This window comes from Alsobacter sp. R-9, from assembly GCF_054612375.1.
In genome coordinates this window covers 56,384-111,213 of sequence record NZ_JBTSWJ010000006.1, presented here as the reverse complement: position 1 = coordinate 111,213, position 54,830 = coordinate 56,384, and the positions used below count along the sequence as shown (strand labels likewise).

52 protein-coding genes, 1 tRNA gene and 1 other RNA gene (2 of these 54 running past the window's edge) are annotated in these 54,830 nt (G+C 69.1%); 38 read left to right on the top strand and 16 right to left on the bottom strand.

All coding sequences use genetic code 11. The annotated features are described in order from the left end of the window. A protein-coding gene (locus ACX9GQ_RS11620; protein WP_459629700.1) for a mandelate racemase/muconate lactonizing enzyme family protein crosses the window boundary here: on the bottom strand, positions 1–646 show its 5' portion. It extends 560 nt beyond the left edge of the window; 646 of the gene's 1,206 nt are visible here — the first part of the coding sequence; its start codon is at positions 644–646; its stop codon lies off the left edge, out of view. A 344-nt stretch (positions 647–990) separates the two neighbouring features. Between ACX9GQ_RS11620 and ACX9GQ_RS11615 the strand changes: the two genes are divergently transcribed. From ACX9GQ_RS11615 to ACX9GQ_RS11595, 5 genes are all read left to right on the top strand, one after another. Next, the gene (locus ACX9GQ_RS11615) at positions 991–1,701 is read left to right on the top strand and encodes a L,D-transpeptidase (RefSeq protein WP_459629699.1); all 711 of its coding nucleotides are present in this window, start codon (positions 991–993) and stop codon (positions 1,699–1,701) included. 277 nt (positions 1,702–1,978) lie between these two features. Beyond that, positions 1,979–2,728 (top strand): SDR family NAD(P)-dependent oxidoreductase, encoded by a 750-nt coding sequence (locus ACX9GQ_RS11610; protein WP_459629698.1) that lies wholly within the window; start codon positions 1,979–1,981, stop codon positions 2,726–2,728. A 39-nt stretch (positions 2,729–2,767) separates the two neighbouring features. Further along, positions 2,768–3,610 carry a transketolase gene (locus ACX9GQ_RS11605; RefSeq protein WP_459629697.1) on the top strand — a complete coding sequence of 281 codons (843 nt, stop codon included), beginning with the start codon at positions 2,768–2,770 and terminating at the stop codon, positions 3,608–3,610. Further along, positions 3,607–4,620: a transketolase family protein gene (locus tag ACX9GQ_RS11600; protein WP_459629696.1), complete on the top strand. Its 1,014-nt coding sequence runs from the start codon at positions 3,607–3,609 to the stop codon at positions 4,618–4,620. The genes ACX9GQ_RS11605 and ACX9GQ_RS11600 overlap by 4 nt, the downstream gene beginning before the upstream one ends. 43 nt (positions 4,621–4,663) lie before the next feature. Beyond that, positions 4,664–5,149, top strand: coding sequence for a DUF3237 domain-containing protein (locus tag ACX9GQ_RS11595; protein WP_459629695.1), 486 nt, complete (start codon positions 4,664–4,666; stop codon positions 5,147–5,149). Positions 5,150–5,237: 88 nt separating this feature from the next. Here ACX9GQ_RS11595 and ACX9GQ_RS11590 read toward each other — a convergent pair whose 3' ends face one another. Continuing rightward, a complete protein-coding gene (locus ACX9GQ_RS11590) occupies positions 5,238–5,690 on the bottom strand; it encodes a MarR family winged helix-turn-helix transcriptional regulator (protein WP_459629694.1) in 453 nt (150 codons plus the stop codon). A gap of 86 nt (positions 5,691–5,776) precedes the next feature. Between ACX9GQ_RS11590 and ACX9GQ_RS11585 the strand changes: the two genes are divergently transcribed. From ACX9GQ_RS11585 to ACX9GQ_RS11570, 4 genes are all read left to right on the top strand, one after another. Beyond that, on the top strand, positions 5,777–6,205 hold the full coding sequence (locus ACX9GQ_RS11585) for a VOC family protein (protein ID WP_459629693.1): 429 nt from the start codon (positions 5,777–5,779) through the stop codon (positions 6,203–6,205). Between the two features lie 91 nt (positions 6,206–6,296). After that, complete coding sequence (locus ACX9GQ_RS11580) at positions 6,297–7,499, top strand: MFS transporter (RefSeq protein ID WP_459629692.1); 1,203 nt, start codon at positions 6,297–6,299, stop codon at positions 7,497–7,499. Between the two features lie 176 nt (positions 7,500–7,675). Continuing rightward, positions 7,676–8,656 (top strand): ABC transporter substrate-binding protein, encoded by a 981-nt coding sequence (locus ACX9GQ_RS11575; protein ID WP_459629691.1) that lies wholly within the window; start codon positions 7,676–7,678, stop codon positions 8,654–8,656. A gap of 183 nt (positions 8,657–8,839) precedes the next feature. Further along, positions 8,840–9,820, top strand: coding sequence for an ABC transporter substrate-binding protein (locus ACX9GQ_RS11570; RefSeq protein ID WP_459629690.1), 981 nt, complete (start codon positions 8,840–8,842; stop codon positions 9,818–9,820). A gap of 20 nt (positions 9,821–9,840) precedes the next feature. On the opposite strand, the gene ACX9GQ_RS11565 is transcribed toward ACX9GQ_RS11570, so the two are convergent. Next, positions 9,841–10,815 carry an ABC transporter substrate-binding protein gene (locus ACX9GQ_RS11565; RefSeq protein WP_459629689.1) on the bottom strand — a complete coding sequence of 325 codons (975 nt, stop codon included), beginning with the start codon at positions 10,813–10,815 and terminating at the stop codon, positions 9,841–9,843. Beyond that, on the bottom strand, positions 10,812–11,702 hold the full coding sequence (locus ACX9GQ_RS11560) for an ABC transporter substrate-binding protein (protein ID WP_459629688.1): 891 nt from the start codon (positions 11,700–11,702) through the stop codon (positions 10,812–10,814). Before ACX9GQ_RS11560 ends, ACX9GQ_RS11565 begins: the two co-directional genes overlap by 4 nt. A 293-nt stretch (positions 11,703–11,995) precedes the next feature. Between ACX9GQ_RS11560 and ACX9GQ_RS11555 the strand changes: the two genes are divergently transcribed. The 3 genes from ACX9GQ_RS11555 to ACX9GQ_RS11545 are packed head-to-tail and all read left to right on the top strand — an operon-like array spanning position 11,996 to position 15,668. After that, a complete protein-coding gene (locus ACX9GQ_RS11555; RefSeq protein ID WP_459629687.1) occupies positions 11,996–14,035 on the top strand; it encodes a sensor histidine kinase in 2,040 nt (679 codons plus the stop codon). Then, positions 14,032–14,427 (top strand): response regulator, encoded by a 396-nt coding sequence (locus ACX9GQ_RS11550; RefSeq protein ID WP_459629686.1) that lies wholly within the window; start codon positions 14,032–14,034, stop codon positions 14,425–14,427. Before ACX9GQ_RS11555 ends, ACX9GQ_RS11550 begins: the two co-directional genes overlap by 4 nt. Next, on the top strand, positions 14,424–15,668 hold the full coding sequence (locus ACX9GQ_RS11545) for an adenylate/guanylate cyclase domain-containing protein (protein ID WP_459629685.1): 1,245 nt from the start codon (positions 14,424–14,426) through the stop codon (positions 15,666–15,668). Before ACX9GQ_RS11550 ends, ACX9GQ_RS11545 begins: the two co-directional genes overlap by 4 nt. Positions 15,669–15,737: 69 nt before the next feature. Here the strand turns inward: ACX9GQ_RS11545 and ACX9GQ_RS11540 are convergent, their stop codons facing one another. Continuing rightward, positions 15,738–16,754 carry a glycosyltransferase family 4 protein gene (locus ACX9GQ_RS11540; RefSeq protein ID WP_459629879.1) on the bottom strand — a complete coding sequence of 339 codons (1,017 nt, stop codon included), beginning with the start codon at positions 16,752–16,754 and terminating at the stop codon, positions 15,738–15,740. A gap of 494 nt (positions 16,755–17,248) precedes the next feature. Here ACX9GQ_RS11540 and ACX9GQ_RS11535 point away from each other — a divergent pair, with 494 nt between their 5' ends. The 3 genes from ACX9GQ_RS11535 (at position 17,249) to ACX9GQ_RS11525 (ending at position 20,643) form a co-directional block, all read left to right on the top strand. Beyond that, on the top strand, positions 17,249–18,286 hold the full coding sequence (locus ACX9GQ_RS11535) for an amino acid ABC transporter substrate-binding protein (protein ID WP_459629684.1): 1,038 nt from the start codon (positions 17,249–17,251) through the stop codon (positions 18,284–18,286). A gap of 116 nt (positions 18,287–18,402) precedes the next feature. Next, positions 18,403–19,554 carry an amino acid ABC transporter permease gene (locus ACX9GQ_RS11530; protein ID WP_459629683.1) on the top strand — a complete coding sequence of 384 codons (1,152 nt, stop codon included), beginning with the start codon at positions 18,403–18,405 and terminating at the stop codon, positions 19,552–19,554. A gap of 3 nt (positions 19,555–19,557) precedes the next feature. Then, positions 19,558–20,643, top strand: coding sequence for an amino acid ABC transporter permease (locus ACX9GQ_RS11525; protein WP_459629682.1), 1,086 nt, complete (start codon positions 19,558–19,560; stop codon positions 20,641–20,643). A gap of 39 nt (positions 20,644–20,682) precedes the next feature. Here the strand turns inward: ACX9GQ_RS11525 and ACX9GQ_RS11520 are convergent, their stop codons facing one another. Continuing rightward, positions 20,683–21,978: an NAD(P)/FAD-dependent oxidoreductase gene (locus ACX9GQ_RS11520; protein WP_459629681.1), complete on the bottom strand. Its 1,296-nt coding sequence runs from the start codon at positions 21,976–21,978 to the stop codon at positions 20,683–20,685. A gap of 167 nt (positions 21,979–22,145) precedes the next feature. On the opposite strand from ACX9GQ_RS11520, the gene ACX9GQ_RS11515 reads away from it, so the two are divergent. Further along, positions 22,146–23,594, top strand: a complete 1,449-nt coding sequence (locus tag ACX9GQ_RS11515; RefSeq protein WP_459629680.1) for an amidohydrolase family protein — start codon at positions 22,146–22,148, stop codon at positions 23,592–23,594. Here ACX9GQ_RS11515 and ACX9GQ_RS11510 read toward each other — a convergent pair. The 4 genes from ACX9GQ_RS11510 to ACX9GQ_RS11495 all read right to left on the bottom strand — a co-directional run bounded on the left by ACX9GQ_RS11510 (position 23,584) and on the right by ACX9GQ_RS11495 (position 26,697). Continuing rightward, positions 23,584–25,026, bottom strand: a complete 1,443-nt coding sequence (locus ACX9GQ_RS11510) for an amidohydrolase family protein (RefSeq protein ID WP_459629679.1) — start codon at positions 25,024–25,026, stop codon at positions 23,584–23,586. The two genes, ACX9GQ_RS11515 and ACX9GQ_RS11510, sit on opposite strands and share 11 nt — an antisense overlap. A gap of 145 nt (positions 25,027–25,171) precedes the next feature. After that, positions 25,172–26,293, bottom strand: coding sequence for a zinc-binding dehydrogenase (locus ACX9GQ_RS11505; protein ID WP_459629678.1), 1,122 nt, complete (start codon positions 26,291–26,293; stop codon positions 25,172–25,174). 93 nt (positions 26,294–26,386) lie between these two features. Next, positions 26,387–26,462: transfer RNA gene (locus ACX9GQ_RS11500), tRNA-Ile, on the bottom strand. 109 nt (positions 26,463–26,571) lie between these two features. After that, positions 26,572–26,697: a hypothetical protein gene (locus tag ACX9GQ_RS11495; RefSeq protein WP_459629677.1), complete on the bottom strand. Its 126-nt coding sequence runs from the start codon at positions 26,695–26,697 to the stop codon at positions 26,572–26,574. A gap of 206 nt (positions 26,698–26,903) precedes the next feature. Between ACX9GQ_RS11495 and ettA the strand changes: the two genes are divergently transcribed. Continuing rightward, complete coding sequence (ettA, locus tag ACX9GQ_RS11490) at positions 26,904–28,559, top strand: energy-dependent translational throttle protein EttA (protein WP_459629676.1); 1,656 nt, start codon at positions 26,904–26,906, stop codon at positions 28,557–28,559. Positions 28,560–28,733: 174 nt separating this feature from the next. On the opposite strand, the gene ACX9GQ_RS11485 is transcribed toward ettA, so the two are convergent. Together ACX9GQ_RS11485 and ACX9GQ_RS11480 are read right to left on the bottom strand one after the other, a co-directional pair. After that, positions 28,734–29,237, bottom strand: coding sequence for a hypothetical protein (locus ACX9GQ_RS11485; RefSeq protein ID WP_459629675.1), 504 nt, complete (start codon positions 29,235–29,237; stop codon positions 28,734–28,736). Position 29,238: 1 nt separating this feature from the next. Further along, positions 29,239–30,795 carry a YadA family autotransporter adhesin gene (locus tag ACX9GQ_RS11480; RefSeq protein WP_459629674.1) on the bottom strand — a complete coding sequence of 519 codons (1,557 nt, stop codon included), beginning with the start codon at positions 30,793–30,795 and terminating at the stop codon, positions 29,239–29,241. Between the two features lie 495 nt (positions 30,796–31,290). On the opposite strand from ACX9GQ_RS11480, the gene ACX9GQ_RS11475 reads away from it, so the two are divergent. The 6 genes from ACX9GQ_RS11475 to metF all read left to right on the top strand — a co-directional run bounded on the left by ACX9GQ_RS11475 (position 31,291) and on the right by metF (position 36,977). Further along, positions 31,291–31,494: a cold-shock protein gene (locus ACX9GQ_RS11475; protein ID WP_459629673.1), complete on the top strand. Its 204-nt coding sequence runs from the start codon at positions 31,291–31,293 to the stop codon at positions 31,492–31,494. A gap of 244 nt (positions 31,495–31,738) precedes the next feature. Continuing rightward, positions 31,739–33,229 carry an AMP nucleosidase gene (locus ACX9GQ_RS11470; protein ID WP_459629672.1) on the top strand — a complete coding sequence of 497 codons (1,491 nt, stop codon included), beginning with the start codon at positions 31,739–31,741 and terminating at the stop codon, positions 33,227–33,229. A gap of 117 nt (positions 33,230–33,346) precedes the next feature. After that, positions 33,347–34,057 (top strand): B3/B4 domain-containing protein, encoded by a 711-nt coding sequence (locus ACX9GQ_RS11465; protein ID WP_459629671.1) that lies wholly within the window; start codon positions 33,347–33,349, stop codon positions 34,055–34,057. Between the two features lie 50 nt (positions 34,058–34,107). Next, positions 34,108–34,983, top strand: coding sequence for a DMT family transporter (locus ACX9GQ_RS11460; RefSeq protein WP_459629670.1), 876 nt, complete (start codon positions 34,108–34,110; stop codon positions 34,981–34,983). A 75-nt stretch (positions 34,984–35,058) separates the two neighbouring features. Further along, positions 35,059–36,069, top strand: a complete 1,011-nt coding sequence (locus ACX9GQ_RS11455) for an ArsR/SmtB family transcription factor (RefSeq protein ID WP_459629669.1) — start codon at positions 35,059–35,061, stop codon at positions 36,067–36,069. Beyond that, positions 36,069–36,977 (top strand): methylenetetrahydrofolate reductase [NAD(P)H], encoded by a 909-nt coding sequence (gene metF / locus ACX9GQ_RS11450; protein ID WP_459629668.1) that lies wholly within the window; start codon positions 36,069–36,071, stop codon positions 36,975–36,977. Before ACX9GQ_RS11455 ends, metF begins: the two co-directional genes overlap by 1 nt. 15 nt (positions 36,978–36,992) lie before the next feature. Here metF and ACX9GQ_RS11445 read toward each other — a convergent pair whose 3' ends face one another. The 4 genes from ACX9GQ_RS11445 to ACX9GQ_RS11430 all read right to left on the bottom strand — a co-directional run bounded on the left by ACX9GQ_RS11445 (position 36,993) and on the right by ACX9GQ_RS11430 (position 39,371). Then, on the bottom strand, positions 36,993–37,454 hold the full coding sequence (locus ACX9GQ_RS11445; protein ID WP_459629667.1) for a DUF2852 domain-containing protein: 462 nt from the start codon (positions 37,452–37,454) through the stop codon (positions 36,993–36,995). 98 nt (positions 37,455–37,552) lie between these two features. Then, positions 37,553–38,311, bottom strand: a complete 759-nt coding sequence (locus ACX9GQ_RS11440) for an N-acetylmuramoyl-L-alanine amidase (protein ID WP_459629666.1) — start codon at positions 38,309–38,311, stop codon at positions 37,553–37,555. Next, positions 38,308–39,018 carry a TerB family tellurite resistance protein gene (locus ACX9GQ_RS11435; protein WP_459629878.1) on the bottom strand — a complete coding sequence of 237 codons (711 nt, stop codon included), beginning with the start codon at positions 39,016–39,018 and terminating at the stop codon, positions 38,308–38,310. The genes ACX9GQ_RS11440 and ACX9GQ_RS11435 overlap by 4 nt, the downstream gene beginning before the upstream one ends. A gap of 83 nt (positions 39,019–39,101) precedes the next feature. Beyond that, positions 39,102–39,371 (bottom strand): bacteriocin, encoded by a 270-nt coding sequence (locus ACX9GQ_RS11430; RefSeq protein WP_459629665.1) that lies wholly within the window; start codon positions 39,369–39,371, stop codon positions 39,102–39,104. Positions 39,372–39,703: 332 nt separating this feature from the next. Here ACX9GQ_RS11430 and ACX9GQ_RS11425 point away from each other — a divergent pair, with 332 nt between their 5' ends. The 15 genes from ACX9GQ_RS11425 to murB form a co-directional block, all read left to right on the top strand. Further along, positions 39,704–40,168 carry a lytic transglycosylase domain-containing protein gene (locus ACX9GQ_RS11425; protein WP_459629664.1) on the top strand — a complete coding sequence of 155 codons (465 nt, stop codon included), beginning with the start codon at positions 39,704–39,706 and terminating at the stop codon, positions 40,166–40,168. A 97-nt stretch (positions 40,169–40,265) separates the two neighbouring features. Continuing rightward, positions 40,266–40,853, top strand: a complete 588-nt coding sequence (locus ACX9GQ_RS11420) for a lytic transglycosylase domain-containing protein (RefSeq protein ID WP_459629663.1) — start codon at positions 40,266–40,268, stop codon at positions 40,851–40,853. Positions 40,854–40,917: 64 nt separating this feature from the next. Then, an RNA gene (rnpB, locus tag ACX9GQ_RS11415) (RNase P RNA component class A) lies at positions 40,918–41,302 on the top strand. 377 nt (positions 41,303–41,679) lie between these two features. Beyond that, entirely contained in the window at positions 41,680–42,159 is a 480-nt protein-coding gene (gene mraZ / locus ACX9GQ_RS11410; RefSeq protein ID WP_459629662.1) for a division/cell wall cluster transcriptional repressor MraZ, read from the top strand. Continuing rightward, positions 42,156–43,151, top strand: coding sequence for a 16S rRNA (cytosine(1402)-N(4))-methyltransferase RsmH (gene rsmH, locus ACX9GQ_RS11405; protein WP_459629661.1), 996 nt, complete (start codon positions 42,156–42,158; stop codon positions 43,149–43,151). Before mraZ ends, rsmH begins: the two co-directional genes overlap by 4 nt. Next, positions 43,151–43,564, top strand: a complete 414-nt coding sequence (gene ftsL / locus ACX9GQ_RS11400; protein WP_459629660.1) for a cell division protein FtsL — start codon at positions 43,151–43,153, stop codon at positions 43,562–43,564. Before rsmH ends, ftsL begins: the two co-directional genes overlap by 1 nt. A 7-nt stretch (positions 43,565–43,571) precedes the next feature. Beyond that, positions 43,572–45,350, top strand: coding sequence for a peptidoglycan D,D-transpeptidase FtsI family protein (locus ACX9GQ_RS11395; protein ID WP_459629659.1), 1,779 nt, complete (start codon positions 43,572–43,574; stop codon positions 45,348–45,350). Further along, positions 45,347–46,807 carry a UDP-N-acetylmuramoyl-L-alanyl-D-glutamate--2,6-diaminopimelate ligase gene (locus tag ACX9GQ_RS11390; protein ID WP_459629658.1) on the top strand — a complete coding sequence of 487 codons (1,461 nt, stop codon included), beginning with the start codon at positions 45,347–45,349 and terminating at the stop codon, positions 46,805–46,807. The genes ACX9GQ_RS11395 and ACX9GQ_RS11390 overlap by 4 nt, the downstream gene beginning before the upstream one ends. Further along, entirely contained in the window at positions 46,804–48,231 is a 1,428-nt protein-coding gene (locus ACX9GQ_RS11385; RefSeq protein ID WP_459629657.1) for a UDP-N-acetylmuramoylalanyl-D-glutamyl-2,6-diaminopimelate--D-alanyl-D-alanine ligase, read from the top strand. The genes ACX9GQ_RS11390 and ACX9GQ_RS11385 overlap by 4 nt, the downstream gene beginning before the upstream one ends. Positions 48,232–48,247: 16 nt before the next feature. Continuing rightward, entirely contained in the window at positions 48,248–49,351 is a 1,104-nt protein-coding gene (gene mraY / locus ACX9GQ_RS11380) for a phospho-N-acetylmuramoyl-pentapeptide-transferase (protein ID WP_459629656.1), read from the top strand. A gap of 7 nt (positions 49,352–49,358) precedes the next feature. Next, on the top strand, positions 49,359–50,759 hold the full coding sequence (murD, locus tag ACX9GQ_RS11375; RefSeq protein ID WP_459629655.1) for a UDP-N-acetylmuramoyl-L-alanine--D-glutamate ligase: 1,401 nt from the start codon (positions 49,359–49,361) through the stop codon (positions 50,757–50,759). Between the two features lie 3 nt (positions 50,760–50,762). After that, complete coding sequence (gene ftsW / locus ACX9GQ_RS11370) at positions 50,763–51,917, top strand: putative lipid II flippase FtsW (protein WP_459629654.1); 1,155 nt, start codon at positions 50,763–50,765, stop codon at positions 51,915–51,917. Then, entirely contained in the window at positions 51,914–53,035 is a 1,122-nt protein-coding gene (gene murG, locus ACX9GQ_RS11365) for an undecaprenyldiphospho-muramoylpentapeptide beta-N-acetylglucosaminyltransferase (RefSeq protein ID WP_459629653.1), read from the top strand. Before ftsW ends, murG begins: the two co-directional genes overlap by 4 nt. Further along, the gene (gene murC, locus ACX9GQ_RS11360; protein WP_459629652.1) at positions 53,032–54,447 is read left to right on the top strand and encodes a UDP-N-acetylmuramate--L-alanine ligase; all 1,416 of its coding nucleotides are present in this window, start codon (positions 53,032–53,034) and stop codon (positions 54,445–54,447) included. Before murG ends, murC begins: the two co-directional genes overlap by 4 nt. A 160-nt stretch (positions 54,448–54,607) precedes the next feature. After that, positions 54,608–54,830: the 5' portion of a UDP-N-acetylmuramate dehydrogenase gene (gene murB / locus ACX9GQ_RS11355; RefSeq protein ID WP_459629651.1), read on the top strand. Its footprint extends 710 nt past the window's final position; only the first 223 of its 933 coding nucleotides appear in the window; the start codon lies at positions 54,608–54,610; the stop codon falls past the right edge of the window.

Below are 54,830 nucleotides of genomic sequence, written 5' to 3'. Positions count from 1 at the left end.
GGTCCATGGCCGGCCCGCACGCCTCGCGGATCAGCCGGAACGGCCGGACACCCTCCTCGATCTGGGCGGCTGTGATTCCGCGCCCGCCATTGGCGAAGGCCGCGAAGTCGAAGGGCCAGATCTTCATCCCCGTGATGCCTTCGGCCAGCAGCGAGCGCGCGAGGCCGACGGGATCCGTCATGAAGCCCTTGAGGTCATCGAGATCCTCGACCGCGTCGTGGTCGATCCCGAACCAGCGCCTGACCTCGCCGCGGGCCTTCGTGGCGTAATGCGGGCCGGCGCAGGTGTTGTAGACACGGATCCCGTCGCGGACGAGACCGCCGGTCAGCCGCCACAGCGGCAGGCCCGTCGCGCGTCCCATCAGGTCCCAGAGTGCGACGTCGATCGCGGACGCCGCGCGGACCTCGACGCCCGACGACGCGTAGCCGACCGGATAGCGCATCAGGGTGCGGTGCCAGGACTCGATCCGGCTTGCGTCACCGCCCAGCATCTGGGGCGCCACTGTCTCGTGGATGAAGGCCTCGACGGCCACTGGCGCAAAGAACGTCTCGCCGAGCCCCTTGAGGCCGTCGTCAGTCTCGACATGAACCCAGAGCAGGTTGTCGTGCGCGGCGGTGCGGATGGTTTCGATGGCCCGCACGCGCATCGGCTCTACCTCGCCGCCGCGACGTGGCGTTGGGCGGGCCGCCCGGCCGATCCTGCATGGACGGCCAGACACGCCGGTGTCCGCAGTTCCAGTCCTGCGGAGCGCAGTCGTGACCGAGAGGGAACCTGCGGCATGGCGCGCCCCTGTGACGGCCGTCATCCTGCGCTTTAACGTTATAGGCGTCAATCCGGTTTCGACATCCGCGGTTCGTGTCGACCGGATGGGTCCGGGATGATTGTCGGGACCCGCGCTTGCCAACGGCGCGGTGCCGGCAGTAAGGAAATCCAGACAATTGCTCCCGGAGACTGCTCCGGTTGTCAGTACAGACGGGGGACTTCAGGGTCATGACGATGAACCGTGGAACGGCCGCAGCCGGCGAGACGAACACGATCGCCGCACGCGGCGCCGGGGGCGGGTCCCTCGATCGCCGGTCCTTCCTGATGGGAGCCGCCACGAGCATCGGTGCGCTGGGACTGGCGGGCTGCGTCACGCAGGACGGCGTCAGCCGCGCCGAGGCCGAAAGGATGTATGCGGCCCTCCCCAACGAGAGGTTTCCGGTCCCGGCCGTCGACGTGACGAAGGTGGACCCGAAGTACTACCGTCGCACCGTCCGCTACGATACGGCCGAGGCGCCCGGGACGATCATCGTCGACCCGAGCAACTACTACGTCTACCGCATCGAGGGCGAGGGCAATGCCACACGCTACGGTGCCAATGTCGGCCGCCAGGGGTTCCTGTGGAGCGGCACCGCCTATGTCGGGCGCAAGGCGGAATGGCCGATCTGGACGCCGCCGAAGGAGATGATCAAGCGCCAGCCCGAGGCGGCGAAGTATGCCGGCGGCATGCCGCCCGGCCTGGACAACCCGCTCGGTGCCCGCACGCTGTATCTCTACCAGAACAACGTCTACACGCTCTACACGATCTACAGCACGATCGATCCCGAGACGATCGGAACCAACCTGACGAGCGGCTGCACAGGCCTGCTGACGCAGGACATGATGGACCTGTATGAGCGGACGCCCGTGAAGACGAAGGTCATCGTCCTTCCGGCCTAAACTTTTCCGCTGCCACATGGACGTGCCCGGTCGGGGCACGTTCATGTCGTCATGACCGCGCGTGATCTTTCCCCGACTTCCGAGCGGGTGAGCGCGGCATCCCTGTCTTCTTTCGTCGCTCCCGTGGCCGTCCGGCGCCGATCGCGGCAGCAGGCGTGCTTTGCGCGGCGCGCCGCGGTGCGTCCTGTCCACCGCCCCGCCTGAGCCGAGACACGCTCTTGTCTGCGGACACGGCATGGGTCATGGGTGGGAAAATCGAGAAGATTGGGAGGACAGGATGCTGCTCAGAGGCAAGACCGCAGTGATCTCGGGCGCAGCGAGCGCGCGGGGAATCGGCCTCGCGACCGCCCGCCTGTTCGCGGAGCACGGGGCTCGCGTTGCGATCCTGGATCTCGATGCTGGCGCGGCCCAGGCTGCGGCGGACTCCATCGGCGCGGGGCATATCGGAATTGCCTGCAACGTGACCGACGCGACCGCATGCCGTCGCGCGGCGGACGTCGCGATCGGCACCTTCGGCAAGGTCGACATCCTGATCAACAACGCCGGGATCACGCAGCCGGTGAAGACGATGGACATCACCACCGCGGACTGGCAGCGGATCGTCGACGTGAACATGACCGGCGTGCTGTATCTCAGCCAGGCCCTCATCCCGCACATGCGGGAGCGGCGGCAGGGCTCGATCGCCTGCATGTCGTCGGTCTCGGCGCAACGCGGAGGCGGCATCTTCGGCGGCCCGCACTACTCGGCGGCCAAGGCCGGGGTCCTGGGCCTCGCCAAGGCCATGGCGCGCGAGCTCGGCCCGGACGGCATCCGCGTGAACTGCGTCACGCCGGGCCTGATCCAGACCGACATCACGGGCGACAAGCTGACCCCCGAGATGAAGGCCGAGATCATCAAGGGCATCCCGCTCGGTCGGCTCGGCGATGCCAGGGACGTGGCCAACATCTACCTGTTCCTCGCCTCCGATCTTTCGTCGTACGTCACCGGTGCGGTGATCGACGTGAACGGCGGCATGCTCATCCACTGAGCCCGAGGCCACTCCTCCAGCCGATCAAGGGAGCATCCCGTGACGCCGTCCCAGGGCCACAACAAGGAACTCGCCGATCGCGCCTGGCGCATCCGGCGCAATGCGGTCCGGATGGGCGAGGTGCAGGGCCAGGGCTACATCGCCCAGGCGCTCGACATCGCCGACGTCCTGGCCGTCGCCTACTTCCACGCGATGCGGTACCGGCCCGACGACCCGTCATGGGAGGGCCGCGACCGCTTCCTCCTGTCGAACGGCCACTACGCCATCGCGCTCTATGCCGCGCTGATCGAGGCCGGCGTCATCCCCGCCGAGGAACTCGAGACCTACGGCAGCGACGAGAGCCGCCTCCCCATGTCGGGCATGGCCTCCTACACGCCGGGCATGGAGATGTCAGGCGGCTCGCTGGGCCTCGGGCTCAGCATCGCCGTCGGCATGGCGCTCGGCCTCAAGCGCAAGAAGTCGGACAGCCGCGTCTACACGCTCTTTTCGGACGGCGAGCTCGACGAGGGGTCGGTGTGGGAGGCCATCATGGCCGCCGCGCACTACGGGCTCGACAACCTGATCGCCATCGTCGACATCAACAACCAGCAGGCGGACGGTCCGTCGACGAAGGTGATGGGCTTCGAGCCTCTCGTCGCCAAGCTCGAGGCCTTCGGCTGGTTCGTCCAGCGGATCGACGGCAACGACCTCGACGCCGTGGTGGCGGCCTTCGACGCGGCCAGGGAGCATCCCGAGCCGCGGCCGCGGATGATCATCGCCGACACCCTGATGGGCAAGGGCGTGCCTTTCCTCGAGGCCCGAGAGAAGAACCACTTCATCCGCGTGGAGGCCCATGAATGGGCGCTGGCGCTCGCCGCCCTCGACGAAGGGAGGCTCGCATGACGTCCCCCGCCACGCCTCCCTCGGGCAAGCCGCGTCTCACGACCTCCGCCATGATCGCCTCGATCGCGGCGGAGGGGCAGAAGACGAGGCCGGCGCCGTTCGGCCACGCGCTCGTCGAGGTGGCCAGGTCCCGGCCCGACATCGTCGGCATGACGGCCGACCTCGGCAAGTACACCGACCTCCACGTTTTCGCGGCCGCCTATCCGGACCGCTTCTACCAGATGGGCATGGCGGAGCAGGTCATGTTCGGCGCCGCCTCCGGCCTCGCGGCGGAAGGCTTCACGCCCTTCGCCACGACCTATGCGGTGTTCGCCTCGCGGCGGGCCTACGACTTCATCCACCAGACGATCGCGGAGGAAGACCGCAACGTGAAGATCGTCTGCGCGCTTCCCGGCCTGACCTCCGGCTACGGCCCCAGCCACCAGGCGACCGAGGATCTCGCGCTGATGCGCGCCATGCCGAACATGACCGTGATCGACCCCTGCGATGCGGTCGAAATCGAGCAGGCGGTGCCCGCCATCGCCGCGCATCGCGGTCCGGTCTACATGCGGCTGCTGCGCGGGCAGGTTCCCGTGGTTCTCGACGAGTACGGCTACCGCTTCGAGCTCGGAAAGGCGAAGACGATCCGCGACGGCAGCGACGTTCTCGTCATCTCGTCGGGCCTCCTGACGATGCGCGCGCTCGAAGCCGCCAAGGTGCTCGAGGCGGATCGGGTCGGAGTCTCGGTGCTTCACGTGCCCACGATCAAGCCGCTGGACACGGAGACCATCCTGCGGGAGGCGGCGAAGCCGGGCCGTCTCGTGGTGGTCGCGGAGAACCACACGGTGGTGGGCGGTCTCGGCGAAGCTGTCGCCGGGCTGCTCCTGCGCTCCGGTGTTCATCCTGCCTTCCGGCACATCGGGCTCCCGGACGAGTTTCTCGCGGCCGGCGCGCTGCCGACCCTCCACGATCGCTACGGCATCTCGACGGCCGCCATCGCGGGGCGGATCAAGGAGTGGCTCGACCGTTGAACCCGCTGCCCGAAATGGGGGCGATGACCGGGCGGGCCTTTCCATGACCGACACCGTCGAGCTTTTCGCGAGCATCCCCCCTCCGGACCTGAAGTTCCGGCTGCTGTGGCACGCGGTCGCGGAGATCGAGCCCCGGCAGGACCTCGGGGAGGGGCCCTTCGGCCACCGGTTCATCGTGCCGATCAGGGGAGGCGAGGTCGTGGGCGCGCCCGGGCTCGAGATGCTGTCGGGGGAGATCGTGCCGGGCGGCGCCGACCGGCAGTTGCTGCGAGCCGATGGCGTGAAGCAGCTCGAGGCGATCTACGAGATCCGGACGCGCGACGGCATCGTGCTGAACATCTGCAATCGCGTGCTGATCGAAGAGGGACGAGACCCGCGCTATGCCATGTCCCGGATCGAGGTCACGGCGCCCGCCGGGCCGCTCGACTGGCTTAATCGAAGGTTGATCCTCGGGACCCTGCAATCGGCGCGCCCCCGGCGGGAGGGTGTGATCATCCGCGCGTTCGAGGCAGACGCGCTCTATCGGTAGCGAATGGTCGTCTCGCGCGGACAGCGGGCTGGGTTCGCGCAGCTCTCGCCGCCGAGAAGCGCGCTTGCAACCGCCCCTTTTCGCTGGCTCACCGCGAGGTTGACGACAGCCTCATCAGGTCAGCCCTCAGCCGATCCGGATCCGACAGGTCCTTCTCGATGTCGCCGTGAACGGCCGTCCAGATCGGCATCGCCTGCGCCAGGACAGCGCGGCCTTCACCCGTCAGGGACAGCAGCCGCGCCCGACGGTCCCGCGGGTCGCGTTCGACCGCCACGAGGCCCCGTCTCTGGAGGGGCTTGAGGTTGGCCGTGATCGTCGTCCGGTCCATGGCCAGGAGCCCGACGAGACTTCCGAGCGGTGCCGGCTGGGGCCGATTGAGCGACATCATCAGGGAGAACTGCCCGCTGGTGATGCCCGCCGGTTTCATCGCGAGGTCGAACCGGCGCGCGAGGGCGCGCGCCGCTCGCTGCGCGTGAAGGCACAGGCAGCTGTCGCGCACAAGGAGCGTGGTCTGGAACGTCGGACCCTGGGGTTGGTTCATCGAGCGGGTTGACAGCGGTGTCGTGATTACGTTGATATCAACATAAGATCGAAGACGTCAACCGAGCCCCCGTCGAGGAGACGACCATGAAGATCGTGACCAGTCTCAGTTTCCAGGGACAGTGCCGCGAGGCTTTCGAGTTCTATGCGAGGGTCCTGGGCGGCACCATCACGGCCGCGATCCCGTATTCCGAGGGCCCTCCGGACATGCCGATCACCGACGAGAAGTACAAGTCGTGGCTCATGCACTGCTGGCTGCAGGTGGGTGATCAGGCGCTGATGGGCGCCGACATGGACGTCGGCTGGGCCAAGTCGATCGACAAGCCGAAGAACGGGTTCGACGTCACCGTCCATGGCGATGACAGGGCGGAATGTCAGCGGTGGTTTGAGCAACTGTCTGAAGGCGGGCGCGTCGTCATGCCCTTCGGCGAGACGTTCTGGTCGCCCGGCTACGGCTCATGCGTCGACCGGTTCGGCATCCCCTGGATGATCAACACGGCTGCGCGGCCGAGCTGACGGCTGCGGACGAGAGAACGCGCGAGGGCAACGGCGATGGCCGCTGCCCACACCAGCTGCGGCGGTGCCGCCCGCCTTTCTGGAGAATGACATGGGCCCGTCCTATCGCTGGGTCATCGTGGCCGCAGGAGGGCTGCTGGGCTGCGTGGCCATGGGGGCCATGTTCTCCCTGCCGGTCTTCCTGCGGCCCATGTCGGAGGCTACCGGCTGGTCGGTGACGGGCATTTCCAGTGCCATGACCATCGGCTTTCTCGCCATGGCGGCGGGCAGCGTGGCATGGGGTGGTCTCTCGGACCGGTTCGGGCCGGGCCCGGTCGTCCTCGCCGGCTCCGTCCTCCTTGCGGGCAGCCTTGCCCTTGCCAGCCGGGCAGGGTCGCTCGTCGAGTTCCAGCTCCTGTTCGGGCTGCTGGTGGGCGCGGCGACGGCGGCGATCTTCCCGCCGATGATGGCCTGTGTCACCGGCTGGTTCGAGACCCAGCGCGGCCTTGCCGTCTCTCTGGTCTCGGCGGGCATGGGAGTCGCTCCCCTGACGATGGCCCCGCTCGCGGCCTGGCTCGTGACAGAGACCGACTGGCGCACCGCGATGCTCGTCCTGGCCGGGCTCTCCGCCGGCCTGATGATCCCCGCCGCGCTTCTGGTGCGTCGTCCGCCGGCGCTCGAGACGGCCACCACGGAGGCCCTCGCCCCGGCTGCCGGCATGAGCGTGCGCGAAGCGATCCGGTCACCGCAGTTCGCCCTCCTCATGATGGCGAACTTCTTCTGCTGCGCCACCCATTCGGGGCCGATCTTCCACACCGTCAGCTACGCCGTCACGTGCGGCATCCCGATGATCGCAGCCGTCTCCATCTACAGCGTCGAGGGGCTGGCGGGCATGTTCGGGAGGATCGGCTTCGGACTCGCCGGGGACCGCTTCGGCGCGCAGCGCGTCCTCGCGGCCGGACTTCTGGCTCAGGCCTTTGGCGTCCTGTCCTATGCCTTCGTCGGCCAGCTCGGCGGCTTCTACGCCGTCGCCGCGGTGGTGGGGTTCATCTACGCCGGCACGATGCCGCTCTACGCGGTCATCATCCGCGAGAATTTCCCGCTCCGGATGATGGGGACGATCATCGGCGCAACAGCGATGGCGGGCAGCCTCGGCATGTCGACCGGCCCGCTTCTGGGAGGCATGATCTACGACCAGTTCGCCAGCTATGCCCTCATGTACGTCGCGTCGTGGGTGCTGGGGCTGGTGTCGATGCTGGTTCTGCTGGCGTTCCGCCCGTTTCCGCCCGGGAGGGCAGGGCTGGAACCTGCCTGAGGCCGACGCCGCCCGCGTTTTCCCGGGAAGGGTGGCAGCAGGACTGTCCCGGCCGAGTCTGGCTCCCGTGCGATTTCGCACGTTTCGCCCCGGCAACCGCGCTAAGCTGGAGTTCATGGCGCATCTTGCACGCGTCCGCTTCGGTCGCCTGGACGCCGACGAAGGAGGGCAGGAGCATGAGACGCAGGGATCTTCTGCTGGGCCTCGGTGCGCTTGCCGTCCCCCGACCGGTTCTTGCGCAGCCCGCAGCAGCAGGCCGCCCCGCCCGGATCGGCTGGATCACGGCCCAGCGCCGGTCGAGCCTCGAACCCTACCTCGCCGAGGTTCGTAGCGGTCTCGCGGAGTTCGGCCACGTCGAGGGCAAGTCCCTCACCATCGTCTACGGCTTCGGCGACGACGATCTCTCGCGCGTCCCGACCCTCGTGCAGCAAATGATCGCCCAGCAGGTGGAACTGATCGTCGCCCAGGGCGCCGCCGTCGGCATCCTCGCGAAGATGGCGCTGCCGGTTCCGCTGGTCTACGTGACCAGTGGCGACCCGGTCGCCTCCGGCTTTGCGGAGAGCCTCTCCCGTCCGAAGGCGAACATGACCGGGATCACCTTCATGGCCGCGGAAATGAACGGGAAGCGGCTGGAAATCCTGCGGGACATTCGGCCCGACCTGCGGAGGATCGCCCTGATCGGCAACCCGGAGCATCCCGGCGCGGCCATCGAGTTCGACTTTGCGCAGGACAAGGCCGCGGCTCTGGGGCTGGACGTGTCGATGTTCAGGACCCGGTCGCTGGACGAACTCGACAAGGCATTCGCGTCGATGTCGTCTAGCCCCGTCGATGCCGTGTCGGTCTTCGCCGACGGCTTCGCCGTGCAGTATCGCGACCGCATCATCGGGCTTGCGATGGAGCGGAAGGTGCCCGTTGTCTCCGGTTGGGCCGTGTTCGCCCAGAGCGGGGCCCTGTGCACCTATGGTCCCCGCCTGTCCTCGTCCTATCGGCGTCTCAGCTACCACATTGCCCGGATCATCGCAGGCGCGAAGCCGGCGGACCTGCCCGTCGAGCGTCCCACGACGTTCGAACTCGTCCTGAACCTGCAGACCGCGAGACGCCTCGAGATTCCGGTCCCCAATGCCGTGATCGCGCGAGCTGATGACGTCCTCGATTGACGGTTGGGGCCCCTGGCAAAATAATCCTTTGAGTGGTGAGGCAGCAAAAGGGAACCGCGAGGCTGCCATCGTTCTCGCGGCGACCCATGCTCCGTGCAATCGCCGTCGCTCTTGCGACGCTGGCCGTGGTGGTCCGGGCCGAGAGGTGAGGGAATGACCGGCGGCGATAGAGGAATTCTTCGGATGCGACGCCGCGACGTTCTTGCAGGTGCACTGGCTGCCTGGGCGTCGGCGGGCGCGACGGCGCAGGCGCAGGGCGTTCCCGTCATCGGCTTTCTGGGCAGCGAGACGCCCGAGCAGTGGAAGGCGCGGATCGACGCGTTCACGGCGGGGCTCAGGGAGATGGGCTTCGCTGAAGGCCGCAACGTGCGGATCGAGTACCGCTGGGCGGGTGGTCGGAACGAGCGGCTGGCCGGCCTGGCAGCCGAGCTCGTCCGTTCGGGCGTCACCATCATCGTCGTGCTCGGCAACACCACGTCGGCGATCGAGGCGCGGAAAGCCACGTCCACCATCCCGATCGTCGTGCGCACCGCGGTCGATCCGGCCAGCATCGGACTTGTCGAGACCCTGGGCCGGCCGGGAGGCAACCTGACGGGCTGGACCACCCTCGGTGCCCAGATGGGACCCAAGCAGCTCGAACTCCTTCGTGACGTGCTTCCCGCCGGGGCGGTCGTGGGGGTGCTCGTCAATCCCACCAACCCCCTGCTGGCAGACCTCGTGTCCCGGGAGGTTCCGGTGGCGGCCGCCGCGCTTGGACTCGAGGCGCTGGTTCTCAGGGCCAACTCCGATGCCGGGCTGGATTCAGCCTTCGCCGAACTGTCCGCACGCGGCGGAAAGGCGCTGATCATCGGAGCGGACACCTTCTTCAACAGCCGAAACGACCGGATCGCCACGCTGGCCCTGCAGAACAAGGTGATCGCGGTGTCGGCCTATCGCGAGTTCACCCATGCCGGGGGGCTGATGAGCTACGGCGGCAGCGTTGCCGAAGCCTCGCGCCGGGTCGGCGAGTATGTCGGGCGGATCCTGAAGGGCGAGAAACCCGGCGAACTCCCGGTTCAGCAGGTTGCCAAGCTCGAGCTGATCCTCAACCTGAAGACGGCGGCCCTTCTCGGCCTCTCGCTCCCTGTCTCCCTGGTGGGGCGGGCCGACGAGGTGATCGAGTAGGCGGCACAAGTCCCGGCGCTTCACTCGATCAGTTCGTCCGCCTGCGTGGACAGGGCCGCTGGCACGCTCAGCCCCATCGAACGCGCTGTCCTCCCGTTGAGCGTCAGCACGAAGCGCGACGGCTGCTCGATCGGCAGGTCGCCCGGCGACGCCCCCTTGAGAATGCGCTGGATGTAGTAGGCCGCCCGCCGCGTCGCCTCGCGCTCGTCAGGACCGTACGTGAGCAACGCGCCGGCCTGGGCAAAGGACCGGTAGTTCGAGATCACCGGCAGTCCCGCGTCGGTTGCGAGGCCGACGATGCGTTCCTCGTGGCCGGAGAAGATCGGCTGCACGATCAAGACGTCGGCGCCCTTGTCGGCAATGTCGCGCATGAGACCGGGACCGATGCCGCGCGGACCCTCGACAAGGCGGACATCGACGGCGATGCCCATGCCGTGCCCAGCCGCCTGTGTCTGCTGCGCGAAGGTGACGGCGTTCGGATCGGCGGAGGAGCCGAGGAACGCCGCCGCACGCATGCCGGGCTTCAGGAGCTGGAAGAACGCCAGCCGCTTGGCCGAGTGGTCGGGCCCCAGCAGCGACAGGCCCGTCATGTGTCCACCGGGCCGGGAGAGGCTCGGCACCAGTCCCGTCGCCAGGGGGGCCGCGACGAGCATCACGACCGGAAGCGAAGGCGCCAGGTCCTTCGCGAGGTGAGCCGTCGCCGTTGCACGGACCACCAGCACATCGATCCGCCGGGCGACCGCATCGAGGATGGCCTGCCGGGTCCGGTCGCGGTCGCCGTTGGTGAAGACGGCATCGAGCGTGATCGTGGAGCCGACGACGTGGCCGTACTCCTTCAGCCCGGCCTTCAGGTCCTCGATGTCGCCTCCGTCGCCCGCGAACCAGCTCACGAACGCGACGACAGGACCGTTCGCCTGCGCCCGTGCGGGCCTGCCGGCCAGGAGGAGGACTGTCGAGGCGGCGAAGGCCCTTCGGGTCAGGGGCGGACCGATCATTCCACCAGCTCGTCGGCCTGGACGAGGATGCTCGACGGGATCTCCATCCTCATGGCCTGGGCCGTGCGGGCGTTCACGGACAGGAGATAAGCCGTCGGCTGCTGGACGGGGAGCAGTCCCGCGTCCTCGCCTTCGAGAATGCGCGCGACGTATCCGGCCGCCTTCGCGAACATGTCCTTCCGGTCGGGCGAGTAGGACAGCAGGCCGCCTTCGGCGACGAAGCTCTCGTCGGAATAACCCGTGGGCAGCCGCAGCGCGAGCGCCTCGTCGATGATCTGGCGCCGATGTCCGAGCAGCGTCAGGTCGGAGGGCAGGATCAGCCTGGCCGCAGGTTCCGCAGCCAGCGACCGCATTGCGCTCCGGATCTCGTCCGTCGAGCGCACCGGGAGCAGAATGGGCGTCGATCCCACCGCCACGACGGCCGTGCTGAACGATGCGCGATGGAAAGCGGCCGCGGGATTGGCGGGATCGAACATCAGGCCTGTCGTTCGCCCACCGGGAGCGATGCGGCTGAGCAGCTCGACGAGCTTCGCCATGATCGGCGAGCGGTCCTGGTCGAACTCGAACTGGGAGAATCCTGTCGTGTTCCGTCCCGGACGCGCGAGGCTGTCGACGAAGCCCTGGCCGACCGGATCCGACGTTCCCACGAACACCAGTGGCAGTGACGGGTCGGCACGCTGGACCAGGGGAACAACGCGGCTGCCCGTCGTCAGCACGACCTCCACCCGCTCCGCGATCATCTCGCGCAGGCCGGCCTCGATGGCGGCGAGCTCGGCTCCCGTCCAGCGTTCGACGAAGGCCGGGGCCTCGGCCGCCTCCGCGAGCAGTCGGGCCCTGAACGCAGCCACGCGGGCCTGAACGACCCGGTCGTCTGCCCTGTACGGCATCAGGATCCCGATGCGGCGTGCATTCCGGGCTTGTCCCGAGACGTGGCCGGGAGAAAAGACCGCCGCAAGAAGTCCCGCGACGACGGTTCGCCTCGCGACCCGTCCCGTCACGAGACCATCAGCGAAGCCCGGTCGCCCATCCGGGACCGTCGGGTCCCTGCCGCCATTCATCGCAGCCCCCTCCGATGCCGACCTCGAAGGAGAGGATACCAGCAGGCCCCTGATTGTGCGACTATAGGTTGTTGCCGCGGGAATTCAGTCCGCGGCCCTCGGCTCCATCGCCGTCGGGGGGCATGGCAGACACGCTCGAATCGTCCATTGCGGACCAGGCGGTGCCCGGTGCCTCGGGGAAGGCAAGGCCGGGTCGGTGGCGTACTGCTCTCACCTCGCTTTTTCCTGCCGGGCTGTCGCGGCGCATCACCGTCACCATGGTGGTGCTGGTGACCCTCGCGCTGGTGCTCAACGGGGCGATCAACATGGCGCTGTCCTACCGGGAGGCGCTGTCCGCCGCCTCCGAGGTGCAGCGTGAAAAGGCCGTGGCCACGGCAGAACGGGTGGTCCAGTTCTTCGACGGGATCGAGACACAGGTCGGCTGGACGACACGCGCCGAGTGGGCCCGCGCCGGGCTGGACCAAAGGCGGTACGACTTCATCCGGCTCCTGCGCCAGGCGCCGCCGATCACCGACGTCGTCCAGATCGACGGGAGCGGCAAGGAGCAGCTGCGCTATTCCCGGCTCGAGCCCGATGTGGTGGGCAGCGGCAAGGACTATTCGAACGACGTCCGCTTCACCGAGGCGGTGGCGCGCAAGACGTGGTACGGGCCGGTGACCTTCCGGCGCGGTTCCGAGCCCTACATGACCCTTTCGATGGCGCACGCAGGGCGCAATCCGGGCGTCACGTCGGCTGCGGTCAACCTGAAGCTGATCTGGGACGTGGTCAGCTCCGTGCGTGTCGGCGAGAACGGCTACGCCTTCGTCACCGACGAAACGGGAAAGCTGGTCTCCCACCCGGACATGAGCCTCGTCCTCCGAGGATCGGACCTCGCCGCGATGCCCCAGGTCGCGGCGGCCCTGGCGGGAAATGGCGACGGGGCGCCCGTTCAGGTCGACGGGCTGGACGGGGAGAAGGTGCTGTCGACCCATGTGCGGGTTCCGCGGCTCGGCTGGATCGTCTTCATCGAGTTGCCGATGAGGGAGGTCCTGAAGCCCGTCGTCGTGTCCGCGATGCAGACGCTCGGGCTCCTGGCGCTGGGCCTGCTCGTGGCCGTCGTTCTCGGCGCGATGCTGGCGAGCCGTCTTGTCGTACCCCTGAAGCAGCTGCAGGCGGGCGCCGAGCGCCTCGGCGAGGGCGACCTGACGCAGCGCATTGCCATCACGTCGCGCGACGAGATCGGCACCCTCGCCGTGCGATTCAATGACATGGCTGGACGGATCCAGGACGCCCAGGAGACGCTCGAGGCGAAGGTCGAGGCCCGCACCGACGCGCTGCGTCGCTCGCTCGAGGACCTCCGCGCCGCGCAGGATCGGCTGGTCCAGACCGAGAAGCTGGCCTCGCTGGGCCAGCTCACCGCCGGCATCGCCCACGAGATCAAGAACCCGCTCAACTTCGTCAACAATTTCGCTGAGCTGTCGACCGGCCTCGTCGACGAACTGCGAAGCGCCGTCGATGCGGCAGGTGATGCGATACCGGCGTCGCGGCGCGAGGAGATCGACGAGGTAGCGGACCTGCTCAAGGGCAATCTCGGCCGCATCGTGCAGCATGGAAAGCGCGCCGACTCCATCGTGCGCAACATGCTGCTGCACTCGCGCGGCGGTGCGGGGGAGGCGCGGGCCATCGATCTCAACACGGTCGTCGAGGAGGCGGTGAACCTCGCCTACCACGGCGCGCGGGCGGAACGGCCGGGGTTCAACGTCACGATCCACCGGCACTTCGACCCGCAGGCGGGCGAGGTCGTGATCTACCCGCAGGAGTTCACGCGGGTTCTCCTCAACCTCGTCGGCAACGCCTTCCAGGCCACGGAAAAGCGCGCGGCAGACGATCCCTCGACGCCTCCCGAGGTGACGATCACCACCCGCTCGCGCGGCGACCGGGTGCGCATCAAGATCCGCGACAACGGCGTGGGCATTCCCCCCGACATCCGCGCACGCATCTTCGAGCCCTTCTTCACCACCAAGCCCGCCGGGCAGGGGACCGGCCTCGGCCTCTCGATTTCCCACGACATCGTCGCCAAGCAGCACGGCGGCAAGATCGACGTCTTCTCGGAGCCGGGCCACTTCACCGAATTCATCGTCACCATTCCGCGCCAGCCGCCAAAGGAGAGTTCGTCCGCATGACTGCGCTCATCCTCGTCGTGGACGACGAGGCCGACATCGAGCCCCTCTTCCGCCAACAGTTCCGTCGCGACCTGCGCGCCGGCCGCTTCGAGATGGCCTTTGCCTCGTCAGGCCCGGGCGCGATCGCGTTTCTCGACGATGCGCGCGATGTGCATGTCATCCTGCTGCTCTCCGACATCAACATGCCGGGGATGAGCGGGCTCGACCTGCTGGAACGCGTGAAGGCGGCCCGGCCCGACCTGCCCGTGATCATGATCACGGCCTACGGCGATGCCGAGACGCGGCAGCGCGCCGCGGCGGGCGGAGCGACCGGGCTCGTCCCCAAGCCGATCGACTTCGAGCACCTGCGGCGCAAGATCGACGCGCTCCTCGGCGGCGGAGTACCGGCTTGACCGGGCCGGCGAGGATCCTCGTGGTGGACGACGAGCCGGACGTCGAGGCTCTCGTCCAGCAGCGCTTCCGCCGCGCCATCCGCGATGGCGACATGTCCTTCCTCTTCGCCGGGGACGGCGTCAGTGCGCTCGACGTGCTGGAGAGGGACGGTCCGTTCGACCTGGTGGTGACGGACATCAACATGCCCCGCATGGACGGGCTGACGCTCCTCGGCCGTCTCCAGGACCGCGAGGAGAAGGTCTGCACCGTCATCGTCTCGGCCTATGGCGACATGGGCAACATCCGGTCGGCGATGAACCGGGGCGCCTTCGACTTCCTCATCAAGCCGATCGACTTCGCCGACTTCGAGGCCACGCTGGCGAAGACGATGCAGCATGTGCGCGAGGCGAGGCTCGCCAAGGAACGGGTCCTCGCGGCGGAGCGCGCGCAGATCGCGTTGTCCCGCTACTTCTCGCCGAACCTCGCCGCCGAACTGGCCACGGGCGGCGGTGCCGAATCCCTGTCGGGCGGTCGACGAGACCTCACCGTGATGTTCACGGATATCGCGGGGTTCACGTCACTGGTCGAGTCCCTCGACGCAAGCATCCTGTCCCGGCTGCTCAACGAGTATCTCGGGGGAATGACGGCTCTCGTCTTCGGGCACGGCGGCACGGTCGCCAAGGTAATGGGCGACGCCCTGTACGTGCTCTTCGGGGCGCCGAAGGAGCAGCATGATCATGCGGCCCGCGCCCTTGCATGCGCCCTCGCCATCGACGATTTCGCGGAGGCGATGCGGCAGCGGTGGATCGCGGAGGGACACGCGCTTGGCTGTACGCGGATCGGGATCCACGCCGGGCCGGCGCTCGTCGGCACCTTCGGGCACGAGCAGCTTTTTGACTACACGGCCTATGGCGACACCATCAACGTCGCCTCCCGGCTGGAGGCCGCGAACAAGCCGCTGGGGACCCGCATCCTGGTCAGTGACGCGGTGAAGCAGCGGGCGCCGGACGCGCCAACGCGTCCGGTGGGCGACCTCGTTCTTCGTGGCCGCTCGTCGCCCATCCGCTGTCACGAACCGCTTCGCGCGGGGGCTGATGCGGACACCTATGGCAGGGCCTTCGCGCTGATGCAGGATCGTGACCCGAACGCTCTCGCCGCGTTCGCAGGCCTCGTCGCCGCCGCGCCCCAGGACCATCTGGCCAGCTTCCATCTTCGACGGCTTCTCGCGGGCGAGCACGGGGTCGAACTGACTGTGCGCTAGCCTCCTGCGCGCCTTGTTCGCCTCGCCTGACGGTGTCGAGATCGTCGCCACCCCGACTTCGCGGGATGATCACGAGGCGGCGGCTTGCAGGAGCGCGGTCCGAACGTTGGCGATGAAGGACCGCGTGCTGTCGTCGAGCCCGAACTGCCGGGCGAAGGCACGGCAGCGTTCACGGGGCAGCGCCAGCGCCGCCAGCACGGCGATGCGCAGGTCTTCGCGCAGGGCGCCGCAGCCGGAGCCGGCGAGGATGTCGCGCGGGCCGGATACCGGATAGGCGGCGACCGGAAGCCCGGCCGCCATTGCCTCGATCAGGACGAGGCCGAACGTGTCGGTGCGGCTAGGGAACACGAAGACGTCGGCGGACGCGTAGATGTCGGCCAGTTCCCTCCCGCTCCTGAACCCGAGGAAGACGGCGTTCGGGAAACGAGCCTCGAGTTCCTTCCGCTGGGGCCCGTCACCCACCACCACCTTCGTGCCCGGCAGGTCGAGCGCGAGGAAGGCCTCGACGTTCTTCTCCACCGCCAGGCGGCCGACGAAGAGCGAGATCGGCCTGGGAACGTGCAGCGCTCCGCTGCGCCCGGCCGCAAACGCCTCGACGTCGATGCCGCGCTTCCACAGCACCGTGCGTTGGAAGCCCTGCGCCGCGAGGTCGCGCTGCAGGGCTGGCGTCGCCACCATCGTCGCCGTGCCGGCGTTGTGGAAACGGCGCAACCACGCGTAGCTCGCGGCAAGCGGCACGGGCAGCCGCGCGGCGAGGTATTCCGGGTATCGCGTATGGTAGCAGGTGGTGAAGGGGAGCCGGTGATCGAGGCAGTACTGCCGGACCCGCATCCCGATCGGCCCCTCCGTCGCGACATGGATCGCCTGGGGCCGGGCGTCCTCGATGCGCCGGGCAACCTCGGCGCGGCCTGCCAGAGCCAGGCGGATGTCCGCGTATCCGGGAAGGCCGACGGTCCGGAAGCCATCCGGTGTCAGCGGAACGATGTGCGCCCCATGGCGCGGCGCATTGCGCTCGAGCGCCTGAAGCGTCGTCACCACGCCGTTCACCTGCGGCGCCCACGCGTCGGTCGCGAGCAGGATGCGCAAAGGCGAGGCCGCCGCGGCGGTCAGTCTCGCAACGTCGGCACCATCAGGGCTGTGGCCCTGGCCAGGCGAATGGAACATCGCTCGTTCCTCCTCCCTCGAGGAAGGATGTGATTTGCTTGTCGTTGAGATGACAGTCGGCGCCGCGCGGCCTTCCGCGCCCGTCGTCGCGTCGAACCGGGACGTGGCCCTGACGCGGCGGGAGTCGGCCTCGTGTCTCCAGTGCCCTTCAGGTCAGGTGAGGATTCGGACGGGCAGGCGGCTTCGGCGACCATCTCGCCTTCCGGCCTTCGAACCGGTCGCCGTGGTACCGGTCGTGGCATTCCAGCGATGCTCCAAGGCCCGGCTGGAAGGTCGGTTCGAGCGGCCGCCTTGTCCCGCAGGAACGGCGTCAGGAAAGGCGGCTGAACGGCAGGCATCCGAATTGTCGAGGCACTTGGGCTGATATAGCTTGACCTTGTGGCGGGGCGTCCGAGCCTCGTGCAGGGAGGATCTTCATGAAAAAGTCCAAGGCGTTGGGGCTGGTTGCTGGCATTGGCATCGCGCTCGGTCTGGGGTTGGTCGTATCCGCGCCGGCGCAGGCGCAGGCCACGCTCGAAGCGGTCAAGAAACGCGGCAAGGTGCTGTGCGGCGTGTCGCCCGTGGCGGCCGGATTCTCCTACGCCGACAACAAGGGCGTGCGGCGCGGATTCGACCAGGATGTCTGCCGGGCCGTATCGGCCGCGGTGTTCGGTGATCCGGACAAGGTCGAGTCGATCCCGCTCAGCACCAATGTCCGCTTCCAGGGCCTTCAGTCGGGAGAGGTCGACCTTCTCTCGCGCCAGACCACCTGGACTTTCACCCGCGACAATTCGCTCGGGCTCGATTTCGGACCGATCGTCTTCTACGACGGCCAGGGCATCATGGTTCCGGCCAAGCTCAACGTGAAGAGCGCTGGCGAACTGGGCAGCGCGGTCGTCTGCGTGCTGCCCGGCACGACGACGCAGCAGAACCTCGAGGACTACTTCCGGCCCCGGAACATCAAGTACGAGGCCGTCGTCTTCGAGAATTCCGACGAGTGGCGGAACGCCTACTTCACCGGCCGCTGCGACGCGATCACGACGGACCGCTCGGACCTGGCCTCGGTTCGCGCGGTTGCACCGGACCCCAAGGCCCACGTGATCCTGCCTGAGACGATCTCGAAGGAGCCGCTGGCGCCGGTCGTGCGGCAGAACGACGCGAACTGGCGCGACATCGTCAGCTGGGCGTTCTTCGCGATGGTCGCCGCCGAAGAGCTCAAGATCACCCAGGCCAACGTCGACACGTTCCTGACCAGCAAGGATCCGGAGGTGCAGCGCCTGCTGGGCGTCACCGGCGACTTCGGCAAGATGCTCGGCCTCGAGCCGCGCTGGGCCTACAACGTCATCAAGGGCGTCGGCAACTACGCCGAGATCTTCAACCGGAACGTCGGGCCGGATACGCCCATCGGTCTCTCCCGCGGTCCGAACAAGCTCTGGACCGAAGGCGGCCTGCTCTATTCGCCGCCGTTCCGGTAAGCGAACCCACTGATCCGGCCTCTCGTGGGCCTGATCGCTCCTGGAGGCGGGCGGCTGCCAGGCCGCCTGCCGTTCCATCCCGCCCCCGACCAGACCCGCCGGACGAGCACGCCGCGATGACGCGCCTGTTCTACGACCTGCGCGTGCGCGCCATCCTCTATCAGGTGCTGGCGGTTGTCGGCGTCGTCGCCACCGGCTGGTATCTCGCCTCGAACGTCTCGCAGAAGCTCGCGGACCAGAACATCGCGACGGGCTTCGCCTTTCTCGGCCGCGAAGCGGGGTTCGTGATCAGTTCGAGTTTCATCGACTACAAGCCGACGGACAGCTTTGCCCGCGCGCTGCTGACGGGGGTGCTCAACACCATCTTCGTCTCGGCGCTCGCGGTCGTCTTCTCGACGATCATCGGCCTTCTCGTCGGCGTCGCGCGCCTGTCGGGCAATCCCCTGCTGCGGGCGCTGGCCTTCCTCTACGTCGAGGCGCTGCGCAACGTTCCTCTGCTGCTCTACCTGTTCCTGTGGTACGGGCTCATCGTCACGACCCTTCCGCCGGTGCGGGAAGCCATCGAGTTGGCCCCGCATGTGTTCATCTCGAACAGCGGCGTGACCATCCCGGCCATGAACTGGACGCCGGCGCACACGAAGGTGCTGCTCGCCCTCGTCGCCGGCGTCGTCCTGAGCCTCGTCGTGCGCCGGCGCATGATCGCGCGGCGGGTCTCCACCGGCGTGGAACGGCGGATGTGGCCGTGGGTGCTTCTCGCGCTGCTCGGGCCGGCGCTGGTCGCGCTCATGGTGTTCCAGCCGGAGGTCACCATCGATTATCCGGAAAAGGGTCGTTTCCGGCTTGCGGGGGGCGCTCATCTTAAGCCCGAGTTCACGGCGCTCCTGATGGGCCTGACGCTCTCCGCTTCGGCCGGCATCGCCGAGACGGTCCGCTCCGGCATTCTCTCGGTGAGCAAGGGGCAGTGGGATGCCTCGCGGTCGCTCGGGCTGGACCGTCGCCTGGCGCTGCGGCTCGTCATTCTCCCGCAGGCGCTGCGGGTGATCATCCCGCCGCTGACCAGCGCCTATCTGAGCCTGTTCAAGAACTCCTCGCTGGCGACCGCCATCGGCTACCCCGACCTCGTTCTCGTCACCAACACCACGATGAACCAGACCGGGCAGGCCATCGAAGGCATCGCCATCATGATGCTGGTCTATCTCGGCATTTCGATCGTCATCTCGCTGTTCATGAACTGGTACAACGCCCGCGTGGCCCTGAAGGAGCGTTGAGCCATGCTGCACAGCGACACGGCGGCGATCGCGCCGCCGCCCAGGCCCGGGCCCTGGCAGCGCGTCGTCAAGCCGCTCTTCGGCACGCCGCTCAACGCGCTGATTTCGCTCGTCTGCCTGTGGCTGTTCTGGCTCGTCGCCAAAACGGCTTGGGGCTGGCTGGTCACGCGCGCGGTCACGGAGGGAGGCTCTGCCGCCTGCCGCGCCGGGAGCGGATTGTGCGTCCCGTTCCTCGCCGCCAAGGCCCGCTTCATGGTCTTCGGGGTCTATCCCTACGAGGAGCATTGGCGGCCCGCCCTGGCGATGGCCCTGTTCTTCGCCGCCGTCGGCGTGTCCATGGTGCCGCGGTTCTGGGGGCGCTGGCTTCTCGCCGTCTGGGCCTTCGTCGTCGTCGCGGGCATGGTGCTGATCGCCGGCGGCGTCCTCGGCCTGAAGCCGGTTCCCACGACGCTCTGGAGCGGCCTGCCGCTCTCCTTCATCCTCACGGCGGTAGGCCTCGCCCTTGGCTTCCCGCTCGGTGTCGTGCTCGCCCTGGCGCGCGCGTCGAACCTGCCCGCGATTCGGGTGATCGCGGTCATGTTCATCGAGGTCATTCGCGGCGTGCCGCTGATCTCGATCCTCTTCATGGCCTCGGTGATGCTGCCGCTGTTCATGCCGACCGGCATGACGGTCGACAAGCTGCTCCGGGCTCAGATCGCGATCATCATCTTTGCCGGCGCCTATATCGCCGAAGCCGTACGCGGCGGGCTTCAGGCCATTCCCCGCGGCCAGTACGAGGCGGCCAGTTCACTCGGGCTCCACTACTGGCAGGCGATGCGGCTCATCGTGCTTCCGCCGGCGCTGAGGATCGTCATACCGCCGCTGGTCAACATCTCGATCGGCTTCTTCCAGGACACGACGCTGGTGACGATCATCGGCCTGCTCGACTTCCTGTCGACGATCCGCACCGCCATGCTCGATCCGGAATGGGTCGGTGCAGCCGTGCTGGAGGCCTACCTGTTCGCGGCCGCGGTCTACCTGGTGTTCTCCTACGGAATGGGCGCATACAGCCGCTATCTGGAGCGCCGGCTGAGGACCGGGCACGACTAGGGCAGGCACCGGAAGAATTGTTTCCCGGCGTCGCAGCGCTCAGCCGGCCCGGGCGGCCCGGAACTCCCGGACGAAGTCCATGGCCTGGTACGTCCAGTAGGTCATCTGCGCGGCGGCGACGCCGAAGGGGCCGCCCGCCCAGTTCAGGCCGAAAGGCGCGTAGAGCCTGTAGCGGTCGCTGGTGCCGAGGATGCCCTCGGCGACGACGCGCCCGCCGATGGCGGTGGTGTTGAGGCCGTGCCCGCCGAAGCCGTAGCAGTGCCAGACATTCGGCTTCATCTGCCCGATCATCGGCATGAGGTGCCGGGCATAGGCCATCAGCCCCGACCAGGCGGCGTCGATCCCGATGCCGGCGAGCTGGGGGTAGGTCGACACCATCGTGGCGCGAAGCTTCTCTGCCAGCCGCGCCGGCTCGCTGGTGCGCGTGGTGATGCGCCCGCCCCAGAGCAGCCTGCGCCCGCCTTCGACGAGGCGGTAGTAGTCGCCGGCCCGCCGGTTGTCGCTGATGGCGTAGGGCACGCCGATGACCTCGGCGATCCGCTCGGGTGCGACTTCCGTCAGGAGCACGTAGGTCGCGATCGGCAGCATCGCGCCCCGCAGCGTTCGGGACACGTCGCCCGTGTAGCCACCCGTTGCGAACACCACGTCCCGTGCCTTGACCTGACCGCCCGGAGTGCGCAGGAGCTTGGTCGAGCCATCGAGGTCCGATGCGACGACGGGCGATCCCTCGAAGATTCGCGCACCCAACGCCTCGCTGCCGGCGGCAAGGTCCAGCGCGTAGTTCAGGGGGTGGAAATGAAAAGCCCGGGGATCGAACAGCGCCTCGTAGTACTTGCTCGACCGCAGCATGGCACGCACCTGCTCGCGATCGCGGAACTCGAGCTCGTAGCCGAAATCGCGCGCCATCTGCTCCTGCCGCGCCTTCAGCGCCGGAGCGGCCGTGTAGCGCATCACGCTCAGCTTGCCATAGGTGGCGACGTTGTCGGTCGCTTGCAGAGCGGAGAGGTTCTCCTCGACGATGCGCACGCCCTCGATGGAGAGCCGGTAGAGTTCGTGGGCCGCGTCGCGACCCGCCATCAGCGCGATGTGCGAAAGGCTCGTGGCGTAGCCTGGCCCGACGAAGCCGCCGTTGCGGCCTGATGCGCCCCAGCCGATGCGCTCGGCTTCCAGGACCGCAACCTTGCGTCCGGCTCGGGCGAGTTCGATCGCGGCGGTCAGGCCTGCCAGCCCGCCGCCGACGATCGCCACGTCGACGTCGACCGGGCCGCCCAGAGCGGCCCTCCCCGGCGACGAGCGGCGCGTTCGGGCGTAGTGGGAATCGACGTATTCGCTCATGGGACCAATATCGCTGACCATCGACGCATTCCGCCAGGAATTGCTTCCAGCGTGCGCGGCGAGCGAGCCCGATCGCACTCCGAGTGGATGGTCACGGGAATGTCTGGCGGAGCCGCACCGCACACCGTTAAACTCCCGGTTCCACCCCGTCGACCGAAGAGTTGCAGATGAGCGATGCCGCTACCGTTACCGTTTTCCGTCATTGCGATTGGCTGGTGGCCTGGGACGAGGCCGCCAGGTCCCACGTCTACCTGCGCGGAGCGGACTTCGCTTTCTCGGGCCGGGATATCGTGCATGTCGGCAAGGACTATCGCGGGCCGGCGGCGCGGGAGATCGACGGCCGCGACATGATGCTCATTCCCGGGTTCGTCGACATCCACAGCCATCCGGGCCACGAGCCCGGCTGGAAGGGCATGCTGGAGGAACTCGGATCGCCCAAGCTCGGTCAGAGCTCGCTCTACGAGTTCATGCCCGTGTTCCAGGTCGGGCCGCAGTACACGCGCCCGTGCCTGCGTGTGGCCGTTTCGGAACTGCTCAAGAGCGGCGTCACGACCATCTGCGATCTGGGGCGCCCACGGCCGGAATGGGCCGACGACTATGCCGAGACCGGCATTCGCGCGGTGCTCTGGGGCATGTTCCGTTCGGGCCCGTGGAAGACCACCAACGGCCATTCGGTCGAGTACAACCTCGATTTCGCTGCCGGCGACAAGGCCCTGAAGGACGCCATCGCGATAGCGGACGAGGCCTCGCGGCATCCCTCCGGACGGATCACCGGCTTCTTCGGTCCGGCGCAGATCGATACCTGCTCCGAAGGGCAGATCCGCGATGCCCTCGCGGCGGCGCGCGAGCGCAACCAGCCGATCCAGATCCACGCCGCGCAGAGCATCGTCGAGTTCCAGGAGATCGTTCGCCGCTACGGGGCGACCCCCGTGGAGTGGCTCGACCGCATCGGCGCGCTCGGGCCTGACACGATCATCGGGCACTGCATCTTCCTCAACGATCACCCCTGGATCCACTATCCGCACGCCCGGGATTTCGAGATGCTGCGCGACTCGGGTGCCATGGTGGCCCATTGTCCCGTCGTGTTCGCGCGACGCGGCATCGCGCTCAACACGCTCTCGCGCTACGTGAAGGCCGGCATCCGGTGCGGCATCGGCACGGACAGCTTCCCCCACAACATGCTCGATGAGATGCGCATGGCCTGCTACGCGGGCCGGATCGTCGCGGGCAGCTTCACGGCATCCACGACCCACGACGTGTTTATGGCGGCGACGGCCATGGGCGCCGACATGATCCGCCGACCCGATCTCGGCCGGCTGGCGCCGGGCTGCAGGGCCGACTTCTCCGTCGTGGACATGCGCAACCCCACCATGCAGCCCGACTACGAGCCGATCCGCAGCCTCGTCTACTCCGCCAACGACCAGGCCATTCGCGACGTCTACGTCGACGGGCGTCAGGTCGTGAAGGCTGGCGAGACCGTCGACTTCGGGATCGAGGAGGACATCGAGCTGCTTCGGCGCGCCCAAGGCGAAGCCATCGCCGCGGCGCCCCGCCACGACTGGGCCGGCCGCAGGCTCGACCAGCTGAGCCCGCGCGTGTTCCCGATCAGGGACTGAGCGGCAACGACAGGGGGGCCAGCTTCGCCAGCGGGCGGCGCTGGGGATCGGCCTGCTCGGCCACACGGCAGGCGCGCCTCTGCGCGTCATGCAACTGGCGCACGGCGCCGTCGACGTCGAGCGTCGTCACGCGGTGATCGCTGACCACGTGGTGCCCGTCGATGAACACGTCGCGCACGGCGCGCTCGGCGGCGCAGTGAAGGAGGCTGCGCAGCGGATCGTGCACGGGCTGCATCGTCGGCTGGTCGAGATCGACCAGCACCAGGTCGGCCCTGGCCCCGACCGTAATGCGCCCGATGTCGTCGCGCCCGAGCGCCCGCGCCCCACCGGTGGTCGCGATGTCGAACAGGGTGCCCGTGTCCAGATCGAAGACGGATCCCGCTGCGACGCGCGAGCAGATCAGCGCTTCGCGCATCTCCTCCAGCATGTTGAAGGGGTAGCTGTCGGTGCCGATCCCGACGTTGACGCCCGCACGGCGGTAGCCGCCGAGAGACTGCAGCGTCATGCCCGAGCGTGCAAACGTGACCGGACAATGCGCCACTGTCGTCCCCGACCGCGCCAGTCTCGCGAGATCGTCGCGCGTCCGCTGGCGCGTCCAGCTATGGTGATCGAGGAAGATGCAGTGGCCGATGATGAGATCGGGGCCCAGGAGCCCCAGGCGCTCCATCATCTGCGGCGCGGTCTCTCCCGTGCGCCGCAGCAGCTCCTCGTGCTCTGCCATGGTCTGCGCGCCGTGGATCGTGATTCGGGCGCCCCTGGCGCGCGCGGCGCCGGCCGCCTCCTGCAGCAACGTTTCGGAGCAGGTCTCGATCTGGGAGGGGGCGACGACGCCGTCGATACGGCCGGACGGATGCGCTCTCGCCTCGTCGACGAACCGCAACGCCTCCTGGTAGCGTTCACGCCCGCGGGCCACGTTCCACTCGAAATCGAGCCGGTGGCTTCCCTCCATTCGCCAGGCCGCCTCGCGGAAGCCCGGCGCGAGCCAGGTCCGCATGCCGCTCTGGGCGGCGAGCGACAGCCAGTGGGGATGCACGCCGGCGATGTCGAGACAGCTGGACACGCCCGAGCGCATGAGGTCGGCCAGCATCACGATCTGGCAGGCGTCCTTGGAGTCGGCATCGGAGTCGATCAGCGCAGAGAACTCGTAGAGCGCATTGCCCCAGAGCGCGGCGGTGCCGACATCCTCGAACAGGCCCTTGGCGATCGGCTCGTCCCCTGAATGGCAGTGGATGTTGACGAGGCCCGGCATGACCAGGGAGCGTCCGCCCTCGATGACGACATCCGCCGGGCCGGCGTAGGCGGGACCGACATGGGTGATCATTCCCCCGGCAAAGGCGATGTCGATGGCCTGCCGGTAGCTGTGGGCGGTCTCACCCTCGGCGCGGGTGATGGCCCAGGCGCAATTGCGGATGACGGTAACGGGAGCGGTCATGCGGACTCTCGTGGGGGCTGAAGCGCGTACGACTGTCGACGAACGCACGAGCCCTCGTCAATCACGGCCCGCGGCCGCCGCGGCCCGGCCCGCGCCGCCGTCCGCGCCCGCACGGGCGAAGAATCCACGCAGGAGAAACCGGGCCTCAGATGCGTGGATCGACGAGGATCTTCTCGCCGGTGCTCTTCCTCTGGGCCGCAGCCATCACGTCCGGCGCGAGCATGTCGGCCAGGCCCACGGTCCGGGTGTAGTGGCTGGCGAAGGTGGTGCGGATCTCATCGACGACCCGCTGGCGCATGCGGGCCGCGACGTCCCGTCCCGCCTTCTGCAGGAAGTTGGGAAGGAGCCATCCGCCGACGCTCCAGGCGAAGCCGAAGCCGCGACGCAGGACGAGCGGGCTCGGATCGAGCAGGCCGTAGATGTAGACCTGCTTGGGCACGGTCGATCCATAGCGGTTGTAGGTCGGCATCGACCGCACGGCGACCGCCTCCATCGCGTTCAGGATGCGGCTCGCGAGTTCGCCGCCGCCCACGGCGTCGAAGCCCAGCGTCGCGCCCGTGGCGGTGAGGGCCTCGTCCAGCCGGGCGTCGAAGTCCGGCTTGCTGGTGTCCACGACGTGCTGCGCGCCGATGCTGCGCAGCAGGTCGACCTGAGCCTGGCTGCGGACCACGTTGACCAGCGGGATGCCGTCCGCCTTGCAGATCCGCACCAGCATCTGCCCGAGGTTCGAGGCTGCGGCGGTATGCACGATCGCGGAATGACCCTCCATTCGCATCGTTTCGACGAAGCCGAGAGCGGTCAGCGGGTTGACGAACAGGGATGCGCCCTCCCGGGCTTCGACGCCGTCCGGGAGGACGATGCAGTCGCGGGCAGCGATCTTGCGCACCGTCGCGTACATGCCTCCGCCCCACATCCCCACCTTCCGCCCCACGAGGTCGGCGACGTCGGGCCCGGCCGTGATGACGGTGCCCGCGCCCTCGTTGCCGGCCGGCATCGGCTGCCCGATGCGCCCGCGGACGGCGCCGAGATGTTGCGGCGCGACCTGCGCCAGGAGCATCGGCTGCCCGGCCGTCCCGCCGGCGGCCATCGTGGCCGGATCGGCAGGTCCGAGAAGTAGCGCAAGGTCCGAGGGATTGATGGGCGCCGCCTCCACCCGCACGACGATCTCGCCCGGTCCCGGGTCACCGATCGTCACCGCTTCCAGGCTGATCCGAAGCTGGCCGTCCTGCGTGATCAGGGTGCGAAGTTCGAGGCCGTCCTGCGCCATGGTGTTCTCCTGCCGGTCGGGCCCAGGAGTAGCATGATCAGCGGACCTGCACCTCGCGTCGATGGCTGGTGCCGACGGTGCGCATCCTGGAAGTGGTGGGCCCGGCAGGACTCGAACCTGCAACCAGACCGTTATGAGCGGTCGGCTCTAACCATTGAGCTACAGGCCCCCGCAGCGGTGTAGCGCATCCGGCACGGGGCGGGCAACGGAGGTGGGGAGCCGACGTCGCGTCCAGCCACGTCACCGGTCATTGCGGCCGCGGGCGCCACCGTGCGGCCTCAGTCGCAGGGCCCGGGGGAGCCGTCGCCGGGGATGCCGTCACGGCGGCCGAGCACCAGAGCCACGCCGCGGAAGATCACGTCGCCGATGATGTCGAGAACGGTGTCGACGATGGTCTCGATCATGGTGTCCTCCTCGGGGCCGGCCTGAGCCGGGGAAGGGGCGTCCGCGGGGCGGGCAGGAGCGGATGGATACCGGCCCAGGGAAGAGGACGATGTGCGCTGGCGCACACGTGGTTAACGCGCGCCGGCCCTTGGCGCGGGCTTGCCCGGGGCCCGGTGCGTCGTTACATACGCCTCATTCCGAAACCGGCGGGAAAGAGAAGGACGGCATGGCCTCCTACCAGTTCGTCTATCACATGCAGGGCCTGTCCAAGACCTACCCCGGCGGGAAGAAGGTCCTCGACAACATCCATCTCTCCTTCTACCCCGACGCCAAGATCGGCGTGCTCGGCGTCAACGGCTCGGGCAAGTCGACCCTGCTGCGCATCATGGCGGGCATCGACAAGGAGTTCGTCGGCGAGGGATGGGTCGCCGAGGGCGCGCGCGTCGGCTACCTGCCGCAGGAACCGCAGCTCGATCCGTCCAAGACCGTGCGCGAGAACGTCATGATCGGCGTCGCGCCGCAGCAGGCGATCCTCGATCGCTACAACGAACTCGCCATGAACTACTCGGACGAGACGGCCGACGAGATGACGCGGCTGCAGGACGAGATCGACGCCAAGGGCCTGTGGGACCTCGACAGCAAGATCGACCAGGCGATGGACAGCCTGCGCTGCCCGCCGGACGACGCCGACGTGACGAAGCTCTCCGGCGGCGAGCGCCGCCGCGTCGCACTGTGCCAGCTGCTGCTGTCGCAGCCGGAGATGCTGCTGCTCGACGAGCCCACCAACCATCTCGACGCCGAGACGGTGGCGTGGCTCGAAGGCCACCTGCGCACCTATCCGGGCGCGATCCTGATCGTCACCCACGACCGCTACTTCCTGGACAACGTCACCGGCTGGATCCTCGAGCTCGATCGCGGTCGCGGCATCCCCTACCAGGGCAACTACTCGTCGTGGTTGCAGCAGAAGCAGAAGCGGCTGGAGCAGGAGGGCCGCGAGGAAGAAGCGCGCCAGCGCGCGCTCGAGCGCGAGCAGGAGTGGATCTCGGCGTCGCCCAAGGCGCGGCAGGCCAAGTCGAAGGCCCGCATCCAGCGCTACGAGGACCTCGTCGCCAAGCAGAACGACAAGGCCCCCACGACCGCGCAGATCGTCATCCCGATCGCCGAGCGGCTGGGCAACAACGTCATCGACTTCGAGAACCTGTCGAAGGGCTTCGGCGACCGCCTGCTGATCGACAACCTCTCCTTCAAGCTGCCGCCAGGCGGCATTGTCGGCGTCATCGGCCCGAACGGCGCCGGCAAGACGACGCTGTTCCGCATGATCACGGGCCAGGAGAAGCCGGATGGCGGGACCATCACCGTCGGCGACTCCGTGAAGCTCGGCTACGTCGACCAGTCGCGCGATGCGCTCGACCCGAACAAGACGGTCTGGCAGGAGATCTCCGACGGCAACGACGTGATCTACCTCGGCAAGCGCGAGATCAACTCGCGCGCCTACTGCGCCGCTTTCAACTTCAAGGGCGGCGACCAGCAGAAGAAGGTCGGCATGCTCTCGGGCGGCGAGCGCAACCGCGTCCATCTTGCCAAGATGCTGAAGAGCGGAGCCAACGTGCTGCTGCTCGACGAGCCGACGAACGACCTCGACGTCGATACGCTGCGCGCGCTGGAGGAGGCGCTCGAGGATTTCGCCGGTTGCGCCGTGATCATCAGCCACGATCGCTTCTTCCTCGACCGCATCGCAACGCACATGCTCGCCTTCGAGGGCGACAGCCATGTGGAGTGGTTCGAGGGCAACTTCCAGGACTACGAGGAGGACAAGAAGCGGCGTCTGGGCATCGACAGCACCATCCCGCACCGCATCAAGTACAAGAAGTTCACGCGGTAATGGTTGTCCACCGGCGGGGCTGACCCCTGCCGGTGGATCTTGTCACGCGGTCATCGGACCGGTCTCCGCGCGCCGACAAGGCCGGCTTCGCCACTCGGCCATTCGGCAGGATGCACGCTTGCCGATGCCGGCAATCCGAGCCCTCCTTCGACCGACGCCCGGACTTGCGTCGCGTCACCGGCGGACGGGAGGGGCGGGCGCCGTTGACTGCGCAGGCGCGCGCTGCGCCGTCGGTTGCGCTGGACTGGCTCCCACACAACTGATGGATCCGACAGGGTTTGCGCCGTAGCGGACCATCCCGTCGTCGAGGGGCGGGCCGTGCGGTACGCTGATCGGGAGGTAGAGGTAGCAGACCGTCCCGTCGATCGGGTCCCGCAGGCGCTGGATGACGGTGTCGCGCAGCGGGCCGCCGAAGTTCGCCTCCAGCGTCATCCTGCTCATGGTCTCGAAGGGCGAGGCGGGAAGCGGGCGAGGAGCCGCCGTCCCTTGCTGGAGAGGAGGAAGCGGCGCCGGGGTGGCTGAAGGGGGCGCTGCCGGCGCCGGGGCCGGGGCGCGCGGCGGGGGCTGGCCCTGTGCCCACGCCATGTCCAGCCGGTACGCGTCCTTCGGGACGAGCAGGGTGACGCCTGCGGCCACGAGGGCCGAGAATGCAGCCAGTCGAAGCAGAAGCCTGAGCATGTCAGAACTCGAAGCTCACGCCCACGCGTCCGACGGTTTCCTGCCCTCCGGCCGTCGCGACGGCCCCGTGGATGGCCATCGGGCGCGACGTCGGCAGGCGATAGGCGACAGAGGCGCCGAGGCCGTACTCGCCGTTGAAGGTGGCGACATTGCCCGACACGTTGAAGTTGCCAGGTGTGGTGGGCATCGTGACGGCCGCGATCGCTGCTGCAGCCGCGACGCCGCGGCGTGACTCGCGCTGCACGTTCGTGATGCGGTTGTTCAGGCCGTTCACCTGGTTCTGGATGTTCGTGACCTGGTTGGTGATGTTGGTGACGTCGCCGACGGCATCCCGTAGCTGGCTGACGTTGACGGCGTCCGTCGGGGCCTGACCGGCGGCCACGTTGGTGATCCGCCGTTCGGCGCCGGCCTTGCCGACGGACACGGTGTTGGCCTGCGTGGCCTCAGACCCCGCGCCGAGGGCGACGGAGTTGGCGGCGCTGGCGTTCGCACCCTGACCCAGGGCGACGGAACCGACGCCGAGAGCCGACGCGCCGAGGCCGACGACAGTGGCCTGAGAGCCGGCCGAGGTCGCGCCGGCCGTCGCGAGACCGCCGATCACCACGGACCCTTCGCCGCCCGTCGCATGCCGGCCGATCGCGACCTGGTTCTCGAACGTGGCCGCCGCGCCCTGGCCGATCGCAACGGAGCCCGCGCCGTCTGCAGTGGCGGACCGCCCGAGGGACGTCGCGCCCTCGCCGAGGGCTGACGCACCCTGGCCGATGACGGTGCCATCGGTCCCTGCCGAAAGCGTCGGGTCCCAGCGGTTCGTCGTCGTGTTGAAGGTCCCGGTTGCTAGTCCGCCCAGGACAACCGACCCCTCGCCACCAGCGGCCAATGTGCCGACTGCCACCGCGTTTGTCGTCGTCGTCCGAGCCCCAAGGCCGATGGCGATACTGCGGCCAGCCTCCGCCGAGCTGAAGCCTCCGATGGCCACGGACTGGAAGGCCCCCTCCGAGGTTCTCGACGCCTGTCCCAGCGAGACCGAGTTGTCGCCAGCCGCATTGGCCGTGACACCGGCTGCGAGGGCGTTGACGCCGCTGGCCTGCGAGGATTGCCCCAGTGCGGTCGACAGGGCACCGCTCGCCTTCGCCGCATGGCCCAGCGCCGTCGCCGCGTCCGCCGTCGCCTCAGCCTGCGCACCGACGGCGGTGGCTGAGTCGACGCGTCCGCCCGATTGGTAGAACTTGCTGCCGGTGTCGTCCGACGCCTTTGCCCCCTGACCGAAGGCAGAGGAGTTCTGCCCTGTCGCCTTGGCCACCTGGCCCACCGCCGTGGTTGCGTTGCCGCCGGAGGCATCGGCGCCTGCGCCGATGGCGGTCGATTGTCCGCCGGTGGCCGTCGCACCATCACCATAGGCCGTGTCGGTATTGATGCCCGCCGTTGCCGTGCCCGGCATGGCCACCTGCGCCCAGGCTTCGCCCGATGCCGCGCAACCAAGCACGACGACCGCCACGCTCGCCAGAAGGCGCCTGGATCGCCCGTGTCCCGTCATCTCGTGATGGATGAATCTCGCCACTGGAGGTCTCCGAATCAAGAACTGATCCGATCAACGTGTTTCCGTTTATAATATTCGTCAAATAGATTATGGTTAAAATATCCTTAACTGGTTGCATATATGTTTCTATACTATCACAAGTAGAATTTTTCTTGATCCTGAGCCGAATTCGATCGCAGTCGGCGCTGGCTGTCCCGGGACCCGGTCGTTTGGCTCGCGTGAAAATCCAGTCGGGGATTGCTCGCTCAAGCTCAAGTCATCGCAAGCATAAGATTGTATCGGGCGTCGGTGACCATGTTTATGTGCGTTTTCTCTTACTGCTTCGCTCAAGCTATTCTTGAAAGCGATCGTATAAATCTTGACCTCATCGTCCGAGGTGTGTTCACTCGCAGAGCAATCCGGGAACGCTCGGTGGCGCCGTGACGATGTGTTGCGGGCCGGACGACGCGGACCGCGACGTGTGATTGTCCGCTCGCGAAGGGCGGGACGAGGCTTGGTTCAAGAGGAAATGCTTCCATGCTGGAAGGTACGGTGAAATGGTTCTCGGCGGAGCGCGGCTACGGCTTCATCCAGCCGTCGAACGGCGGTCGGGACGTGTTCGTCCACATCACGGCGCTGGAAGCGGCCGGCCTGCGGAGCCTCAATGAAGGCCAGAAGATCCGTTTCGAACTGAAGACGGAGCGCGGCAAGACCGCCGCAGTGAACCTCCAGGTCGCCTGACGCCACCCGTCGCGCGTTGAGCGAGGCGCCGGGCAGGGCCCGGCGCCTTTTTCATGCCGTTCGCCCTGCCGGCCCGTCCATCGCGATGGGCCCTGCGTCACCGGCCGCGGCGATGTTTGCGCCGCGCCGGGGGGCGGGAGGCGGTTTTGTCATCGGCAACCGCGAGGCTCCCGGGCGGCGGTCGGAAAGTCGTTGTCCTCGCCGCGTGGGCGTGGTGAAAGGGGCGGCAACCATGGAGGTTGCCGTGTCCCTTCCCCCCGAACTTGCCGGTCCGAACGCCAGCGTGCGGGTCTCCACCCCACAGGAGACGGTGGCCGAGCTCGACCGCCTCTACACCATGGCGACCGGGGCGCTGCGAGCGGCGGTGGACCGCTTCCTAGAGACCGGCGTGCCGCCCAGCCCGCAGGAGCGGGCGCTCTTCCGCTATCCCGAACTGACGCTCACCTATGCGCCCGAGGGTGTGCCGCCGACGAACCGGCGGGCCTATGCGAAGTTCTCCGTGCCCGGCCGCTACACGACCACCGTCACGCAGCCGCGCGCGTTCCAGGCCTACCTGCTCGAGCAGCTCGGGCCGCTGATCGCGGACTTCGGCGCGACGGTGGAGGTCGGAGTCGGCCGGCAGGAGATTCCGTACCCCTACGTCTTCGAACGCGGGGACGAACTCGGCCGCGGCACGGTGACGGCGGCCGAGCTCGCCGTCCACTTTCCCACGCCGCTCCTCGCCGCCGTGGGCGACGAGATCGCAGACGGCACGTTCGAGATCGAGGAAGCGGGACCGCGTCCCCTTGCCCTGTTCGACGCGGTGCGGGTGGACTACTCGCTGCGGCGCCTCGTGCACTACACCGGCACGGACTGGCGCAGCGTTCAGCCGTGGATCCTGCTCACCAACTACCACCGCTATGTCGACCAGTTCCTGCGCTGGGGCGTCGCGCAACTCGCCGATCCGCAGACGCCGTTCGACGCCCTGGTGCTGCCGGGCGGAGGCCGCATCGTGCGCGGCATGGACCCGGAGGCGATCGAGGCGATTCTCGCGGCGGCGCCCTGGCACCGTTTCCAGATGCCGGCCTACCACCTCACGGCGCCCGGCGGGCGCGGGGTGACGCTGGTCAACATCGGCGTCGGCCCCTCCAACGCCAAGAACATCACCGACCACCTCGCCGTGCTGCGCCCGCAAGCGTGGCTCATGGTGGGCCACTGCGGCGGGCTGCGGCAGTCGCAGGTCATCGGCGACTACGTGCTGGCGCACGGGTACCTGCGGCAGGACCGCATCCTCGACAGCCTCGTGCCGACGGACGTGCCGATCCCGGCGCTCGCCGAAGTGCAGGTGGCGCTGCAGGAGGCCGCCGCGCAGGTCACGGGCGACAGGGGCGAGGCGCTGAAGCGGCGGCTGCGCACCGGCACGGTCGTCACCAACGACGACCGCAACTGGGAGCTGCGGTGGACGCAGGAGCGCAAGCGGATCAACCTCTCGCGCGCCATCGCCGTCGACATGGAGAGCGGCACCATCGCGGCGCAGGGGTTCCGGCTGCGGGTGCCTTACGGCACGCTCCTGTGCGTCTCGGACAAGCCGCTGCACGGCGAGATCAAGCTGCCGGGCGCGGCCAATGCCTTCTACGAGCGCGCGGTGGGCGAGCATCTCAAGATCGGCCTCGCCGCGCTCGACCTGCTCAGAAGCCAGCGCGAGGGGCTGCATTCGCGCAAGCTGCGGAGCTTCGACGAGCCGCCGTTCCGGTGATGGGAGCCGAGGATACGACCGGCCTCTCGCGCCGGCCGCCGGCGAGAACACGGACCCTCGCGCGATTGACATGCTGGCCGAATTGGTGACGCTCCCGGCACCACTTCGGACCCCGCCATGCCCGTCTCCCTTACCATCGAAGAGCTCGTCGTCGCCTTCCCCCATTTCCGCGTCGCCGTCGTCGTCGCCGAGGATCTCGCCATCCCGGCCGAACGTCCGGCTCCGCTCGACGCCGAGGTGACGGCCCGCGAAGGCGCTTGCCGGTCCGTTTGGGCCGGAGCCGAGCTCTCGGCCGTTCCCGGCATCGCGGCTTGGCGGGCGGCGTACCGGGCGTTCGGGATCAAGAAGACGAGCTATCGCTGCTCGGTCGAGCGGCTGGTGAAGAACGTGATCGCCGACCGCGGGCTGCCGCGGATCAACGCCTTCGTCGATGCCTACAACGCCGTGTCCCTCGGCCATGTGCTTTGCGTGGGCGCGGATGATCTCGACAAGGTGGAAGGCGGCCTCGCCTTCCGGTTCTCCCGCGAAGGGGACAGCTTCATCGACATGGCGGCCGAGGAGGGTGAGGATCCCAACGATCCGCCCAAGCCCGGCGAGGTCGTGTACGCCGACGACGCGAAGGTGCTGTGCCGCCGCTGGAACTGGCGGCAGGACGCCCGCAGCATCATCACGCCTCAGACCCGACGGGCCTTGGTGACCCTGCAGGGCAACGGCGTCGGTGACGTCGAGGCCGCCGCGGCCGACCTCGTGGCGCTGCTGGACCGTTACTGCGGCGCGCGCTGCCGTGTCGTCGTCGCGGACGCCTCCCGGCCGCGCGTCACGATCTGAACGCGCCTCTCTCCTCCCGCCCCGCCCTTTCCGCTCCGGAGACGCCATTCATGCGGTCGCGCGAGACGCTGGGCCTCCTCCTCGGCTTCGTCGGCGTGGTGATCTTCGGCGCCACGCTGCCGATGACCCGCATCGCCGTTCCCTTCCTCGATCCGGTGTTCCTGACTGCCGGCCGTGCCGCATTGGCGGGAGTGATCGCGGTGGTCGTTCTTGCCGTGCTTCGGCGGCCGCTGCCCACGGCGCAGCAGTGGCCACGCCTCGCCGCCGCCTCGCTGCTGCTCGTCGGTGGCTTTCCCACGTTCAGCGGCTTCGCGATGAAGACCGTGCCGGCCTCCCACGGTGCTGTCGTCATCGGCGTGATGCCGCTCGCCACGGCGGTGGTCGGCACGATCATTCTGCGCGAGCGCCCATCGCCCGCGTTCTGGGCGGCGGCTGTGGCGGGCGCCGCGATCATCGTCGTGTTCTCGCTCCGCGACGGGGGCGGCCACGTGCAGGCGGGAGATCTGCTGCTGCTGGGGGCCATCGCCAGCGCCTCCGTCGGCTACGTCCTGTCGGCGGACCTGTCGCACCGCATGCCGGGGTGGGAGGTGATCTCGTGGGCCTGCGTGCTGGCGCTGCCTCTGTCCGTCCCCGTCGCATGGTGGACGGCTCCCGGCGACCCGTGGGCCGTGCCGCCGGCCGCGTGGGCGGCCTTCGCCTACCTCGGCGTGTTCAGCCAGTACCTCGGGTTTTTCGCGTGGAACGCCGGCCTCGCGATGGGCGGTGTTTCGCGGGTCTCGCAGGTGCAGCTGCTGCAGACCTTCGTCACGTTCGGCATCGCGGCGTGGATCGCGGGGGAGAGCGTGGACTGGCCAACCTGGCTGGCTGCCATCGCGGTCTGCGGCGTCGTGCTGGTGGGCAGGAGGGCCCGCGTGGCCAGGAACTGACGGGAGGGGTTGCCAAGATCGATTTGCCGACATAAAGATATCTTTATGTCGGCCCCGCCGACGGTGGAGTCGATCATGTCAGCCGCGGCCCCCGAGCGCGTGTCCCTGGACGACCTCGTCACGAGCCTGCGGGCAGCGGGTGAGGAGACGCGCCTGCGCGTTCTGGCCTTGCTGGCCGACGGCGAGTTGAACGTCTCCGACCTGACCGAGATCCTCGGCCAGTCGCAGCCGCGGATCTCGCGGCACCTCAAGCTGCTCGCCGACGCGGGTCTGATCGAGCGGCATCGCGAAGGTTCCTGGGCCTTCTTCAGGATCGCCGAGCGCGGCCCTGCGGGGCAACTGGCGCGGCTCGTCGCGCAGCGCCTCGACCCGCTGGACGGCGTGCTTGCGGCCGACAGGGCGAGGCTCGGCGCAGTCCGGGCCGCTCGTGCCGAGGCCGCGCAGGCCTATTTCAACCGGCACGCGGCCGACTGGGACCGCATCCGCTCCCTGCACGCCGCGGATGCGGACGTCGAGGCACAGATCCTCGACATCCTCGGCCCCGGCATCGTCGACGCCCTGCTCGACCTCGGGACCGGCACGGGCCGGATGCTGGCTCTCCTCGCACCGCTCGCGCGGCGTGTCGTGGGCGTCGACAGCAACCATGCGATGCTGGCCGTCGCGCGCGCCAACCTCGCCGCGGCGGGGCTGCGCCGCGTCGAACTCCGGCAGGGCGACGTCTACGCGCCGCCGGTCGAGCGGGACGGATTCGACATCGTCATCCTGCACCAGGTCCTGCACTTCCTCGACGACCCGGCCCGCGCCCTGCGCGAGGCGGCGGCGACGCTCGCTCCGGGCGGCAGGCTGCTCGTCGTGGACTTCGCGCCGCACGCCCTCGAGTTCCTGCGCGAGGAGCACGCCCACCGCCGCCTCGGCTTCGAGCGCGAGCAGGTGACGGGCTGGTTCCGCGATGCGGGGCTCGAGCCCGCCGACCACCGCGTCCTGCCGGCCCCGGCGAAGGACCGGCTGGCCGTCTCGTTCTGGGTCGGGCGCGATCGCCGTCCCGCCTCGCAGGGCTCCGCGCCCTCGTCCAAGGAGGTTGCCTGATGTCTCCCTCTCCCGTCCGCCTGAGCCGGCGTGCAGGGCCGCGGTCGATCCGCGTGTCGTTCGAGTTCTTCCCGCCGAAGACCGACGATGCGGAGGCGACGTTGTGGGACTCCATCGCCCGGCTGGCGCCGCTGCATCCGGACTTCGTGTCGGTGACCTATGGCGCGGGAGGATCGACGCGGGAGCGCACGCAGGCGACCGTCGCGCGGATCGTGCGGGAGACACCCCTGAAGCCTGCCGCGCACCTCACCTGCGTGGCGGCAAGCCGGCATGAGATCGCCAACGTGCTGGAGGGGTTCCGGGAGGCGGGTGTCCGCCACATCGTGGCCCTGCGCGGCGACCCGCCCGGCGGGGTCGGCGAGCCCTACGAGTCGCATCCGCAGGGGTATCGCTCCACCGCCGATCTCGTGCGGGGCATCAGGTCCGCGGGCGACTTCGAGGTGTCCGTCTCGGCCTACCCCGAGAAGCACCCGGAGAGCCCGTCCTTCGAGCACGACCTCGACGTCCTGCAGGCGAAGATCGACGCGGGAGCCACCCGCGCCATCACGCAGTTCTTCTTCGACAACGATGTCTATTTCAGCTTCCTCGACCGGGCGCGCTCGCGCGGGATCGACATCCCGATCGTCCCGGGCATCGTCCCGGTGCAGAATTTCCGGCAGACGGCCGGCTTCGCGCGGCGGTGCGGCGCGAGCATCCCGGCCTGGCTCGCCGAGCGCTTCGAGAACCTCGACGAGGATCCCGCAACGCGCCGGCTCATCGCCGCCGCGGTCGCGGCCGAGCAGGTCATCGACCTTCTCGACCGCGGGATCCGTGACTTCCACTTCTACACGATGAACCGCGCCGACCTCGTGTACGCGATCTGCCATCTGCTCGGGCTCAGGCCCGAGCCGGCGCTCGAAGCCGCCTGAGCGGCTCTGCCCAGGTCAGTGCCGGCCGGTGCGGCGTGCGCGGAAGCGCTCGTACACGTCCCGGTCGTCGGCGCGCTCCTCGGCAAGGTGGGCGCGAAACGCGTCGACCTCCTCCTGGAGCGCGCGACGCTGCGCCTCGATGCGGCCCCACTCCTCGCGGACGTGCGCATCGAAGGCCGCGTTGCCGGTGGGCGCCGGAGCCCCGGCCGCCGGCCGCGCCGCTGACGGCGCGGAGAATGCCGCCACAAGCGAGTCGAACCCGGCCTGTAGCCGCTGCGCTGCCGTCTGCAACACGTCGGCGAGGTCGGTCGGCACCGGCTGGCGGTCGTTCCAGAGCTTCCACACGAGGACGGCGAGGCCTGCCGGCCACCACACGGCGAACGCGATCACCAGCACGACGATGTCGACCGGCTTCCATCGCCAGCCGAACGGCGCACCATTGGCGGGGGGAGGGGGAGAGGCCTGCTGCGGGTTCATGGGTCACATCCTCTGCGGCCGGTGGTCCGTCGGCCGAGACCGGCAGATGGGAGACGATTGAGGCGAGCGCAAGACGGGCCGTCTGCGGAACGGTCCGTTCAGACCGGCCGGGCGGCGAGAAGATCGCGCAGCGTCGCCAGCGTGGAGGCGTCCGCAATGCCGTCGACGCGCGCCGGGCGGAAGTGCCTCTGGAACGCCGTCACCACCGCCTCGGTCAGGTCATCGAAGACGCCGGTGATCTCGATGCCGTAGCCGTACATCCGCAGCAGGGCCTGCAGCGCCTGGATCGGCTGCCCCTCGTCACCGCGGGCGAAGGACCGCCCTTCGGAGGCGGCCGCCGGTGGCACCCAGTGTCCCACGCCGTCCGCCGCGAGGCGGTGCCAGGGAAACTTCTCGCCGGGATCGGCCTTGCGCAGCGGCGCGATGTCGGAGTGGGCAAGGATGCGGACGGCCGGGATCCGGTGCCGTTCCGCGATGTCCCGGCACAGCGCCGATACGGCGTCGACCTGCACCGCGGGATAGTCCGGATATCCGCCGTCGTGGCCGGGATTGACGATCTCGATGCCGATCGAGCTCGAGTTGAGGTCCCGTTCTCCGGCCCAGATGGATACCCCCGCGTGCCACGCGCGCGCCGCCTCGGAGACCAGCTGGAAGATGCGGCCGTCCTCGAACACGAGGTAGTGGGACGACACTTCGGCCAAGGGGTTGGTGAGGCGCTGAACGGCGGAGGCGGCATCGACCATGCCTGTGTAGTGCAGGACGATCATGTCCGGCCGCCGGCCGTCCCGCCGCTCGTTCTGGTTGGGCGAGGGAAGGACCTTGGTGACGAGTGGGCTGTCGGGGGCCAGCGCGTTCACCGGATCCCGCGCTCCTTCACGATCCGGTCCCAGGCGGCGTTGATGGCCGACAGCCGGGCGTTGGCGATGGCGATGGCCTCTGGCGGGAGGCCCAGGGCAATCTGGCGGTCCGGGTGGTTCTCCGCCACGAGCCTGCGCCAGTGGGCCTTGAGCCGCGCGTCGTCCCAGTCGCGCTCGACCCCGAGGATGACCCACGGGTCGTCCTTGATGCGGACGTGGCGTGCTTCGATGCGGGCATAGTCGCTCTCGGAGAAACCGAAGATCGCGGCGACACGGGCGAGGTAGCGCCGCTCGGCCTCGTGCACGGCTCCGTCCGCCTTGGCGATGTGGAAAAGGCCGTCGAGGACGTCCTCGAGCAGTTCGCGACTGTCGCCGAAGCGGTCCGCGATCTGCTGGGCGTAGGCCTCGAAGCCGGCGGAGGTTTCCTTGGCGAGCGCAAAGAGTCGCTCGATCCGGATCTCCTCGCTCGGCGGGACCTTGACGATCTGGCGGAACGCGACCTGCTCATCGCGTGTGACGACGCCGTCCGCCTTGGCCATCTTCGCGGACAGGGCGATCAGGCCGGTCGTGAACACCGCCTCGCGGTCGTCTCCGAACAGTCCGCTCTCGCTGTCGATGACATAGTGTCCGGCGACGGCCCCCAGCAGGGCGCCGATCGGCCCGCCGATGGCGAAGCCGAGGCCTGCTCCGCCGATCTTTCCCCACATGCCGGACAATGCGTACTCCCGAGGCCCTCAAAACGACGGCGCCGGCCCAGAGGCCGGCGCGACGCCCATCTTGAAGGAGCCGATCAGCGGCGGCAATAGCGCCGGCCCTGGTTGTCGTAATAGCACTTCGGCTTCGGCGCCGTCGCAGCACCGATGATGGCGCCGCCGGCCGCACCGATCACGCCACCCGCCACGGCGCCGCCCACGGAGTTCGAGGCAAGGCCACCGATCAGCGCGCCGCCGGCACCGCCGATCGCAGCACCGGTCAGGGCCCGGTCGCCCTGCACGCTGCCCGTGCCGGAGCACGCCGCCAGCGAGAGCGCCACTGCACAAACCGCAACAACCTTTTTCATCATTGCCTCGCGATTCCGGGCCCCATGCCCGCTTTCCGGGCACGATACTACCCGCAGATTGCCCGGTCGCAAACGCCAACTTGGGCGCGCAGCATCTGCTTCAGTTGAATGTATAGAAATCAATTTGTACTTCTGGCGAGGCTGCCATCGAATTATCTGAAAAATATAACTGACGTTCCGTTACTTGAGGCTAAAGGCTCAGATGATGGTATGAAGATCGGGAACTTCTGACGGTGCCACATCTTGGCCTCATTTCGCGCTAGGGTCACGACAAACGATCGTCTGTGAGGGGCCTGGACGTTCGACAATAGTATACGGACGGGGTCAGGTCGATGACTGGTCAGGACTGGATGATCGCGCTTGCCGTGGCGGGCGTGATGGTGACGGGTAGCGCCGTTGCCGGTGAAAACGCCAAGGCGCGCTCCGGCGGTTACGCCGACCTCATCGAGCGCCATGCGCAGAAGCACGGGGTCCCGCCGGCCCTGGCCCGTGCGGTGGTGCGGATCGAAAGCCGCGACAACCCGCGCGCCCGAAACGGGGTGAACGTCGGCCTCACCCAGATCAGCTACGGCACGGCGCGCCGCATGGGCTACTCCGGCGGCTTCGACGGCCTCTACGACCCTGACACCAACCTCGCCTACGGCATCCGTTACCTCGGACAGGCCTACAGGCTGGCCGGAGGCGACACCTGCCTCACGGTCCTCAAGTACCAGGCCGGCCACGGCGCCCGACGCATGACGCGGGCCGCCGGCCAGTACTGCGCCAAGGTGCGCACCCAGCTCGCCGCGGCCCGTTGAGAGGCCGCTTCCCCCTCCGCACCGGACCGCGCGAGCGCTCCGGGCGGGTTGACTGCGTCTCGGTGAAGACGCCCTCACGAGAAATCGGGAGATACAGATGACCACACACCGTACGGTGAAGGCCTGCCTTGCCGGCCTCGCGGCCTCTGCGGCGCTCTGCGCCCAGGCGAAGGCGGAAGTCGAACCGAACCAGTTCAACTGGCACCTCTCCGGCGCAGCGCCGGCGGCGAAGGCCGATACCGCCACGACGGCGAGCATCGCCGCCCCGGCAGCTAAAGCAGGCGAGGCGGGGCTGCGCTTCGACGGGGAACGCCGTGGCGCGGTCCGTGGCCTGATCGCGAAGCATGCGGCCGCGCAGGGCATCCCGGTGGCGCTCGCCGACGCCGTGGTGCGCATCGAGAGCCGCTACAATCCGTCCGCCCGCAACGGCGGAGCGGTGGGCCTCATGCAGATCAAGCCGCAGACCGCGCGCGGACTGGGCTACCAGGGCGGCGCCGGGGGGCTGATGAACCCCGAGACGAACGTCAAGTACGGAATGATCTACCTGGCGCAGGCGTACCGGATGTCCGGCGGCGACACCTGCACGACCCTGATGCGGTACCAGAGCGGCCACTACGCCACGCGGGCCAACAAGGCCAACCGGGCGTACTGCGCGAAGGCGCGCACCATCATGGCGAGCAACTGACGCCCCGGGGGATCCCGTCGGCCTCCTGTTCCCTTGCCCGGCGAATTGGCCTATGGCTGCCCCGCCAGCCGGCCGGGCGGCCGCGATCCTTCGGGATCGAGGAAAGTCCGGGCTCCACGGAGACACGGTGCCGGATAACGTCCGGCGGGGGTGACCCCAGGGACAGTGCCACAGAAAGCAGACTGCCCGCCCTCCGGGGCGGGTGAGGGTGAAAGGGTGCGGTAAGAGCGCACCGCGCGACCGGCAACGGGAGCGGCACGGCAAACCCCACCGGGAGCAAAACCGAATAGGGGCGAGCGCGGCGGGAAACCGCCGCAGGGCCGTCTCCGGCCTTCGCCCGGGTTGGTTGCTCGAGGCGGCCGGCAACGGCCGTCCCAGAGGAATGGCCGCCACGTCGCGCGCCTCGGCGCGCGGCCCTACAGAACCCGGCTTACAGGCCGGCTGGTGCTTCTTCGACGATGTCGACGGGCGGATCCGATGGCTGCGGCCGCGGGTCCGCCCTTCGTCGTTCCGGAAGGGACCTGTGACCCGTCCGTTAAGACACGGATGCGGAATCAACGCTTTCTTAAGGTTAACGGGATGTGATGGCTCCCACGCGCCGACAAGCGCGTCGCGGCCGGGGTGTGCCCAGGCTGTGCGGTTTGACGCCCATGTGATCCCATGCTATCCCAAGCCATCCCGTTTCGAGTACTGGAGCGCGAGGCGTTCGTCCCATGGCGGCAGGGAGGCCCTGCCGGCACGAGGTCGCTCGCGCCGTGGTTCCCGGGCGGGTGTGTCGCGGTGGTCCCCCAGACCGGGGGCGAGTGCAGGGCGGGTTCGGGGGTTCATGGACCGGTTCGTGTCCAGCTTTACCAACCGACTGGACGCGAAGGGTCGCGTGTCGATCCCGGCGTCCTTTCGCGCGGTGCTGGCGCGCGACGGGTTCGAGGGGCTCTATGTCCATCCCTCGCTGGAAGCGCAGGCCCTCGATGCGGGGGGCAACGGGCTTCTGGCGGAGATCGACACCCTGATCGGCCAGCTCCCGCCCTTCTCGGACGAACGGGACCATTTCTCGACGGCGCTTTACGGCATCAGCGAGGTGCTGAAGGTGGATCCGGAGGGCCGTGTCGGCCTGACGGAGACGCTGAAGGCCCACGCCGGCATCGGCGACGCCGTCACCTTCGTGGGACTGGGGCACAAGTTTCAGATCTGGGAGCCCGGAGCCTTCCAACGTCATCTCGACGAGGCCAGACGGAAGGTGAAGGATCTCAAGAAGGACCTCGGGGCATTGCGGCCGGGGATTCCTTCCGGAGCACGGGAACGATGACGGGTCGCGGCGGTCGGGACACCGACGCCGCTGGCGGACCGGCCCGTCACGTTCCCGTTCTGCTTCGGGAGGTGCTGGAGGCTTTGTCCGTCGGTTCGGGCGGCACCTATTGCGACGGCACGTTCGGCGCCGGCGGCTACACCCGGGGCATCCTGGGCGCCGCGCCGGACGTCCGCGTCGTCGCCATCGATCGCGACCCCGATGCAATCGCCGGCGGCGCCGATCTCGTGGCCGAGGCCGCTGGCCGGCTGGCGCTCGTGAAAGGCCGCTTCGGCGACCTCGACCGGATCGCTGCCGAAGCGGGACTCGCGCCTCTCGACGGCGTCGTGCTCGACATCGGCGTGTCGTCTATGCAACTGGACGAGGCCGACCGCGGCTTCTCCTTCCGCCATGACGGGCCGCTCGACATGCGCATGGAGCAGGCCGGCGAGAGCGCGGCGGATCTCGTCAACGGCATGGCCGAGGGCGCGCTCGCCGACCTGATCTACAAGTACGGCGAGGAACGGCGCTCGCGCGCCGTGGCGCGCGCCATCGTGGCGGCGCGCCGCGAGGCGCCGATTACCACCACGCGGAGGCTGGCCGAGATCGTCGCATCGGTCGTGCGGTCCGCGCCGGGCGACATCCACCCCGCGACGCGGACCTTTCAGGCGCTGCGGATCGCCGTTAACGACGAACTCGGCGAGCTGGAGCGCGCGCTCGAGGCGGCCGAGCGGATCCTCAAGCCCGGCGGACGCCTCGTGGTCGTGACCTTCCACTCGCTGGAGGACCGCATCGTGAAGCAGTTCCTCCAGGAACGCAGCGGCCGCGACGCGGCGCCCTCGCGCCATGCGCCGGCTGCCGCGCGCGAGGCATCGACCTTCGCTCCCGTCACGCGCAAGCCCGTTGTCGCCGGGCCGGCCGAATGCACCGCCAATCCCCGCGCGCGTTCCGCCAAGCTCAGGGCCGCGGAGCGCACGGACGCGCCGGCGCGGCCCGCCCGGGGAGGCCGCTGATGCGCCGCCTCCTGCACATCCTCGCCATCGCTGCCTTGATCGGCTCCGCGCTCTACGCCTACCGGATCAAGTACGACACGCTCTACCTCTCCGAGCAGGTCGCGAAGCTCAAGACGCGCATCGCCCGCGAGAAGGAGGCGATCGCGGTGCTGCGCGCCGAGTGGCAGTTCGTCAACCGCCCCGATCGTGTCCAGATGCTGGCGGACAAGCATCTGCCGGATCTCGCGCCGGCGGCGGTGACGCAGGCGGTGCGCTGGTCGGAAATCCCGCCGCGCCCGGCTCAGGCGGACGCCATCGGCGCCAAGCTCGAGGCGCTCGGGCTCGCCGCGCCGACCAATACGCCCACGTCGAGCAAGGCACCCGACGGGCGCCCGCTCATCACCGGCACGACCACGCCCGGACGAAAGCCCTGAGGCCCGGATGACGCAGACCCACGACGACCCGTCACCCGCACCTGCCGCCAGCGACGAGGCCGCGCCGAAGCGTGGCCTCTCGCGCCGGTTGTGGGGGCTCGTCTCGGACCTGTTCCGGATGCGGCTCGACAAGAGCGGGCACCGCGTATTCCTCGTCGCCTTCGCCTTCACCTGCATCTACGTCGCGATCGGCGCGCGGCTGGTGCAGCTCGGCCTGCGGCCCGATCCGCCGACGGCCTACCGCGCGGCGGTCAACGAAACCTCCGGCGCGCGGCCCGACATCGTCGACCGCAACGGCGTGGTGCTGGCGACCGACGTCAAGACCGTCTCGGTCTTTGCCGAGCCGCGCCGCATCGTCGACAAGGACGAGGCCGTCGAGTTGCTCACGGCCGTCCTGCCGGACCTCGATGCGCGCGAGCTGCGCGAAAAGCTCGGGTCGAAGCGCGGCTTCGTTTGGGTGAAGCGCGAGATCACGCCGCGCCAGCAGCAGGAGGTCCACCGCCTCGGCCTGCCGGGCGTCGGCTTCATGCCCGAGAACAAGCGCGTCTACCCGAACGGCAACATCGTTTCGCACGTCCTCGGCTTCACGAACCTCGACAACCAGGGCATCGCCGGGATCGAGAAGTACATCGACGGACAGGGGCTCGCCGCGCTCAACATGGCCGGCCTGACCACCGATCCCTCCGACATGAGGCCCGTGCAGCTGTCGCTCGACCTGCGCGTGCAGCACGCCGTGCGCGACGAGCTCGTGCACGGCATGGAGAAGTTCAAGGCCAAGGCCGCGGCAGGCCTGATCCTCGACGTGAACACGGGCGAGGTGGTGGCGCTGGTGTCGCTGCCCGACTACGACCCCAACGTGCCGACGGACGCGCTCGATCCCAACCGGATCAATCGCATGGCCGTCGGTGTGTTCGAGATGGGATCGACCTTCAAGGCGCTCACCACCGCCATGGCGCTGGACTCCGGCAAGGTCGGCATCAACTCCAGCTTCGACACGCGGGGAGCGCTGCGCTACGGCCGGTTCAAGATCAACGACTACCACGGCACCAACCGGGTGCTGACCGTGCCGGAGATCTTCATCCACTCGTCGAACATCGGATCGGCGCGCATGGCGCTGGCGGTGGGTGTCGAAGGCCACAAGGCATTCCTCAAGAAGCTCGGCCAGCTCGACCGCATGCGCACGGAGCTGCCGGAATCCGCCGAGCCGATCCTGCCGCCCAAGTGGGGCGAGCTGAACACGATCACCATCGCCTTCGGCCACGGCATCGCGGTGGCGCCGCTGCAGGCGACCGCGGCGGTCGGCGCGCTCGTCAACGGCGGAACGTGGATCACGCCGACCTTCCTCAAGCGCGAGGGCGACGCGGCCAAGCAGGCGGGGCACCGGGTGATCCGGCCCGAGACCAGCGAGGCGCTGCGCTACGTCATGCGCCTCAACGCGGAGAAGGGCTCGGCCGGGCGTGCCGCGATCCCCGGCTATTACGTCGGGGGAAAGACCGGCACGGCCGAGAAGGTGATCGGCGGGCGCTATGCCAAGAACCGGCTGTTCACGACCTTCATGGCCATCGCCCCGGCCGACAAGCCGAAGTACCTCTTCCTGACGCTCTACGACGAGCCGCAGGGCCTGCCCGAGACGTTCGGTTTTGCCACGGCTGCGTGGAACGCCGGCGCCACCACCGGCAAGATCATCGAGCGCGTCGCGCCGCTTCTCGGCCTGCCGCCCCGCTTCGATCCGCCGACGGCGCCGTTCCCCGTGATGGCGCGCGCGGGAGCATGGGGCACGCGATGAAGCTCGCCGACCTGATCGCGCCCGATCTTTTCGCCGGCCCGCTGAGCGGGGCGGGCGAGGTCGACGTGCGTTCGGTCGCGGCCGACAGCCAAAAGGTGAAGCCGGGGACGGTCTTCTTCGCCGTGCCCGGCACGCGCGCCGACGGCCTCGCCTTTGCCGCTCAGGCCGCTGCCGCAGGCGCGGCCGCCATCGTGGGGGAGGGGCTGCGCCCCGCGGACCTGCCGGCTGCGGTGCCCTACGTGCAGGTGACGGACGTGCGCCGTGCGCTCGCGCTGGCGGCGGCCGCGGTCTACCCGCGCCAGCCCGGCACGATCGTCGCGGTGACCGGAACGAGCGGCAAGACCTCCGTCGCCGACTTCACGCGCCAGCTCTTCACCGCGTGCGGCCGGCAGGCGGCCAGCCTGGGGACCATCGGGGTCGTTGCCCCCGGTGGCGCCGTCTACGGCTCGCTCACGACGCCCGATCCGGTGACGCTGCACGAGACGCTCGACCGGCTTGCGGGGGAGGGCGTCACGCACCTCGCGATGGAGGCGTCCTCGCATGGTCTCGACCAGCGCCGCCTCGACGGCGTTCGCCTCGCGGTTGCGGCCTTCACCAACCTCGGGCGCGACCATCTGGACTATCACCCGACGATGGAGGCGTACCTCGCGGCCAAGCTGCGCCTCTTCGATACGCTGCTTCCACCGGAGGCCGTGGCCGTCGTCAACGCCGACGCTGAGCACGCCCCTGCCGTGCTGGACGCCGTGGTACGGCGCGGCATCCGGACCTTCACGGTCGGCCGGGCCGGCAAAGATCTGCACCTCGCGTCCTTCAGCCGGGACGGGTTCGGGCAGAGGCTGACGATCGACGGAGCATCCGGTAGGCACGAGGTCCACCTGCCGCTGGCCGGCGATTTCCAGGCCTCGAACGCGCTTGTCGCTGCCGGCCAGGCCATCGCCGCCGGCGAGCGGGAGGCCGACGTGATCGCGGCGCTCGGAGGCCTGCGTGGCGTGAAGGGCCGGCTGGAGCGCGTGGGCGAACGCAACGGTGCCCTGGCGGTCGTCGACTACGCCCACAAGCCGGACGCGCTGGCGCAGGTGCTCGAGGCCCTGCGGCCCTACTGTTCCGGGCGGCTTATCTGCGTCTTCGGATGCGGCGGCGACAGAGACCGGGGCAAGCGCCCGCTGATGGGGGCCATCTCCGCGGAAAAGGCGGACGTCACCATCGTCACGGACGACAATCCCCGCAGCGAAGATCCCGCGTCGATCCGCGCCGCCATCATGGCGGCCGCCCCGGCGGCGATCGAGATCGGCGACCGCGCCGAGGCCATTCGCGCCGGGGTCGCCATGCTGAAGCCCGGGGATGTTCTCGTCGTGGCCGGCAAAGGCCATGAAACGGGCCAGATCGTGGGCGACCGGGTGCTTCCGTTCTCCGACCACGACGTCGTGGCCGCCGCCCTCACCGAGGAATCCGCATGACGAGCCCGACCGCCACCGACCTGTGGACTGCGGATGCCCTGCGCGCGGCCATGGGCGCCACGCTTGCCGGCGGGCCGCTGGGCCCCGTCAACGGGGTGTCCATCGATACCCGGACGCTGGCGCCCGGCGACCTCTTCTTCGCGATCCGCGGCGACAGCCGGGACGGGCACGACTTCGTCGCCTCCGCCCTCGAGAAGGGTGCGGCTGCGGCCGTGGTCGCGGCGGACCGTGCCGCAGAGTTCCAGGGGCGAGGTGTGCTGCTCGTTGTTCCCGACGTGCTGGACGCGATGGTCGCGCTGGGTCGCGCGGCCCGGGCCCGCACGGCGGCGCAGGTCGTGGCCGTGACCGGTTCGGTGGGCAAGACGGGCACCAAGGAAGCGCTGCGGATCATCCTGTCCCGGCAGGGCCCAACGCACGCATCGGTCGCCTCCTACAACAACCACTGGGGCGTGCCGCTGACGCTCGCGCGGATGCCGGCGGCGTCGCGTTTCGGCGTCTTCGAGATCGGCATGAACAATGCCGGCGAGATCGCGCCCCTCGTGGCGATGGTCCGGCCCCATGTCGCGGTGGTGACCACGGTCGAGCCCGTGCATCTGGAGAACCTCGGCAGCGTCGAGGCCATCGCCGACGAGAAGGCCTCGATCTATGGCGGGCTCGTCGAGGGCGGCACGGCCGTCATCAACCGTGACAACCCGCACTTCGAACGGATGCTGGGGCATGCCCGCCGCTCATCCGCCGGGCGCATCCTTACCTTCGGGGAGCATGCGGATGCCGACGTGCGCCTGACGCGGCTCGTCACGCGGCCCGACATGTCCGTGGTGGAGGCGACCGTTCTTGGAACGCCGGTGACCTACCAGCTCGGCAGCCCCGGCCGGCATGTCGCCCTGAACAGCCTCGCGGTGCTGGCGGTCGTCGAAGCGCTCGGCGCGGACCTCGCGCTGGCCGCCCTCGCTTTCGCCGACGTGCGGCCGCCCTCGGGGCGCGGCGAACAGATTCGCGTCATGGTGCCCGGCGGCGAGATCGCCCTCTACGACGAGAGCTACAACGCCAACCCCGCCTCGATGCGTGCCGCGCTCGACGTGCTGGGGCAGGCGCCGGTCGGCTTCCGGGGCCGTCGCGTCGCCGTGCTCGGCGACATGCTCGAACTGGGTCCCGACGGGCCTGCCATGCACGCGGGCCTTGCGCAGGCCATCATCGACAACCGCATCGACGTGGTGTTCGCCGCCGGGCCGCTGATGAAGCACCTGTGGCAGGCGCTGCCGGTCGAGAAGCGCGGCGCCTGGGCGCCCAGCGCCGCCGAGCTCGAACCGCATGTGCTGAAGGGACTGCGCCCGGGCGACGCCGTGACCGTGAAGGGATCAAACGGCAGTCGCACTGCGATCATCGTGACCGCTCTCAAGACCCGCTACGCCGCTACGGCCTGACGCGGCGAGGACGCCCATGCTCAACTGGCTCTCCGACTTCTCCGCCTCGTTCACGCCGCTGAACGTCTTCCGCTACATCACGTTCCGGACGGGGGGCGCGACGGCGACGGCGCTGTTCTTCGTGTTCTTCTTCGGGCCACGGATCATCGCCAGCCTGCGCATCAAGCAGGGCAAGGGCCAGCCGATCCGCAGCGACGGCCCGCAGTCGCACCTCGCGAAGAAGGGCACGCCCACCATGGGCGGGCTGATGATCCTCTCGGGCCTCGTCGTCTCGACGCTGCTGTGGGCGAACCTGCGCAACCCCTATGTGTGGGCGGTGATGTTCGTCACGCTGGGCTTCGGCGCGATCGGCTTCTACGACGACTACCTCAAGGTCACGAAGCAGACGCACAAGGGCTTCTCGGGCAAGGCGCGGCTGGGGCTCGAGGCGCTCATCGCGGGCAGCGCCTGCGCCTTCATCGCCTACGTCATCCCGCACATGGGCGGCTTCGGCAGCACCCGCCTCGCAACGGCCGTGGCCTTCCCCTTCTTCAAGGAACTGCTCCTCGACGTCGGCGTGTTCTTCATCGTGTTCGGCACTTTCGTCATCGTGGCGGCGGGCAACGCCGTGAACCTGACGGACGGGCTCGACGGCCTCGCCATCGTGCCGGTGATGATCGCCGCCGGCACCTTCGGCTTCATCGCCTACCTCTCGGGCAACTTCTTCTTCGCCAACTACCTGCAGATCCATTTCGTCGCCGGCACCGGCGAACTCGCCGTGGTCTGCGGCGCGCTGATAGGGGCGGGGCTCGGCTTCCTGTGGTTCAATGCGCCGCCGGCCCAGATCTTCATGGGCGACACGGGATCGCTGGCGCTCGGCGGCCTGCTCGGCACGATCGCGGTCGCGACAAAGCACGAGATCGTCCTCGTCATCGTCGGCGGCCTGTTCGTGCTGGAGGCCCTCTCGGTCATCATCCAGGTCACGTCCTTCAAGCTCACCGGCAAGCGGGTCTTCCGGATGGCGCCGATCCACCACCACTTCGAGCAACTCGGCTGGTCGGAGCCGCAGGTGGTCGTGCGCTTCTGGATCATCTCCGTGGTGCTGGCGCTGCTCGGCCTCGCCACCCTGAAGCTGCGGTGAGCCGCGCATGACGCCCGTCACCCACGCCCGCGGCCGGACCCTCGCCCTCTTCGGGCTCGGCGGGTCGGGACTCGTCACCGCGCAGGCCCTGGCTGCCGGCGGCGCGACGGTCGTGTGCTGGGACGACAAGGACGCCTCGCGGGACGCGGCGCTCGCCGCCGGCCTCGCGGTGGAAGATCTTGCCACGGCCGACTGGAGCCGGTTCTCCGGTCTCGTGCTCTCGCCGGGCGTGCCCCTGACGCATCCGAAGCCGCACTGGACCGTCGAGAAGGCGCGTGCCGCCGGCATCGAGGTCATCGGCGACATCGAGCTCTTCTGCCGCGAGCGGGCCGCCGTCGCGCCCGAGGCACCGTTCATCGCGATCACGGGCACGAACGGCAAGTCGACGACGACGGCGCTGACCGCACATCTCGTGCGCGAGGCCGGCCTCGACGCCCAGATGGGCGGCAACATCGGCACCGCGGTGCTGGCGCTGGCGCCGCCGTCGCGCGACCGCGTGCACGTCGTCGAGTGCTCGTCCTTCCAGATCGACCTCGCCCCCTCTCTGGCGCCGTCCGCCGGCATTCTCCTCAACGTGACGCCCGACCATCTCGACCGGCACGGCACGATGGAGAACTACGCCGGCATCAAGGAGCGGCTCGTGGCCGCCGCGTCGACGCCGATCGTCGGGGTCGACGACGACTGGTGCCGGGCCGTGGCGGAGCGCCTCGCGCAGGCCGGCAAGGGTCCGGTCCGCATCTCGGTCGAGCGGTCGCTGGTCGACGGGTTCTGTCTCGCCGGCACGACGGTGGAGCGTCGCGTCGACGGCGCGCTCCGCGCCGCGTTCGACCTCGCAGGGATCGGCTCGCTGCGCGGGCGGCACAACGCCCAGAACGCCGCCGCCGCCATCGCCGCGGTGGCGTCCCTCGGCGTCCCATTCGAGGCGATCCGTGCGGGGCTGGCGAGTTTCCCGGGCCTGGCGCACCGCATGGAGCAGGTGGGGCGGCTCGGCCGCGTCCTGTTCGTCAACGACAGCAAGGCGACCAACGCCGACGCGACCGAGAAGGCGCTTGCCGCCTTCCCCGGTGCCATCCGCTGGATCGTCGGCGGCACGATGAAGGAGGGGGGCATCGCGCCGCTCGCCCCCTATTTCGACCGCGTCGCCAAGGCCTACCTCGTCGGCGCCTCCAGCGACGCCTTCGCCGCCACGCTGGAGGGGAGGGTACCCTTCGAGCGGTGCGGTGCGCTGCCCCAGGCAATCGAGGCGTCGAGCCGCGACGCGCAGGCGGATTCCGCCGGCGAGCCGGTGGTCCTGCTGTCGCCCGCCTGTGCCTCCTACGACCAGTACAAGAACTTCGAGATGCGCGGCGCCCACTTCCGCGACCTCGTCCTCGCCCTGCCGGGCATCGTCCCGATCGGAAAGGCCTGAGCCATGCCCTCGCGCGTCGAACGCTCTCCCTTCGCCGACTGGTGGTGGACCGTCGACCGGGTGCTGCTGGCAGCGCTCGTCGTGCTGATGATCGCCGGACTGGTGCTCGGCATGGCGGGCAGCCCGCCGGTGGCCGAGCGCCTGGGCCTGCCGACCTTTCACTTCGTCAACCGGCAGGCCATGTACCTCGCGCCCGCCTGCGCTGTGATGCTCGTGGTGAGCTTCCTGTCCCCGCGCCACGTGAGGCGCGTGGCGCTGGGCGTCTTCGTCGTGGGCCTCGCGATGGTCGTGGCGACCCTGTTCTTCGGCGCCGAGGTCAAGGGCGCGCGGCGCTGGCTCAACATCGGCCCCATCGCCATCCAGCCGTCCGAGTTCGTGAAGCCGGCCTTCGTCATCATGGCCGCGTGGGCCTTCTCGGAGGGCGGGCGCCGCAGCGACGTGCCCGGCAACGTCGTCGGCTTCCTGCTGCTGTTCTCCACCATCGTGCCGCTGGTCCTGCAGCCGGACATCGGCCAGACGATGCTGATCACGCTCGTGTGGTGCGGCCTCGTCTTCCTCTCGGGCCTGCATCTCTTCTGGGTGATGGGGCTCGGCGGGCTCGGGGTCCTCGGGCTTTTCGCCGCCTACCACATGCTGCCGCACGTCGCGGCGCGCATCGACCGGTTCCTCAACCCGGAGTCGGGCGACACCTTCCAGATCGACAACGCCATCGAGAGCTTCGTGCAGGGCGGCTGGCTTGGGAAGGGCCCGGGCGAGGGCTCGGTGAAGCGCATCCTTCCCGACAGCCACACCGACTTCATCTTCGCCGTCACGGCGGAGGAGTTCGGCATCGCGATGTGCCTGCTGCTCGTGCTGGTCTTCATGCTGGTCGTCCTGCGCGGCCTCGTCCTGTCGCGCCGCAACGAGGAGCCCTTCTGCCGCCTCGCGGCCGCGGGCCTCGTCATGCTGTTCGGCCTGCAGTCGGTCATCAACATGGCGGTGAACGTCCACCTGATCCCGGCCAAGGGCATGACGCTGCCGTTCGTGTCGTACGGCGGTTCGTCGCTCATCTCGCTGGCGCTCGCCATGGGCTTCCTGCTCGCGGTGACGCGCAAGCGGCCGCGCTCCGAGTACTTCGACCGCATCATCGTGACGCGTACCCGCGCCGGGGACGCGTGATGGCTTCTTCGCCGCTCATCCTGCTGGCAGCCGGCGGAACGGGGGGCCACCTCTTCCCGGCGCAGGCACTGGCCTCGGTGCTGGAGCGGCGTGGCGCCATCGTGCACCTCGCGACGGACGAGCGCGCGAGCCGGTATGGCGGCACGTTCCCGGCGCGCGAGATCCACGAGATCCCGGCGGCGACGCCGAGCGGACGCTCGCCGCTGGGCATCGCGAAGGCTGCCCTGACGCTGGGGCGCGGCGTGCTCGCGGCCTACGGGCTCATCGGCCGGCTGCGACCGGCCGTCGTCGTCGGCTTCGGCGGCTATCCCACCGTCCCGCCGGTGCTGGCGGCATCCCTGCGCGGCGTGCCGACCGTCATCCACGAGCAGAACGGCGTGCTTGGCCGCGCCAACCGCATGCTTGCAAGCCGGGCCGGGCGCATCGCCACGGGCTTCTCGTCCGTGCGAAGCGTTCCCTCGAATGCGACCGGCAAGCTGGCGCAGACGGGCAACCCGGTGCGACCCGCAGTCCTCGAGGCTGCAGCCGTTCCGTTCGATCCATCGCAGCCCGGCGGGCCGCTGCGCCTCGTCGTCTTCGGTGGCAGCCAGGGCGCCCGTGTGATGAGCGACATCGTGCCGGAGGCCGTGGCGCTTCTGTCCGACGACGAGCGGAAGCGGCTGTCCATCGTCCAGCAGGCGCGCGAGGAGGATCTCCAGCGCGTGCGCGACACCTATGCCCGCCTCGGCGTCGACGCCGAGGTCAGCCCCTTCTTCCGCGACCTGCCGGCGGCCATCGCGCGCGGCCACCTCGTCGTCGCACGGTCCGGTGCGTCGACCGTGGCGGAACTCTCCGTCATCGGCCGCCCCTCCATCCTCGTGCCGCTGCCGCACTCGCTCGACGGCGACCAGGCGGCGAACGCCGTCACGCTGGAGGCCGGCGGCGCCGCGGAGGTGATCCGCCAGGCCGACTTCACCCCGCAACGGCTCGCCAACGCCCTCAAGGCCCGGCTCGCCAATCCCGCCGGTTTGACGCGCGCGGCCGAAGCGGCCAGAAGCGCCGGCATCCCCGACGCCGCAGAGCGGCTCGCCGACCTCGTGCTCGGGATGGCCGGGACCACCCAGGAGATGCCTTCATGAAACTGCCCAGCGAACTCGGACCCATCCACTTCGTGGGCATCGGCGGCATCGGCATGTCGGGCATCGCCGAGGTGCTGCACAACCTCGGCTATACGGTGCAGGGCTCCGACGCCTCCGACAGCGCCAACGTGAAGCGCCTGCGCGACAAGGGCATCTCGTGCTTCGTGGGCCACCGCGCCGAGAACCTCGGCGAGGCCGCGGTCGTCGTCGTCTCGACCGCGATCAAGCGCGACAACCCTGAATTGATGGCGGCGCGCGAGAAGCGGCTGCCCGTCGTCCGGCGTGCCGAGATGCTCGCCGAGCTGATGCGTCTCAAGCAGTGCGTCGCCATCGCCGGCACGCACGGCAAGACGACGACGACCTCCCTCGTCGCGACCCTGCTCGATGCCGGTGGATTCGATCCGACGGTCATCAACGGCGGCATCATCAACGCCTACGGCACCAATGCCCGGCTCGGCGCCGGCGAGTGGATGGTGGTGGAGGCGGACGAGTCAGACGGCACTTTCCTCAAGCTGCCGGCCGACGTTGCCATCGTCACCAACATCGACCCCGAGCACCTCGACCACTTCAAGACGTTCGACGCGATCAAGGACGCCTTCCGCGCCTTCGTCGAGAACCTCCCGTTCTACGGCTTCGCGGTCATGTGCCTCGACCATCCGACGGTGCAGGAACTGGTCGGCAAGATCGAGGATCGCCGCGTCATCACCTACGGCGAGAACCCGCAGGCGGACGTCCGCCTGATGGACGTCGACCTCGCGGGGGGGCGCTCGCGCTTCCGCGTCGTCATCCGGGACCGCAAGACGGGGCATCTCTCCGGGATCGAGGAACTGACGCTGCCGATGCCGGGGCACCACAACGCGCTCAACGCAACGGCCGCCATCGCGGTGGCGTACCACCTCGGGATGCCGCTGGAGCGCATCCGCGAGGCGCTGAAGGGCTTCGGCGGCGTGAAGCGCCGCTTCACCCGCACCGGCGAGTGGAACGGCGTGGCCGTCTTCGACGACTACGGGCACCACCCCGTGGAGATCGCCGCGGTGCTGCGCGCCGCCCGCGCCTCGACGCCGGGCAAGGTGATCGCGATCGTGCAGCCGCATCGCTACACGCGGCTGTCGTCGCTCTTCGACCAGTTCTCGACCTGCTTCAACGACGCCGACACCGTCATCGTCGCCGACACCTACGCCGCCGGAGAGCAGCCGATCCCGGGCGCGGACCGCGACTCTCTCGTCCTGGGCCTCAAGGCCCACGGCCACCGCCACGTCCTTCCGCTGCAGTCGCCGCCAGACATTGCCGGGATGGTGCGCGACCTCGCCAAGCCTGGCGACTACGTCGTCTTCCTGGGCGCCGGCACCATCACCAACTGGGCATATGCATTGCCCGGCGAACTCGCAGCGCTGGGCGACGCGGGCGCGTGATGGTGTTGGACCGATCCACCTGCAACCCCCGGCGGTGTGCACGGCACGCCGGGACGGTGACTGATGGTCGGTCGGTCCTCCGGTTCCGCCTGGCGGCGCCGCGCCGCGCGGGAGATGACGCCGGAAGGCGCGGCGCGGGCCGGCTCTCGGGGAGGGGCGCATGAAGGCCGGGGCCGAGACCATGGCTTCGGCGCCCAGCCGTCTGGCGACACTCGCCTCGACGGTGCGGGGGAGCCTGAGCTTCAATGCCCCGCTCGCCGCTTTCTCGTGGTTCCGGACCGGCGGTCCTGCCGAGGCCCTGTTCGAGCCCGCCGACGAGGCTGACCTTTCGGCCTTCCTTGCGGCGTGTCCGCCCGACCTCCCCGTGACCGTGATCGGCCTCG

What these genes read in the sequence shown, in the direction of transcription:
- ACX9GQ_RS11615 (WP_459629699.1), top strand. Translation starts at nt 991, where the DNA reads ATGACGATGAACCGTGGAACGGCCGCAGCCGGCGAGACGAACACGATC.
- ACX9GQ_RS11610 (WP_459629698.1), top strand. Translation starts at nt 1,979, where the DNA reads ATGCTGCTCAGAGGCAAGACCGCAGTGATCTCGGGCGCAGCGAGCGCG.
- ACX9GQ_RS11600 (WP_459629696.1), top strand. Translation starts at nt 3,607, where the DNA reads ATGACGTCCCCCGCCACGCCTCCCTCGGGCAAGCCGCGTCTCACGACC.
- ACX9GQ_RS11595 (WP_459629695.1), top strand. Translation starts at nt 4,664, where the DNA reads ATGACCGACACCGTCGAGCTTTTCGCGAGCATCCCCCCTCCGGACCTG.
- ACX9GQ_RS11590 (WP_459629694.1), bottom strand. Translation starts at nt 5,690, where the DNA reads ATGAACCAACCCCAGGGTCCGACGTTCCAGACCACGCTCCTTGTGCGC.
- ACX9GQ_RS11585 (WP_459629693.1), top strand. Translation starts at nt 5,777, where the DNA reads ATGAAGATCGTGACCAGTCTCAGTTTCCAGGGACAGTGCCGCGAGGCT.
- ACX9GQ_RS11580 (WP_459629692.1), top strand. Translation starts at nt 6,297, where the DNA reads ATGGGCCCGTCCTATCGCTGGGTCATCGTGGCCGCAGGAGGGCTGCTG.
- ACX9GQ_RS11575 (WP_459629691.1), top strand. Translation starts at nt 7,676, where the DNA reads ATGAGACGCAGGGATCTTCTGCTGGGCCTCGGTGCGCTTGCCGTCCCC.
- ACX9GQ_RS11570 (WP_459629690.1), top strand. Translation starts at nt 8,840, where the DNA reads ATGCGACGCCGCGACGTTCTTGCAGGTGCACTGGCTGCCTGGGCGTCG.
- ACX9GQ_RS11565 (WP_459629689.1), bottom strand. Translation starts at nt 10,815, where the DNA reads ATGATCGGTCCGCCCCTGACCCGAAGGGCCTTCGCCGCCTCGACAGTC.
- ACX9GQ_RS11560 (WP_459629688.1), bottom strand. Translation starts at nt 11,702, where the DNA reads ATGCCGTACAGGGCAGACGACCGGGTCGTTCAGGCCCGCGTGGCTGCG.
- ACX9GQ_RS11555 (WP_459629687.1), top strand. Translation starts at nt 11,996, where the DNA reads ATGGCAGACACGCTCGAATCGTCCATTGCGGACCAGGCGGTGCCCGGT.
- ACX9GQ_RS11550 (WP_459629686.1), top strand. Translation starts at nt 14,032, where the DNA reads ATGACTGCGCTCATCCTCGTCGTGGACGACGAGGCCGACATCGAGCCC.
- ACX9GQ_RS11535 (WP_459629684.1), top strand. Translation starts at nt 17,249, where the DNA reads ATGAAAAAGTCCAAGGCGTTGGGGCTGGTTGCTGGCATTGGCATCGCG.
- ACX9GQ_RS11530 (WP_459629683.1), top strand. Translation starts at nt 18,403, where the DNA reads ATGACGCGCCTGTTCTACGACCTGCGCGTGCGCGCCATCCTCTATCAG.
- ACX9GQ_RS11525 (WP_459629682.1), top strand. Translation starts at nt 19,558, where the DNA reads ATGCTGCACAGCGACACGGCGGCGATCGCGCCGCCGCCCAGGCCCGGG.
- ACX9GQ_RS11520 (WP_459629681.1), bottom strand. Translation starts at nt 21,978, where the DNA reads ATGAGCGAATACGTCGATTCCCACTACGCCCGAACGCGCCGCTCGTCG.
- ACX9GQ_RS11515 (WP_459629680.1), top strand. Translation starts at nt 22,146, where the DNA reads ATGAGCGATGCCGCTACCGTTACCGTTTTCCGTCATTGCGATTGGCTG.
- ACX9GQ_RS11510 (WP_459629679.1), bottom strand. Translation starts at nt 25,026, where the DNA reads ATGACCGCTCCCGTTACCGTCATCCGCAATTGCGCCTGGGCCATCACC.
- ACX9GQ_RS11505 (WP_459629678.1), bottom strand. Translation starts at nt 26,293, where the DNA reads ATGGCGCAGGACGGCCTCGAACTTCGCACCCTGATCACGCAGGACGGC.
- ACX9GQ_RS11495 (WP_459629677.1), bottom strand. Translation starts at nt 26,697, where the DNA reads ATGATCGAGACCATCGTCGACACCGTTCTCGACATCATCGGCGACGTG.
- ettA (WP_459629676.1), top strand. Translation starts at nt 26,904, where the DNA reads ATGGCCTCCTACCAGTTCGTCTATCACATGCAGGGCCTGTCCAAGACC.
- ACX9GQ_RS11485 (WP_459629675.1), bottom strand. Translation starts at nt 29,237, where the DNA reads ATGCTCAGGCTTCTGCTTCGACTGGCTGCATTCTCGGCCCTCGTGGCC.
- ACX9GQ_RS11475 (WP_459629673.1), top strand. Translation starts at nt 31,291, where the DNA reads ATGCTGGAAGGTACGGTGAAATGGTTCTCGGCGGAGCGCGGCTACGGC.
- ACX9GQ_RS11465 (WP_459629671.1), top strand. Translation starts at nt 33,347, where the DNA reads ATGCCCGTCTCCCTTACCATCGAAGAGCTCGTCGTCGCCTTCCCCCAT.
- ACX9GQ_RS11460 (WP_459629670.1), top strand. Translation starts at nt 34,108, where the DNA reads ATGCGGTCGCGCGAGACGCTGGGCCTCCTCCTCGGCTTCGTCGGCGTG.
- ACX9GQ_RS11455 (WP_459629669.1), top strand. Translation starts at nt 35,059, where the DNA reads ATGTCAGCCGCGGCCCCCGAGCGCGTGTCCCTGGACGACCTCGTCACG.
- metF (WP_459629668.1), top strand. Translation starts at nt 36,069, where the DNA reads ATGTCTCCCTCTCCCGTCCGCCTGAGCCGGCGTGCAGGGCCGCGGTCG.
- ACX9GQ_RS11445 (WP_459629667.1), bottom strand. Translation starts at nt 37,454, where the DNA reads ATGAACCCGCAGCAGGCCTCTCCCCCTCCCCCCGCCAATGGTGCGCCG.
- ACX9GQ_RS11435 (WP_459629878.1), bottom strand. Translation starts at nt 39,018, where the DNA reads ATGTGGGGAAAGATCGGCGGAGCAGGCCTCGGCTTCGCCATCGGCGGG.
- ACX9GQ_RS11430 (WP_459629665.1), bottom strand. Translation starts at nt 39,371, where the DNA reads ATGAAAAAGGTTGTTGCGGTTTGTGCAGTGGCGCTCTCGCTGGCGGCG.
- ACX9GQ_RS11425 (WP_459629664.1), top strand. Translation starts at nt 39,704, where the DNA reads ATGACTGGTCAGGACTGGATGATCGCGCTTGCCGTGGCGGGCGTGATG.
- ACX9GQ_RS11420 (WP_459629663.1), top strand. Translation starts at nt 40,266, where the DNA reads ATGACCACACACCGTACGGTGAAGGCCTGCCTTGCCGGCCTCGCGGCC.
- mraZ (WP_459629662.1), top strand. Translation starts at nt 41,680, where the DNA reads ATGGACCGGTTCGTGTCCAGCTTTACCAACCGACTGGACGCGAAGGGT.
- rsmH (WP_459629661.1), top strand. Translation starts at nt 42,156, where the DNA reads ATGACGGGTCGCGGCGGTCGGGACACCGACGCCGCTGGCGGACCGGCC.
- ftsL (WP_459629660.1), top strand. Translation starts at nt 43,151, where the DNA reads ATGCGCCGCCTCCTGCACATCCTCGCCATCGCTGCCTTGATCGGCTCC.
- ACX9GQ_RS11395 (WP_459629659.1), top strand. Translation starts at nt 43,572, where the DNA reads ATGACGCAGACCCACGACGACCCGTCACCCGCACCTGCCGCCAGCGAC.
- ACX9GQ_RS11390 (WP_459629658.1), top strand. Translation starts at nt 45,347, where the DNA reads ATGAAGCTCGCCGACCTGATCGCGCCCGATCTTTTCGCCGGCCCGCTG.
- ACX9GQ_RS11385 (WP_459629657.1), top strand. Translation starts at nt 46,804, where the DNA reads ATGACGAGCCCGACCGCCACCGACCTGTGGACTGCGGATGCCCTGCGC.
- mraY (WP_459629656.1), top strand. Translation starts at nt 48,248, where the DNA reads ATGCTCAACTGGCTCTCCGACTTCTCCGCCTCGTTCACGCCGCTGAAC.
- murD (WP_459629655.1), top strand. Translation starts at nt 49,359, where the DNA reads ATGACGCCCGTCACCCACGCCCGCGGCCGGACCCTCGCCCTCTTCGGG.
- ftsW (WP_459629654.1), top strand. Translation starts at nt 50,763, where the DNA reads ATGCCCTCGCGCGTCGAACGCTCTCCCTTCGCCGACTGGTGGTGGACC.
- murC (WP_459629652.1), top strand. Translation starts at nt 53,032, where the DNA reads ATGAAACTGCCCAGCGAACTCGGACCCATCCACTTCGTGGGCATCGGC.